At 36.9% G+C, this 57,671-nt stretch carries 56 protein-coding genes, 1 pseudogene and 2 riboswitches; of the genes and pseudogenes, 16 read left to right on the top strand and 41 right to left on the bottom strand.

The annotated features are described in order from the left end of the window. The first annotated feature begins 78 nt into the window (after positions 1–78). A complete protein-coding gene (locus AC1FXZ_RS01290; protein ID WP_480050233.1) occupies positions 79–702 on the top strand; it encodes a YitT family protein in 624 nt (207 codons plus the stop codon). Between the two features lie 101 nt (positions 703–803). Then, entirely contained in the window at positions 804–1,784 is a 981-nt protein-coding gene (locus AC1FXZ_RS01285; protein ID WP_480050232.1) for a tripartite tricarboxylate transporter substrate binding protein, read from the top strand. A gap of 61 nt (positions 1,785–1,845) precedes the next feature. Here the strand turns inward: AC1FXZ_RS01285 and AC1FXZ_RS01280 are convergent, their stop codons facing one another. The 5 genes from AC1FXZ_RS01280 to thiC all read right to left on the bottom strand — a co-directional run bounded on the left by AC1FXZ_RS01280 (position 1,846) and on the right by thiC (position 9,533). After that, positions 1,846–3,798, bottom strand: coding sequence for a tripartite tricarboxylate transporter permease (locus tag AC1FXZ_RS01280; RefSeq protein ID WP_480050231.1), 1,953 nt, complete (start codon positions 3,796–3,798; stop codon positions 1,846–1,848). A gap of 114 nt (positions 3,799–3,912) precedes the next feature. Then, the gene (locus tag AC1FXZ_RS01275; protein ID WP_480050230.1) at positions 3,913–4,215 is read right to left on the bottom strand and encodes a hypothetical protein; all 303 of its coding nucleotides are present in this window, start codon (positions 4,213–4,215) and stop codon (positions 3,913–3,915) included. 19 nt (positions 4,216–4,234) lie between these two features. Further along, positions 4,235–5,434, bottom strand: a complete 1,200-nt coding sequence (locus AC1FXZ_RS01270; protein WP_480050677.1) for an MFS transporter — start codon at positions 5,432–5,434, stop codon at positions 4,235–4,237. A 343-nt stretch (positions 5,435–5,777) separates the two neighbouring features. Beyond that, positions 5,778–7,565 (bottom strand): oligoendopeptidase F, encoded by a 1,788-nt coding sequence (pepF, locus tag AC1FXZ_RS01265; protein ID WP_480050228.1) that lies wholly within the window; start codon positions 7,563–7,565, stop codon positions 5,778–5,780. 183 nt (positions 7,566–7,748) lie between these two features. Beyond that, on the bottom strand, positions 7,749–9,533 hold the full coding sequence (gene thiC, locus AC1FXZ_RS01260) for a phosphomethylpyrimidine synthase ThiC (RefSeq protein ID WP_480050226.1): 1,785 nt from the start codon (positions 9,531–9,533) through the stop codon (positions 7,749–7,751). Positions 9,534–9,662: 129 nt separating this feature from the next. After that, positions 9,663–9,777: riboswitch (TPP riboswitch) on the bottom strand. A gap of 164 nt (positions 9,778–9,941) precedes the next feature. Here thiC and AC1FXZ_RS01255 point away from each other — a divergent pair. Beyond that, positions 9,942–10,913: a 2-hydroxyacid dehydrogenase gene (locus tag AC1FXZ_RS01255; RefSeq protein WP_480050224.1), complete on the top strand. Its 972-nt coding sequence runs from the start codon at positions 9,942–9,944 to the stop codon at positions 10,911–10,913. Positions 10,914–11,006: 93 nt separating this feature from the next. On the opposite strand, the gene ssuE is transcribed toward AC1FXZ_RS01255, so the two are convergent. Then, positions 11,007–11,555 (bottom strand): NADPH-dependent FMN reductase, encoded by a 549-nt coding sequence (gene ssuE, locus AC1FXZ_RS01250; protein ID WP_480050222.1) that lies wholly within the window; start codon positions 11,553–11,555, stop codon positions 11,007–11,009. 637 nt (positions 11,556–12,192) lie between these two features. On the opposite strand from ssuE, the gene AC1FXZ_RS01245 reads away from it, so the two are divergent. Beyond that, the gene (locus AC1FXZ_RS01245) at positions 12,193–12,867 is read left to right on the top strand and encodes a protein kinase domain-containing protein (protein ID WP_480050220.1); all 675 of its coding nucleotides are present in this window, start codon (positions 12,193–12,195) and stop codon (positions 12,865–12,867) included. 52 nt (positions 12,868–12,919) lie between these two features. Here AC1FXZ_RS01245 and AC1FXZ_RS01240 read toward each other — a convergent pair whose 3' ends face one another. Beyond that, positions 12,920–13,468, bottom strand: a complete 549-nt coding sequence (locus tag AC1FXZ_RS01240) for a DUF4352 domain-containing protein (RefSeq protein WP_480050218.1) — start codon at positions 13,466–13,468, stop codon at positions 12,920–12,922. Between the two features lie 177 nt (positions 13,469–13,645). Between AC1FXZ_RS01240 and AC1FXZ_RS01235 the strand changes: the two genes are divergently transcribed. Then, positions 13,646–13,924 (top strand): hypothetical protein, encoded by a 279-nt coding sequence (locus AC1FXZ_RS01235; RefSeq protein WP_480050216.1) that lies wholly within the window; start codon positions 13,646–13,648, stop codon positions 13,922–13,924. A gap of 1 nt (position 13,925) precedes the next feature. After that, positions 13,926–14,144: a membrane protein insertion efficiency factor YidD gene (gene yidD / locus AC1FXZ_RS01230; RefSeq protein ID WP_480050214.1), complete on the top strand. Its 219-nt coding sequence runs from the start codon at positions 13,926–13,928 to the stop codon at positions 14,142–14,144. A 129-nt stretch (positions 14,145–14,273) separates the two neighbouring features. Here the strand turns inward: yidD and AC1FXZ_RS01225 are convergent, their stop codons facing one another. After that, positions 14,274–15,329 (bottom strand): DUF3900 domain-containing protein, encoded by a 1,056-nt coding sequence (locus AC1FXZ_RS01225; RefSeq protein ID WP_480050212.1) that lies wholly within the window; start codon positions 15,327–15,329, stop codon positions 14,274–14,276. A 154-nt stretch (positions 15,330–15,483) separates the two neighbouring features. Here AC1FXZ_RS01225 and AC1FXZ_RS01220 point away from each other — a divergent pair, with 154 nt between their 5' ends. Continuing rightward, on the top strand, positions 15,484–16,911 hold the full coding sequence (locus AC1FXZ_RS01220; RefSeq protein ID WP_480050210.1) for a hypothetical protein: 1,428 nt from the start codon (positions 15,484–15,486) through the stop codon (positions 16,909–16,911). Positions 16,912–17,060: 149 nt separating this feature from the next. Then, a complete protein-coding gene (locus AC1FXZ_RS01215) occupies positions 17,061–17,486 on the top strand; it encodes a CBS domain-containing protein (protein WP_480050208.1) in 426 nt (141 codons plus the stop codon). Between the two features lie 111 nt (positions 17,487–17,597). Here AC1FXZ_RS01215 and AC1FXZ_RS01210 read toward each other — a convergent pair whose 3' ends face one another. Both AC1FXZ_RS01210 and AC1FXZ_RS01205 read right to left on the bottom strand, forming a co-directional pair. After that, a complete protein-coding gene (locus tag AC1FXZ_RS01210; RefSeq protein WP_480050206.1) occupies positions 17,598–17,798 on the bottom strand; it encodes an alpha/beta-type small acid-soluble spore protein in 201 nt (66 codons plus the stop codon). Between the two features lie 269 nt (positions 17,799–18,067). Continuing rightward, positions 18,068–18,199: a hypothetical protein gene (locus tag AC1FXZ_RS01205; RefSeq protein ID WP_480050204.1), complete on the bottom strand. Its 132-nt coding sequence runs from the start codon at positions 18,197–18,199 to the stop codon at positions 18,068–18,070. A 153-nt stretch (positions 18,200–18,352) separates the two neighbouring features. Between AC1FXZ_RS01205 and AC1FXZ_RS01200 the strand changes: the two genes are divergently transcribed. Both AC1FXZ_RS01200 and AC1FXZ_RS01195 read left to right on the top strand, forming a co-directional pair. Then, positions 18,353–18,763, top strand: coding sequence for a DUF4395 domain-containing protein (locus AC1FXZ_RS01200; protein ID WP_480050202.1), 411 nt, complete (start codon positions 18,353–18,355; stop codon positions 18,761–18,763). 171 nt (positions 18,764–18,934) lie between these two features. Next, positions 18,935–20,164: an MFS transporter gene (locus AC1FXZ_RS01195; protein WP_480050201.1), complete on the top strand. Its 1,230-nt coding sequence runs from the start codon at positions 18,935–18,937 to the stop codon at positions 20,162–20,164. A gap of 50 nt (positions 20,165–20,214) precedes the next feature. Here the strand turns inward: AC1FXZ_RS01195 and AC1FXZ_RS01190 are convergent, their stop codons facing one another. From AC1FXZ_RS01190 to AC1FXZ_RS01180, 3 genes are all read right to left on the bottom strand, one after another. Next, complete coding sequence (locus AC1FXZ_RS01190) at positions 20,215–21,081, bottom strand: 5'-3' exonuclease (protein WP_480050199.1); 867 nt, start codon at positions 21,079–21,081, stop codon at positions 20,215–20,217. 70 nt (positions 21,082–21,151) lie between these two features. After that, a complete protein-coding gene (gene zwf, locus AC1FXZ_RS01185; protein ID WP_480050197.1) occupies positions 21,152–22,636 on the bottom strand; it encodes a glucose-6-phosphate dehydrogenase in 1,485 nt (494 codons plus the stop codon). A gap of 226 nt (positions 22,637–22,862) precedes the next feature. Beyond that, the gene (locus tag AC1FXZ_RS01180) at positions 22,863–23,567 is read right to left on the bottom strand and encodes a class I SAM-dependent methyltransferase (RefSeq protein ID WP_480050195.1); all 705 of its coding nucleotides are present in this window, start codon (positions 23,565–23,567) and stop codon (positions 22,863–22,865) included. Between the two features lie 169 nt (positions 23,568–23,736). Here AC1FXZ_RS01180 and AC1FXZ_RS01175 point away from each other — a divergent pair, with 169 nt between their 5' ends. After that, positions 23,737–23,991, top strand: coding sequence for a hypothetical protein (locus tag AC1FXZ_RS01175; protein ID WP_480050193.1), 255 nt, complete (start codon positions 23,737–23,739; stop codon positions 23,989–23,991). A 151-nt stretch (positions 23,992–24,142) separates the two neighbouring features. On the opposite strand, the gene AC1FXZ_RS01170 is transcribed toward AC1FXZ_RS01175, so the two are convergent. Next, positions 24,143–24,283 (bottom strand): YjcZ family sporulation protein, encoded by a 141-nt coding sequence (locus AC1FXZ_RS01170; RefSeq protein ID WP_480050191.1) that lies wholly within the window; start codon positions 24,281–24,283, stop codon positions 24,143–24,145. Positions 24,284–24,474: 191 nt separating this feature from the next. On the opposite strand from AC1FXZ_RS01170, the gene AC1FXZ_RS01165 reads away from it, so the two are divergent. Then, entirely contained in the window at positions 24,475–24,753 is a 279-nt protein-coding gene (locus AC1FXZ_RS01165; RefSeq protein WP_480050190.1) for a hypothetical protein, read from the top strand. Positions 24,754–24,798: 45 nt separating this feature from the next. Here the strand turns inward: AC1FXZ_RS01165 and AC1FXZ_RS01160 are convergent, their stop codons facing one another. The 4 genes from AC1FXZ_RS01160 to helD form a co-directional block, all read right to left on the bottom strand. Further along, positions 24,799–25,494 carry an MgtC/SapB family protein gene (locus tag AC1FXZ_RS01160; RefSeq protein ID WP_480050188.1) on the bottom strand — a complete coding sequence of 232 codons (696 nt, stop codon included), beginning with the start codon at positions 25,492–25,494 and terminating at the stop codon, positions 24,799–24,801. 147 nt (positions 25,495–25,641) lie between these two features. Next, on the bottom strand, positions 25,642–26,274 hold the full coding sequence (locus AC1FXZ_RS01155) for a CAP domain-containing protein (RefSeq protein WP_480050186.1): 633 nt from the start codon (positions 26,272–26,274) through the stop codon (positions 25,642–25,644). Between the two features lie 98 nt (positions 26,275–26,372). Next, complete coding sequence (locus AC1FXZ_RS01150; protein WP_480050184.1) at positions 26,373–27,203, bottom strand: aldo/keto reductase; 831 nt, start codon at positions 27,201–27,203, stop codon at positions 26,373–26,375. Between the two features lie 60 nt (positions 27,204–27,263). Further along, positions 27,264–29,561: an RNA polymerase recycling motor HelD gene (gene helD / locus AC1FXZ_RS01145; RefSeq protein ID WP_480050182.1), complete on the bottom strand. Its 2,298-nt coding sequence runs from the start codon at positions 29,559–29,561 to the stop codon at positions 27,264–27,266. A 170-nt stretch (positions 29,562–29,731) separates the two neighbouring features. Here helD and AC1FXZ_RS01140 point away from each other — a divergent pair, with 170 nt between their 5' ends. After that, positions 29,732–29,995: a hypothetical protein gene (locus tag AC1FXZ_RS01140; RefSeq protein WP_480050180.1), complete on the top strand. Its 264-nt coding sequence runs from the start codon at positions 29,732–29,734 to the stop codon at positions 29,993–29,995. Between the two features lie 57 nt (positions 29,996–30,052). Here AC1FXZ_RS01140 and AC1FXZ_RS01135 read toward each other — a convergent pair whose 3' ends face one another. The 10 genes from AC1FXZ_RS01135 to AC1FXZ_RS01090 all read right to left on the bottom strand — a co-directional run bounded on the left by AC1FXZ_RS01135 (position 30,053) and on the right by AC1FXZ_RS01090 (position 38,294). Further along, positions 30,053–30,661, bottom strand: coding sequence for an alpha/beta hydrolase (locus AC1FXZ_RS01135; RefSeq protein ID WP_480050178.1), 609 nt, complete (start codon positions 30,659–30,661; stop codon positions 30,053–30,055). Between the two features lie 6 nt (positions 30,662–30,667). Continuing rightward, complete coding sequence (locus AC1FXZ_RS01130; RefSeq protein WP_480050176.1) at positions 30,668–31,648, bottom strand: ring-cleaving dioxygenase; 981 nt, start codon at positions 31,646–31,648, stop codon at positions 30,668–30,670. Between the two features lie 5 nt (positions 31,649–31,653). Continuing rightward, positions 31,654–32,130: a MarR family winged helix-turn-helix transcriptional regulator gene (locus AC1FXZ_RS01125; protein ID WP_480050174.1), complete on the bottom strand. Its 477-nt coding sequence runs from the start codon at positions 32,128–32,130 to the stop codon at positions 31,654–31,656. A gap of 257 nt (positions 32,131–32,387) precedes the next feature. Next, positions 32,388–33,176, bottom strand: coding sequence for an HAD family hydrolase (locus AC1FXZ_RS01120; protein WP_480050172.1), 789 nt, complete (start codon positions 33,174–33,176; stop codon positions 32,388–32,390). A gap of 73 nt (positions 33,177–33,249) precedes the next feature. Further along, on the bottom strand, positions 33,250–35,199 hold the full coding sequence (locus tag AC1FXZ_RS01115; protein ID WP_480050170.1) for an ATP-dependent DNA helicase: 1,950 nt from the start codon (positions 35,197–35,199) through the stop codon (positions 33,250–33,252). Positions 35,200–35,403: 204 nt separating this feature from the next. After that, positions 35,404–35,661 (bottom strand): YciI family protein, encoded by a 258-nt coding sequence (locus tag AC1FXZ_RS01110; RefSeq protein WP_480050168.1) that lies wholly within the window; start codon positions 35,659–35,661, stop codon positions 35,404–35,406. 76 nt (positions 35,662–35,737) lie between these two features. Next, positions 35,738–36,139 (bottom strand): CBS domain-containing protein, encoded by a 402-nt coding sequence (locus AC1FXZ_RS01105; protein WP_480050166.1) that lies wholly within the window; start codon positions 36,137–36,139, stop codon positions 35,738–35,740. A 126-nt stretch (positions 36,140–36,265) separates the two neighbouring features. Continuing rightward, positions 36,266–36,520 (bottom strand): sporulation protein, encoded by a 255-nt coding sequence (locus AC1FXZ_RS01100; RefSeq protein ID WP_480050165.1) that lies wholly within the window; start codon positions 36,518–36,520, stop codon positions 36,266–36,268. Between the two features lie 78 nt (positions 36,521–36,598). Further along, positions 36,599–37,672 (bottom strand): branched-chain amino acid aminotransferase, encoded by a 1,074-nt coding sequence (locus AC1FXZ_RS01095; RefSeq protein WP_480050163.1) that lies wholly within the window; start codon positions 37,670–37,672, stop codon positions 36,599–36,601. Between the two features lie 124 nt (positions 37,673–37,796). Continuing rightward, complete coding sequence (locus AC1FXZ_RS01090) at positions 37,797–38,294, bottom strand: hypothetical protein (RefSeq protein ID WP_480050161.1); 498 nt, start codon at positions 38,292–38,294, stop codon at positions 37,797–37,799. A gap of 281 nt (positions 38,295–38,575) precedes the next feature. Between AC1FXZ_RS01090 and AC1FXZ_RS01085 the strand changes: the two genes are divergently transcribed. Beyond that, a complete protein-coding gene (locus AC1FXZ_RS01085; RefSeq protein WP_480050159.1) occupies positions 38,576–39,295 on the top strand; it encodes a 3-ketoacyl-ACP reductase in 720 nt (239 codons plus the stop codon). Positions 39,296–39,347: 52 nt separating this feature from the next. Here the strand turns inward: AC1FXZ_RS01085 and AC1FXZ_RS01080 are convergent, their stop codons facing one another. The 8 genes and pseudogenes from AC1FXZ_RS01080 to AC1FXZ_RS01045 all read right to left on the bottom strand — a co-directional run bounded on the left by AC1FXZ_RS01080 (position 39,348) and on the right by AC1FXZ_RS01045 (position 48,379). Continuing rightward, positions 39,348–40,538, bottom strand: a complete 1,191-nt coding sequence (locus AC1FXZ_RS01080; RefSeq protein ID WP_480050157.1) for a Ger(x)C family spore germination protein — start codon at positions 40,536–40,538, stop codon at positions 39,348–39,350. Beyond that, positions 40,535–42,139: a spore germination protein gene (locus tag AC1FXZ_RS01075; protein WP_480050155.1), complete on the bottom strand. Its 1,605-nt coding sequence runs from the start codon at positions 42,137–42,139 to the stop codon at positions 40,535–40,537. Before AC1FXZ_RS01075 ends, AC1FXZ_RS01080 begins: the two co-directional genes overlap by 4 nt. Further along, positions 42,136–43,260 (bottom strand): GerAB/ArcD/ProY family transporter, encoded by a 1,125-nt coding sequence (locus tag AC1FXZ_RS01070; protein ID WP_480050153.1) that lies wholly within the window; start codon positions 43,258–43,260, stop codon positions 42,136–42,138. Before AC1FXZ_RS01070 ends, AC1FXZ_RS01075 begins: the two co-directional genes overlap by 4 nt. An 8-nt stretch (positions 43,261–43,268) precedes the next feature. After that, positions 43,269–43,505, bottom strand: a complete 237-nt coding sequence (locus AC1FXZ_RS01065; RefSeq protein WP_480050151.1) for a hypothetical protein — start codon at positions 43,503–43,505, stop codon at positions 43,269–43,271. Positions 43,506–43,719: 214 nt separating this feature from the next. Further along, positions 43,720–45,057 (bottom strand): 5'-deoxyadenosine deaminase, encoded by a 1,338-nt coding sequence (locus AC1FXZ_RS01060; protein ID WP_480050149.1) that lies wholly within the window; start codon positions 45,055–45,057, stop codon positions 43,720–43,722. Between the two features lie 56 nt (positions 45,058–45,113). Then, positions 45,114–45,214, bottom strand: a riboswitch (purine riboswitch). Positions 45,215–45,315: 101 nt separating this feature from the next. Then, a pseudogene (locus AC1FXZ_RS01055) lies at positions 45,316–46,413 on the bottom strand (DEAD/DEAH box helicase); the annotation flags it as partial. A 123-nt stretch (positions 46,414–46,536) separates the two neighbouring features. Next, entirely contained in the window at positions 46,537–47,931 is a 1,395-nt protein-coding gene (locus tag AC1FXZ_RS01050; RefSeq protein ID WP_480050147.1) for an MATE family efflux transporter, read from the bottom strand. Between the two features lie 22 nt (positions 47,932–47,953). Continuing rightward, positions 47,954–48,379, bottom strand: coding sequence for a MarR family winged helix-turn-helix transcriptional regulator (locus AC1FXZ_RS01045; RefSeq protein WP_480050145.1), 426 nt, complete (start codon positions 48,377–48,379; stop codon positions 47,954–47,956). A 202-nt stretch (positions 48,380–48,581) separates the two neighbouring features. Here AC1FXZ_RS01045 and AC1FXZ_RS01040 point away from each other — a divergent pair, with 202 nt between their 5' ends. Continuing rightward, positions 48,582–50,003: a hypothetical protein gene (locus AC1FXZ_RS01040; protein ID WP_480050143.1), complete on the top strand. Its 1,422-nt coding sequence runs from the start codon at positions 48,582–48,584 to the stop codon at positions 50,001–50,003. Between the two features lie 42 nt (positions 50,004–50,045). Here AC1FXZ_RS01040 and AC1FXZ_RS01035 read toward each other — a convergent pair whose 3' ends face one another. Further along, a complete protein-coding gene (locus AC1FXZ_RS01035) occupies positions 50,046–50,252 on the bottom strand; it encodes a YwbE family protein (protein WP_480050141.1) in 207 nt (68 codons plus the stop codon). A gap of 182 nt (positions 50,253–50,434) precedes the next feature. Here AC1FXZ_RS01035 and AC1FXZ_RS01030 point away from each other — a divergent pair, with 182 nt between their 5' ends. Continuing rightward, positions 50,435–51,256 (top strand): cobalamin-binding protein, encoded by an 822-nt coding sequence (locus AC1FXZ_RS01030; RefSeq protein ID WP_480050139.1) that lies wholly within the window; start codon positions 50,435–50,437, stop codon positions 51,254–51,256. A gap of 139 nt (positions 51,257–51,395) precedes the next feature. On the opposite strand, the gene AC1FXZ_RS01025 is transcribed toward AC1FXZ_RS01030, so the two are convergent. The 4 genes from AC1FXZ_RS01025 to AC1FXZ_RS01010 all read right to left on the bottom strand — a co-directional run bounded on the left by AC1FXZ_RS01025 (position 51,396) and on the right by AC1FXZ_RS01010 (position 57,259). Then, positions 51,396–52,097, bottom strand: a complete 702-nt coding sequence (locus tag AC1FXZ_RS01025) for a FadR/GntR family transcriptional regulator (RefSeq protein WP_480050137.1) — start codon at positions 52,095–52,097, stop codon at positions 51,396–51,398. A gap of 582 nt (positions 52,098–52,679) precedes the next feature. Next, on the bottom strand, positions 52,680–54,251 hold the full coding sequence (gene mhpA, locus AC1FXZ_RS01020) for a bifunctional 3-(3-hydroxy-phenyl)propionate/3-hydroxycinnamic acid hydroxylase MhpA (protein WP_480050135.1): 1,572 nt from the start codon (positions 54,249–54,251) through the stop codon (positions 52,680–52,682). Between the two features lie 39 nt (positions 54,252–54,290). Continuing rightward, positions 54,291–56,279, bottom strand: a complete 1,989-nt coding sequence (locus AC1FXZ_RS01015) for an acetoacetate--CoA ligase (protein ID WP_480050133.1) — start codon at positions 56,277–56,279, stop codon at positions 54,291–54,293. A 95-nt stretch (positions 56,280–56,374) separates the two neighbouring features. Beyond that, positions 56,375–57,259 (bottom strand): VOC family protein, encoded by an 885-nt coding sequence (locus AC1FXZ_RS01010; RefSeq protein ID WP_480050131.1) that lies wholly within the window; start codon positions 57,257–57,259, stop codon positions 56,375–56,377. Positions 57,260–57,671 lie beyond the last annotated feature (412 nt).

The raw sequence follows: 57,671 nt of genomic DNA, 5'->3' as shown, positions 1-57,671 counted from the left end.
GTTCGTATATACAAATACATTGAAAACAAAGGACAAGTATCTTTACCAAAACCAAGGCTAAACAATATAGGAGTAAATATGGTTAATTCATATCGAACATACATTCTTATAACGTGTGGTGGAGTAATTCAAGGGATCGGAATGGCTCTCTTCCTATTTCCACATTCTATTCCTTCTGGTGGAGCTGGTGGACTAGCGGTTCTGCTGAATTACTGGTTAAACATACCTTTAAGCTTTGCTCTATGGCTTGTTAATTTCTCAATGCTAGTTGCGGCTATTTATTGGCTCGGCAATGCAAGTGCTATTGGGACAATGTATGGTATTACAATCACCTCTCTAAGCGTTCATATTTTTAGTTTTGATTTCGTAAGACCTTACAATAATGTTTGGCTAGATTTGGTTATAGGTTCAATTATATTAGGAGTGGGCGTAGGAATTCTGCTTAGGCAAGGGGTATCAAACGGTGGAATGGGTGTACTTGCCTTAATTATCGCAAAATTAAAATCGATCCCTCCAGGAAAACCGTTGTTTCTTTTGAATGGGTCAATCTTTCTTTTTACTGGCTCTATTATCGCATGGCCGATCGTTATCCAAGCACTTATTTCTCAATGGTTATCGACAAGAATGGTCGATAAGATTTTCCATTTGAGATTAGAACTTATGCAAAGTCCCTTAATAGGGTGGAGAAGAAAGAAAAAATGAAAATCTTTAGTTGAAATGTATTAATTAGTCATTAGACAACGTTCCAAAATTGATTTTAGGCATATTCTTCATTATGTAAATAATAGAAGGGTGTGTGCTCAATGAAAAGTAAAGTGATTTCGTTTTTTTGTTGTTGCCTCATTGTTGTGTTAGCAAGTTGTTCAAACACTTCATCGCAAAATGGAACTACTGCAGATGATTTTCCTACGAATAGTATTCAGTTAATTGTTGCTTTTTCTCCTGGAGCGGCAACTGACACTCAAGCGCGGGTTATTTCCAAATATGCAAGTGAGTATCTCGGACAAGAACTTGTCATTGTTAACAAACCTGGTGGTGGTGGTCAAGTCGGTTGGAACTTTTTCTCTTCTGTTGAACCGGATGGTTATACATTAGCAGCTTATAATCTTCCGCATATTATTACTCAACCCCTTGTTGGTCAAACGAGCTTCGAAATTGACACATTTGAACCTCTCGTGAACTGGGGAGGGGATCCAACTGTATTTGCCGTAAAAAATGATAGTCACTTTTCTAGCTTAGATGACTTAATTAACGAGGCCAAACAATCTCCAGGATCTATTACAGTTGGAAATGCCGGTCTTTATGTTGGCCAACATCTAGCATCGCTTTTACTTGAAGATTCTGCTGGTATTGAGCTTGAAGACGTACCATTTCAAGGAGCAGCCGATGCTATTTCTTCATTACTTGGAGGACACACGGATGTTGTTGCAGGGAATCTCTCCGATATTTATCGCCTAGGAGATGAAGTCAAACCTCTTGCCATTGCAACTGAAGAACGCCATCCGTTCTCACCTGATATTCCCACCTTTGCTGAGCTAGGTTACCCAGAAGTAGTAATGAGCACAGATCGTGGTATTGCAGCTAGAGAAGGCACACCACCTGAGATTATTGAAAAGTTAGAAGAAGCTTTCATGAATATCTTAAAAGATGAAAACTTTCTAGCTGAAATGGAGCAAGCTGGAGCTGATATGCTAATCATGAACCGTGCAGAAGTGAAAGCAGACATGGAAGAACGAGCAACAACCTATGAAGAATTATTAAAATCAATTGGTGTAACCGAATAATAAAACGAATAAAATGGGGTCAGACCCCTACCCCATAGGGTAGGGGTCTGACCCCGTTTTATTATGGCAATGGAACATTCAAAAATACTGTAAAGATTAAATACAATACGGCTGTAAATGAAATTGACACGATTATAATTTGGCGCATCGTAACCTTCTTCTTATATATAAAGTACGCAAATAAAGGTATCACAAGCATAAGAATCATCACTTGACTATAGAATCCAATTGAGGCTGTTAGAAGACTAATAATGGAAACAAAACCAATGAGAAGTGTGGTTTTACCTTGTATTCCTACGTTTATTTTTTGCTTCACTTTCGTTCGAAAGGCTGTCTTGACATACTCCAGCAAAAACAATACAAATAGAAAACCCAACGTAATTTGTGGTAAGATCCTTTGTTCAAGTTGCATTTTCGAAATTAAATAAATAGAAATCAATGTAGCAATCGCACAGAAAAACCACGTCCAAGCACGTCCAGCACCTAATGCCCTAAAGGAAAATTGTTTCACCTTTTCCTTTATACTTTTACTATTCTTCTTAGCCAGGCTTTGATAAACGGCAACACCAATTGTTAACAAGATCAAGCTATAAAGAATGACATTCCAAGTTCCAGTAAAGAAGTAAGTGAATGCAGAACCACGCGCTTCCCCTACCTGCATACCTTGTAATAATCCTTGCTCTGCAATTGAACCTAAAATAAATCCAAGCGCAATCGGAGCAGGAGAAAAATCAAATTTCTGCAAGAAAAACATGACCAGCCCTAAAATGATTACCGTATAAATATCAAAAATATTATTCTGAGTCGTGTATGCACCAATTATTGAAAATGAGATGATCACAGGAGCCATATAATAAGTCGGAATATGAGTTAACCTTGTCATATATTTGATTAATGCCAGGCCTAAAATTAGCAACAGAAGTTGAGCTGCAATCATACTATAAAGAAATGTATAAGCAACTTCTGCATTGTCTACAAATAAATTATTACCTGGCCATATTCCGTGAATCAGTAAGCCTCCTAAGAATATTGCTGCAGTTGGTGATCCTGGAATCCCGAGTGTTAATAAAGGAATTAATGAACCCCCGACCATTGCATTGTTTGCACTCTCGGATGCGATAATGCCTTTTTTTTCACCTTTTCCAAATTTATCTTTACCTTTTGAAAAGCGCTTGGCCTCATTATAGGCTAACAAACTAGCAATATTGCCCCCTGCACCAGGGATCATTCCGACAAATGCCCCTACACCACTACCAATCGAGACAGTTTTTGGTTTTTTGAAAATATCGGCAAATGACTCTTTTAGCGTTGACTTCGAAAGCTTATTTGAGGAGTTACTAGAGGAATCTTTCTTGTGAACCTGCTCTATCAACCGTAATGCTTGAGGAAAAGCAAACAAACCGATTAAAACCGCTACCATATGAAGCCCACCAACTAAGCTATCCATACCAAATGTAAAACGAGCTGTACCTGTTACTGTATGAATGCCTATAAAGGATAGGGCGATTCCAAGGCAACCACCAATTAAGTTTTTTGTAACAGAGCCATCAGATATAGCTGCAATCACCGTAATCCCAAATACAGCAATCCAAAAGCTTTCCGTCGGTCCAAAACGCAATGAAAAATCAGCAAATACCGGTGCAAAAAAGAGTAACAAAAACATTCCAAATAATCCACCTATGACAGATGAAATTGTTGCTAGCTCTAACGCTTTTCGGGATTTCCCTTGTTTTGTCATTGGATATCCATCAAATGTAGTTGCCACATTCGCAGGTGCACCAGGTACGTTAAATAAAATCGCAGGAATCGACCCTCCAAATACGCTTCCACAATAAATTCCACCAAGTAGAATTAACCCGTCTGTAGGACCAAGTGCAAAGGTAAAAGGAATCATCAAAGCAACACCCATCGTTGGGGTTAATCCTGGCAGAGCTCCAACAGCGATTCCAAGTAACAGACCGAGAAAAAGCACAAGCACGTGATACAACTCGAATGCCTGCCAAATAAAATCCATATCCTAGCCCCCATTCATTTTAGCTAGAATATGGTATTCACCTAGAAACCTATTAGTGTGTGTACAAATTAAAGCCTCAGAAAAGTGAGCTACCGTTTTCTGAGACTCAAACGATTATTCTTCTGCCTTTTTGTCCTTCACTTCTTCGTCTAATTCTACCTTCTTTCCACCAACGGATAAATATGTGTATACTTCTAAATCAGGCTTTAATTTCTGAAGTCCCTGTAAGTATGGTTTTACTAAATCTTTGAAGTCTTCATATACGCCTTCTTCTTGAAGTTGGCCATATACGTACATTTTCTTCTTCTCTTCTTCCATTAAAAAGGCCATATACCCAACTGGTTGATTATCGTCAGTCACCACATTTAACACTTGTGCATCTGCTTTCATAAATTCTGGAGAAAAGTAAATTTGCAAAGTAGGTTCCTCCTAGCTTTTATTCAGTCGTTAATTGTAATTTAGTAAATAAAGTCTTTGTTTCACTATCTTTGTTTGATTTCTTCTGATCCTTAACATGTATTAACAGAAGACATAATATGCCTAATAGCAACGTTAATCCTGCTGTTACTAAAAACATTCCCGTTCTTGACCAATTCATCAAAGTTTCAAAAACTGGTGGACCTGCTGCAACACCAAGGAATCTTACAGACCCATAAAGTGACGTTACAAACCCTCGCCTTTCTGCACTTACAGAACCGGTAATTAAACTGTTCAAACATGGTAGAACGAGTCCTGTTCCTATACTAGAAATAACAAGTACGCCAATAAATGGTACAAGTTGTGTGAAGAACACTAAGGTAGCAAAAGAAATCGTCATCAATAAAAAACCAACAACAATAAACTTTTTCATTCTTTTTATATCTTTACCAATTTTACTTCCTGTTACTAATGAAGTAGACATCATAAACAAAAGGGGAATCGCAAGTATTGCTCCTTTAAGTACACCGTCAATATTATATTGAGTCTCCAATGTATCAGATAAGTAAAATAAAATCCCAAAAAGTGTAAATAAACAAGTTGCCCCTGCTAAATATGCTGTAAACAGCCATCTTCCTTCATGTTTAAATACAGAAAATAATCCTTTGACATATTTTCCAAGTGGAGGGGCCTCTTTCTTTTTCTTTTTTTCTTTAACAAAAAACGCTGTTAAAAGGACAGATATTATTACAAATACAGGAAACCCCCAAAAAGGACCATACCATACCAATAATGCCAAAAGCGATCCAACAATTGGTGACAAAACTTTTCCAAGTCCATTCGATGCTTCAACAATACCTAATACCTTACTTTGCTCTCCACCTTTAAATAAATCGCCAGTTAGTGCCATCGCAATTGGCGTCGTACCAGCGGCTCCGATCCCTTGTAATGCGCGACCAATCATAATCCAAGTATAGGCTCCAGTAAACCAAGCTGCAGCTACACCCGCTAATAATCCACCGACCCCATATAAAATTAATGCAGGAACAATGATCGTTTTTCTCGAAAAGCGATCTGACATATATCCAAGAATTGGAATTGCAATAGCAGCCGTTATTGAAAAGATGGTAATTGTTAAGCTAGCTTGAAATGCCGTTACTCCTAATTCCGTTTCCATCCTTGGTAAGATTGGTATGAGCATTGAATTGCCCAACGTCATTATAAGAGGGACCGATCCTATCGCTACGATGACTAACCCCTTACCCTTTGTCGCCAATAGCCATAACACATCCTTTATTATTCAAATAACAAGCTCTACATGAAGGAAAAAACGAAACAATTGAACTATATCAACACACTATCCCTTCGTCTATTTTAAGATGCGATTGAATTCAAAAATTCATACCTGGAAATCGCTTATCATTGCAAAAAGGGGATGTTCCAAAAGGTTGACTTTTCCTTTTAGAACATCCCCGATGACATGAGTATAGTCAAATATTTTTTTAAAGCCTTGAAAGGAGTTAGCTTCTTCTTTCAGGACAAGTAGCGTGCGATCTCAAATTTTATAATTTTGAAAAATCATCAACCAATTGTCCGAATATCGCTAATGCATTTTGAATCGGTTCTGGCTTTGTTAAATCAACTCCAGTGCCTTTTAGTAATTCCAATGGGTAATCGGAACTCCCACTTTTTAGAAATGTGAGATACGTTTCAAGCGTTTCAGGTTTGCCTTCAAGAAGTTGGTCGGCAATGTGAATGGCAGATGCATAGCCGGTTGCATATTTATAAACATAAAACGGACGATAAAAATGAGGGATTCTCGACCAACCGTATTTCACTTCTTCATCGAAGACAATTTCATCGCCATTAAAATCTCTAAAAATAGACTCATATATCTCGTTAAAGACATCGGCATTCAACGGTTCACCATTTTCTGCTTTTTCGTGAGTCACCTTTTCAAATTCAGCAAACATCACTTGTGTAAATAAAGTACCTCTAAAACTGTCAATGAAATGATTAAGCAAATGCTTCTTCATCTTTTCATCTTCTGTTGTCTTCAACAAATACCGAATTAACAATACTTCATTCACGGTAGAAGCAACTTCCGCAACAAAGATCGAGTAACCCGCCGTGATCTGTGGTTGATGATTGGAAGAATACCATGAATGCATAGCATGACCACATTCATGAACAAGTGTAAATAAGCTATCAAGGTCATCTTGATGATTTAATAACACAAATGGATGTACGCCATACAGTCCTAAGTTATAGGCTCCAGATCGCTTACCAGGTGTTTCTCTCACATCAAAATAACGTTTCTCTTTAAAGCTACGAAGCGTATCGACGTATTCTTTGCCAAGAGGTTCTAAACTTTTTAGCATCGTTTCATATGCCTCATCAAAAGAAATGTCTTCTTTGACATCCTTTACCAAAGGAGCGTTTAAATCATACTGCCGTAACTCATCAAGTCCGAGCAACTTTTTACGAATCTTTGCATAGCGATGCAATGGTTCAATATTTGCTTTTGTTGACTCAATTAAGTTATCATACACTTCCTTAGGAACATTGTCTGAGAAAAGAGATTTTTCTAAAGCTGATGGGTACTGACGCATTTTTGATAAGGTTACATTGTTTTTGATCGCAGAAGATAGAGTAGATGCGATCGTATTTTTCAACTGGACATATGGTTTGTAATATGCTTTATAAGCCTCACGACGTGTATCACGTTGTTCATCTTCTATTAATTTTGAGTACATCCCTCTAGTCAGTTCGACCTTTTCTCCCTCTTTATTAGTAACCTCGCCAAATTTAATATCAGCATTATTAATCATACCAAACGTACTGCTTGGAGCAGATAAAGCTTCTCCTAGATCAGAAAGAACCTCTTCTTTCTCCTTTGTAAGGACATGTTTTTTATAACGGAAAGATTCTAATAAATCTTCTTCAAAATATGATAAGCCATCTACTTCTTTTATATATCCTCTTAGCGTACTTTCGTCTAAGCTCAATAAGAAAGGCATAAAAAACGATGTCGCTGAACTAAGTTTTACACCAAGTGCTTTTGCTCGATCTAACAATGCCTGTGCTTTTGAGTCTCTTGTATCAAGGTCCCCTTGTAGCATGGCATATACATAAAGCTTTTTGAAGGTGTAGCTCGTTTCCTCTGTTAAAACCAAATATTCATACAAAGACGTAGCATTAGTAATTTCTCCGTCAAAGGCTTTTAAACGTCCAACCCTCTCTTCGACCGATTGAAAGTCCTGGTCCCATTGTGACATTTCTGAATAAATATCATCCAAATTCCATTTTTCTTGTAACGGCACTTCATCCCTAGACTTATATGTTGCCATTTAATCAAACTCCCTTCAGGCTAAGCGTGTATACTTATATGGTATATGTTACTACATTTTCCTTAAGTATCAAAAAGCTAGAGAAAAAAGTTTGATTCTTTTTCTCTAGCTCGGATGTATTTACAATATAATGCTTCTATTCTTTTTATACACTATTTGCATTAAAATCTCCCTAAAAAAACCTTATTGATAGATCGAACCTCCTGAACTCTTAAATTGTTCGGCTTTTTCTTTCATTCCTTTTTCAATGGCTTCGCTAGTCTCGAGGTCATTCTCTTTTGCAAATTGACGAATATCATGGGAAATTCTCATACTGCAAAACTTCGGTCCACACATTGAACAAAAATGGGCGGTCTTTGCTCCTTCTGCAGGCAGAGTTTCATCATGATATTCCAATGCTCTTTCAGGATCTAATGCTAATTTAAATTGATCTCTCCAACGGAATTCAAAGCGAGCTTTAGACAGAGCATCATCACGCACGCGTGCCCCTGGATGTCCTTTGGCCAAATCAGCTGCGTGGGCGGCAATTTTATACGTAATGACCCCTTCACGGACATCTTCACGATTTGGCAAACCTAAATGCTCTTTAGGTGTCACATAACAAAGCATCGCTGTACCAAACCAGCCGATCATCGCTGCACCAATCGCTGATGTAATATGATCATAACCTGGTGCAATGTCAGTCGTTAAAGGTCCCAATGTATAAAATGGAGCTTCGTGGCACATTTCCAACTGTTTATCCATATTTTCTTTGATTAAATGCATCGGAACATGCCCTGGACCTTCAACCATTACCTGTACATCATGTTCCCAAGCAAGCTTCGTTAATTCTCCTAGCGTTTCGAGTTCAGCAAATTGTGCTTCATCATTGGCATCAGCAATGGAACCAGGACGCAAACCATCACCTAACGAAAAAGCAATATCATACGTTTTCATAATTTCGCATATCTCTTCAAAATGTGTATATAAAAAGTTTTCTTGATGGTGATATAAACACCATTGTGCCATTATCGACCCACCACGTGAGACAATTCCTGTTAAACGTTTTGCAGTTAATGGTACATATCTCAAGAGGACTCCTGCATGAATCGTAAAATAGTCAACTCCTTGTTCGGCTTGTTCTATTAATGTATCTCGATAAACTTCCCATGTTAAGTCTTCAGCAATTCCTTTAACCTTTTCTAATGCTTGATAAAGAGGAACCGTCCCAACTGGAACAGCTGAGTTACGAATAATCCACTCCCTTGTTGTATGGATGTTCTTCCCTGTTGAGAGATCCATCATTGTATCAGCGCCCCATCTAGTCGCCCAAGTCATCTTTTCCACTTCTTCTTCTATCGATGAGGAAACCGCAGAATTCCCAATATTCGCATTTATTTTCACGTGAAAATTGCGCCCGATAATCATTGGCTCCGTTTCTGGGTGATTAATATTAGATGGAATAATTGCTCTGCCTGTTGCCACTTCTTCTCTTACAAACTCTGGATCTACATTTTCTCTAATCGCGATAAATTCCATCTCAGGCGTTACAATTCCTTGTCTTGCATAGTGCAATTGTGTTACATTCTTGCCTTTTTTCGCACGTAGTGGTTTCCGTTTCAAGCTTGGGAATACATTATCATTCGCACGAGAATCACCCTCTGTTACATAACCATTATCTTCAGGCTTACTTTCTCGACCTTCATATTCTTCAACATCACTACGCTCTTCAATCCATCTTCTTCGCACTGTAGGCAAACCTTTAGTAATATCAACTTGGTAAGTATCATCAGTATACGGTCCACTCGTGTCATAAACTCTTACAGGTGGGTTCGCCTCTTTTCCAACCGTTCCCGTTGTAGGACTTAATTCAATTTCACGCATTGGAACTTGAATATCTGGTCTCGATCCCTCAACATATACTTTTTTACTACCTTCAAAACTGGACATAATCGAAATGTTTTTCTCGTTCAATGAAGATGTGGACATTATATTCTCTCCTTTTTTTAATAGAAAGGACGAGATCTAGAACACAAGAAGGAAGTATGTAGATACGCAAAAAAGCCGGGAACCACAAATGTGGTTGGACCCGGCTAATTAAAGAAGTAAATTCATAAAATGATGACTAATAAACTTCCCCACGCTGGTATGAGCCAGATCAGGTCCAAAGGGTCAACAATCTTTAACGCTCTTGTTTCTCAGCCCAGCTATTTGGACTCCCCTAGTTATTTCTATTATTTTTTTGATTTCGTTTCCAGTATATAACAAGAACAGTAATAAAGAAAGAGTTTTCTGAACAAAACGTTTTAGTCATATCGATTCGTGCCCACTTATAATGGTTTCACCCCACACTTTATGTTAATCTTTTATGGAATATGTAGGATAGGAGGAACTCTTATGAAGCCTAAAATCATTGTCTATATGAGAGTCGATGACCGAGTCGTTAAAGAATTAGAAAAAGAATTTGATGTTACAACATTTAAAAACCATGAATATATTGGTGATCCACATTTTGATAGAGCCCTAGAAGAGGCAGTAGGTATCATAGGGCTTGCGCTAAAAGTTGATAAAGCCTTATTAGACCGTGCACCTAACCTTAAAATAGTCTCTAATGTTTCCGTCGGCTACGACAATTTAGACATTGAAGAATTGACAAAAAGAAAAATCCTGGCAACAAACACCCCAGGAGTTCTGGATGATACAACTGCCGACGCCATTTTTGGCATGATAATTGCTGCAGCAAGACGGATTCCTGAGCTCGATCACTATGTAAAATCAGGAAAATGGGATATTTCCTTACAACCTGAGCAGTACGGGGTAGATGTCCATCACAAAACGTTAGGGATCATTGGGATGGGTAATATTGGTTCTGCTATCGCCCAAAGAGCTCATTTCGGTTTTGGAATGAACATTCTTTATCATAACCGGAGAAGAAATGAAGAAGTAGAAAGAAAATATAAAGCTAGCTATAGTGAATTAGATCAACTATTGGCACAATCTGACTTTGTCTGTTTAATGGTTCCAGCTAACAAGGAAACGGAAAAAATGATCAGTACTGATGAGTTCAAGAAAATGAAACAAACGGCGATTTTTATCAATGGTTCACGGGGCAAAAATGTCGATGAAGAAGCACTTTACTACGCCTTAAAGAATGGTGAAATTCATGCAGCAGGCATTGATGTATATACGAAAGAGCCAACCGATCCTAAGAACCCTCTTTTGAAACTACAAAACATCGTCACGTTACCACATATCGGTTCGTCGACAACTGAATGTGAATTTAATATGTCAAAACTAGCAGCTGAGAATTTAACAAAAAGCTTAAAAGGAATCAAGCCACCAAGCTTGCTTAATGAAGACACTTGGTAACTTCATACAAAATAAAAAAGGGTATAAATCATTTCTGATTTATACCCTTATGTAGTTAGTCATTCCATTGAACAATCCAGATCCTAGTTTGTCCTATTGTACAGTTCTCTTAAGCTCTTTTGCTAAATCATCAAAAGACTTCTCTAATCTAGCTTTTGCCTCATCTTCAATAGACGTACTTCCGTCTTCACCGCGCACCACACAAGTATCTAAGGTAAACACACCCTTGATTATATTTTGCGCTCCCAACGAAGACAATACTGGTTTTAAACTATAATCGATTGCTAGTAAGTGAGCCATTGTTCCACCAAGCATTAGTGGGAGGACAATTTTATTTTCGAGACCCTTTTGTGGTAATAAATCTAAGTATGTTTTTAAAATTCCAGTGAATGATGCTTTGTACACTTGGCTTGCAACGATAATCGCATCAGCTTCCGCTACCTTAGCGTTTGCAGCTTTAATATGTTCACTATCCCACTTAGCTAAAATTAAATCTTCTGCTGGAATGTCGATTACGTGTAATTCCTCAACAGAGAAGCCTTTCTCATTAAGAAAGCTGCTCGCATAATCAATAATTCCTTTTAACCTAGTTGTTTTTGAAGGTCCACCTGAAATAATAACAATTTTTGCCAACTTAATCACACTCCTGTCTTTTATCTTACCAACTTTTATCATACCAACTATTTTGTATTTCATAAAGGAAATAATTAACTTAAATGTAAGTGGAAGCTACGACTTATGTAATTTCAGCTTAACGACAAGGTTATAGGGGCTGTCTCAAAAGGTAAAAAACGAACAATCTTCTGAATGAATGGCAATGGCACGCTCGTCGCACGCCTGCTATAAGAAACCCACTCATAACTGGCTTAAAAGATTGCGACGTCTTAGCTCATTGCTTCGGGGCTGTCTCAAAAGGTAAAAAACAACCTTTTGAGACAGCCCCTCATAACTATTTCTTTAGTTGGCACATTTTCTATAAATTATCAGAAATTCCTTTTTTGCTTATTCTTTTTCAGAAATTCTGTGTAACCAATTGATTTAAAGTGCATAGTGTCAAAGTAATTCAGTTGGTCCGACTTTAAATTCTTTCTTAGCATCGCTATCATGCTTTTTATCAGGATCATTTTCCTCGCCCCTTTATTTACAACATATTCGACATAAAGGAAAAAGATCACTTGTTTCAGCTAAGTGTGTAAATTGTGTATTGTTGTTGTTAAAGCAAACGTAGGATAAATAATACTTTACCTTTAACGCTTAAACAAATAATTAATGGAGGGGAATGTTTCTGAAATATAAACATTATATTGTCGACAAAAAAATACTTGGAAAAGGGGCATATGGTCAAGTTTACAGTGCTTTTGATCCCCAAAAAAACAAAAAGGTTGCAATAAAGAAAACAAAGAGAGTTTCAATGGCTAAAAAAGAGGCTTCTATTATGAAGCAATATGCTAATTCAAAATATTTACCTACTTTTTATGATTTTAGTATAGATCATGGTGTTGCCTATCTAGAAATGGAGTTTATCGATGGTGATACCTATAACAACTACCCAAACAAAAAAAGATCCGAAAAAATTAGTGTAGAAATTACAATTAATATTTTAATGGCCCTTAAACAACTTCACCAAGTTGGCTACACACATAATGATCTTAAACCCAAAAATATTATGGTGAAAGATGATAACCCTAAAACAATCAAACTAATAGACTTTAATGTTGCAAAAAAAATTAATAGTGAAAATACAATTTTAAAAGATATTAAATATGCTGCACTGATGTGTATCTTCTTAATGAAAGGAGTTAGACCTAAAGAGACATCTAATTTAAACATAAAAAATGAAGAACTAGTGAAAACCTTGTGGAAAGCTCTAAACCCAACTGATACAGACAAATATCATTCAGCACAAGAATTTATTAATGCTTTAAAACCTTTAAAGCAAAAACTTCAAAGTTAGACTCCGGCTTTAAAAACTCCACCTCAGTCCAAATGAGATGGAGTTTCTTATTTTAAGATTCAACTACCCAAATGGCTTGTCCATTCGTAAAAGGCTCTTCAAAAACCACGTCATAATATGGACTTTCTGGCACATCAAACGCAACTTCTCCACGCAATGTTCTTCCAGGTCCAATCTCACCGTCCATACTTCCTTTTGCATCTGTATAACTAGTAGTTGTATGTTTATAATACTCTTCATCATAGACAGCGAAATTCATCATGGATGAAACATTATAGCTTTCATCAGATGTATTCTCTATGGTGAAGTCAGCCAATAGGAAAGATGCTTCGTTAGGTGTTTCCCAGTCGTTTCCTTGACTAAATACAACATCATTTAAAGTAATAACAATATCATTGAAATTAACACTTTCTCCAATCGATAAATTCTCTTCCGTTTCTTCTTCATCTTCTGGCTCTTCTTCTACTTCATCCAATTCATCTTGAAGCTCTTCAGCAGCGTTTTCTTTTTCCACTTGTTCTTGTTCCACAGGACTTATTTCCGCTTCGCCACATGCATTGAGTGAAATTAATAAGAAGAATAGAATAAATATTTTAACCATTACCTTAATCAGGTTACCTCTTTTATTATTTCTTCACACTTTTATTAATTTGGATAATTTGCTTTTGAAATTCATATCTCACTTTTGTATTTTCTGTAAGAAAGTAAAAAAATTACTAGTATACGTAAAGAAATTAATTTGAACAATAACCGAAATGCCGTTTTAGAGGTGAAGTTCATGACTAAAAAAATACAAGAAACAAAATGTACCTGTAAAGCTTGTGGGAATGTTTGGTATTACGGAAAAGAAGATGTTACAAAAAACTTCGGTGAAAAGTTACAAAACTTAGGAAACGAAATGAGTAATACAGGGAAAAACATGATGTGCTGTACAGGGTGCATACCAGCATTGTTCATTCCAGAAAAGAACATGAAGGTAGTGCAGGATTTAGATAAGTGTCCTAAATGTAGTTCGAAAGCTATTAAAAAAGAACAGATCGTACACGAGGTAGATTAAAATGATAAAAAATTTTATAGTCCTATGTATTAAAGCTTATCAAAAATGGATTTCACCACGAAAAAACTTTAAAACGAAATGTCGATTTTATCCAACATGCTCTCAATACGCTATTCTTTCGATTCAAAGATACGGAGTAATTAAAGGAATATTAAAAGTGATAGACCGATTGAAACGTTGCAGACCTGACAATTTCGATAGTTGTATCGACTATCCTTAACTGAGAAAGGAGTCATAACTTAAGGTTATGACTCGAATTTCACCCCCTCAATAGACAATAAGAAACACCTGCAAAAATTACAGGTGTTGGTCACAAATCATATAAGTTTTAGCTTAAAACCACCTTTACCTACCTCCCCACTTTCTTCAACACCTCATCCAATGGCTCTGGTTTCAAAAACTCCACTGGCGATACTCCCTTTTCAAACGTAAACGCATCCCCTTCAATTACAATGACATACTTCCCGTTTACCTTAGCAATATGAAGCGATTCACCGAAATCAGACAGCATTGCTTTGACATCAATGTGGTCAAGCTTGAGCTTTAACGGAATCTCTGGCTGATGTTCGATGATTGGTGCTGATGCCTCTACGACCTGATCAGGTGTCCACTTTTCCTGCATTTCCCGAACAGGGGTGTTCGACCATGCTTCAATGTATTCTTCCTCTTGAATCCGTTCAGGGCTTTCCTCTTGGTACGTTTCAGCAATGTGCTGCTGAGCCATTTGTACTACCTGCGTTTTGACAATCTCAGGTACGGATTGGTGGTACTCAACGAATTTCAAGAAATCTTCAAAATACCTCGCATGAGATGATTGATGGATTTTCAACTCCCATTCTTCCAGCATGCCTTCTTCTGGCATGTAGGGGTATTGAATCGATTTCATATTTTTAGTCGTTATCGCTCGTTCTACGTTTTGAATCATTGTTTTTTCATCTGTGATCGTCGCTACTTTTTGTTCAAAATCACATTTTAAAACAAATACAAATGGTTCATCGAAATATTTATTGAATTTAGCTCGAATAACGAGTAAAGCTCCACCACGTATCGCGCTTGTATCCATGTAGGCACGCACTAACTCTTCACTACTTTTTCTGAATTCATCTGTAGATTCAGCTGAACGAATGCGATGAAATAAATTGTAATTCGGATTTGTATCTAAATCATAGCCTGGCTCAACAATGAACCGACCTACCTTTGTTGGTACTGACTCTGACTTAGGGTTGCGTTCAACTTTACGCTTTGTTACCTTCATCAATTCTCCGTCAAGAAATTCTTTTAATGAACTCTCTGTGTATTTGTATTCATCTAGCGTTTGATAATGTTTAAATCGTTTATCTGCTTGTTCCCCTTGTCCTTCAACTTGAATCACGAAAAATGATAAAAAGTTAATGGAAAAGTCCATAGAATCACCTTACTTCTTATAATTTCATTCGAAATACCGTTCGTATTATATCATTGTTTGCTGAACCTGTCTTGAAATCCATTTCACGTTTCTCTAGGCAGCTGCATACGTTGTAATTGTATTTCTAAAATCCCTAAAAAGGAGATTAGAATCTATGGAATTAACAATTGCACATTGGTTATATTTAGCCGGAACATGCATCATTATCTTAACGATGCTTTTTCGGCAAAATGTTGTCGTTCCAGCTATCGTAATGAGCTTTCTAATTGGCTGGATATATAATGGCTCCTTCTTAAGTGGGGCCGAGGCTATTTTTAATGCAAGTTTAACAGCTGCAGGAGAACTGTTTAACATATTTTTAATCATCGCAATTATGACAGCGTTACTACAAGCGTTAAAATCAATTGCTGCTGACGAACAAATGGTTATCCCTTTTCAAAAAGTGATGAAAAACGGCCATTTATCCTTTTGGATTCTCGTTATCGTTACCTACGGAATTTCACTATTTTTCTGGCCGGCACCTTCTGTTCCACTAATTGGAGCATTACTCATTCCCGTTGCGATTAAAGCAGGCTTGTCTCCAATGGGTACTGCCTTAGCAATCTCTCTTGCTGGTCATGGAATGGCACTATCATCAGACTTTGTTCTACAAGTCGCTCCAGGCCTTACAGCATCTACATCAGGCATTGAGGCAGCTGCTGTTGCAGACCGGGCCCTTATTTTGTCAATCGTGACTGGAGTGATTGCTCTTTCAATTGCTTATTTTATGATTCGTAAATCGATTGTCCCACCAGCAAAACAGAACTTAGTTGATTGGGAAAATAGTGGGGATTCTGATAGTAAGTTAAACACTGATAAATTAGATATAAAAAAAGGGAAACATAGTACGTTATTTGCAATAGTAGTCCCTTCAGCATTTTTAGCTATAGTCGTCTACGTCATTGTAGCTACATTTTCTAATGCTGTGCCTCCTATTGAAGACGGGGCTGGCGCATCAATCATTGGTGGTATTGCTATCATCTTAATGATCGCGACCTCTATATTTTACGACTACCGTAAAACGCTAAAAGATGTTAGTAATCATCTTGTAAATGGTTTCGTGTATGCCTTTAAAGTGATGGGGCTTGTCATCCCCATTGCCGGTTTTTTCTTTATGGGTAGCGGAGATTTCTCTGCAACTATTTTAGGAATTGACGATCCTGACACGGCCCCTGCTTTTCTTTTTGATCTAGTCGAAGCTAGTCAGCATGCAATCCCTGATAATGTATTCGTAACTGGGATTGGCATTCTCATTTTAGGGATGATTTCGGGTTTAGATGGATCTGGTTTTTCAGGCCTTCCACTTATTGGTACGCTATCTGATGCATTCGCCACTTCTATCGGTGTTGACCCAGCGACATTAGCTGCGATTGGACAAATGGGAGCAATTTGGGTAGGTGGTGGTACATTAGTTGCTTGGTCACCAATTATTGCAATTGCTGGCTTTGCAAAAATTTCAGTCATCGACCTTGTACGAAAAAGTTTCATTCCAGTTGTTATTGGTTTGACCGTTTCTACCATCTTTGGTTTATTATTTTTATAAGAAGAGCTAAAACGCTTAGTTTTTGATGGAGTTCAAAACCACGTTTTTTCCAATTATTAATAAAAATCATGTTACAAATTAAATATTGAACCAACTAGTGAATAATTGTCTGGTAGTAAGAGATACTCAAAGTGAAAGGAGTGTTAACTATGGCACAAAATATTAGTGAAATCATGTCTAAAGACGTAGTAACGATTAATTCTGATCAATCAATTCAAGAGGCGGCTTCTTTAATGAAGTCACACGATATTGGGTCAATCCCAGTATTGAAAAATGGTTCCCTTGCTGGCATTATCACTGACCGTGATATAACTCTTCGTTCAACTGCAGATGGGAAAGACTCCAACGTTTCTGTAGAGGAGTGTATGACAACGAACTTAACAGTTGCCGATCCATCTACAAATCCTCACGAAGCAGCTAATATGATGGCACAACATCAAATTCGCCGTCTACCAGTAGTAGAAAATGGCCAAATTGTTGGAATGGTTGCAATTGGTGATTTAGCTACTGTTAATATTTATGAAAACGAAGCTGGCGAAGCTCTATCTGAGATCTCTGAACATCACCATAATTAATCACTACAACAAAGGGTGACTTAAGAAATATAGTTTTTCTTAAGTCACCCTTTTAGCATTTTGAGAAAGTAGCAGCTTGGAATCCAAGCTGCTACATATATCCATAATATTTTATTTTTCAAAACCACCAAACTGTTGCTCAGCTTGCTGTACAAGACGCTTAGTGATTTCGCCCCCAACAGACCCGTTTGAACGAGAAGTTGCATCCGAACCTAGCTGAACACCAAACTCTTGTGCAATCTCATACTTCATTTGATCTAAAGCTTGCTCTACTCCTGGTACGACAAGCTTGTTGCTGCTGTTGTTTGCCATGTTTATCACCTCGCTTTTTTCTTTGTACTAGTTATCGTGTGTAAGGAGATCAAAGTTATGTATTTTGAAACCTGGTAATAATTTCTTCCCATCAGAAAAAGGATGACTAAAGGTTTTTGAACCTATAGCATCCTTTTTCTTAGTTAACTTAAAATCTAACTCACTACAATGAATTTCGCGCAAAGTGCACGCTTTTATATCGACTCAAAGCTCGAGTCATTTTTAATGTCAACGTCTTCTCTTATGTGTTCATGATTTCTTACTATGTTTTATTTGTTGTTTTTACGATTTTTACGGTTATTATGATTATCTAAGTCTTGTGCATCATTTTCTTCAGCAAATTCTACATTTGCATTTTCCACTTCTGCATTTTTGTTTTTATTTTTATTACGCTTTGCCATTTTTGTCACCTCCTTTTCCCAAGATTATTATTTCCAAAGTATTTTGAAATCATTCCTTATAAATTCTTAATTTAAATCTTATCCTTCAACTTAATAAGTATCTGCATTGATAAAGTAGTTGGTATATAATATAAAAGTAAGGAGGGTGTTTTAATGGGAATACCAAAACCACTAGTTCAAGCTAATCAACTTTTCATCGTGATATTGGTTCTTATCGCACTGTTTTTCTCGGCTTATGTATTAGTAATTCCATTTCTTATTGGTGTTATCACATTAGCAACAAAGCAAAATCCAATTATGCAAATAGGAAAAAAATTCTTAACAAAACCCACTAAGGAGTATGTACAAGAAGATCGAGATCAGCAGTTATTTAATCAATGGATCGCAACAATTTGTTTAGGTCTATCTTTATTATTCTTCACACTAGGATATGATCTGTGGGGGTATATTTTTGCTGTGATGGTTCTAATAGCTGCAGGCATAGCATTACTCGGTTTTTGCATAGGCTGTACGATTCGTTATCGCTACATGATGTGGAAACATAAACGAGCTAGTCAATCGTAAAAAATGAGCAGTTGAGGTATTTACGGGCTCTATAAAAAAATCACCATACAAGATTTCAATCTATATGGTGATTTTTTTTGTGTTTAACTAGTACATTAATATTTCATTACACCCAATAACTTCCATGTTATAATTGAGTAAATTTTCTTACAAGAAAGAAGGAATCGATGAATGCAAGCACAACAATCACAAGTCGCCAAGAAAATTCCTGAGCAAAAAACAGCTTATGGTATCTTGCTCATTATCGGTTTTGTTCACCTTCTTAATGATGCTATTCAAGCTCTAGTTCCTGCAATGTTTCCTATTCTAGAACGTTCAATGGGGCTGTCATTTACCCAACTTGGACTCATTGCTTTTGCATTGAACCTTACCAGTTCCCTAATTCAACCAGTGGTAGGAACCATTACTGACCGTAAATCTATGCCTTACGCATTGCCAATCGGCCTATGTTTTACATTTATAGGTGTGCTTGGGCTTGCCTTTGCACCATCCTTTTGGTTTGTTATCGTATCTGTTTTGTTTATTGGGCTTGGTTCTGCAACCTTCCACCCAGAAGGATCTCGTGTTGCATATATGGCTTCTGGAGGGCGCCGTGGCTTGGCCCAATCAATCTATCAAGTAGGAGGAAATGCCGGTCAAGCTCTCGCACCTTTAATTACAGCACTCATTCTCGTTCCACTCGGTCAATTCGGTTCGATATGGTTTACTTTCGTCGCTGCTTTAGCTATTATCCTGTTACTTTATATTTCTCGCTGGTATTCAAATGAAGTGTCGATGAGAAACCTTTCAGCTTCCCCGAAAACGAAAAAGACTAAACAAGTAAATGGTTACAACAAAGTGATCATCACAGCTATCTTGCTTCTTGTTTTATTAGTTTTTGCCCGATCCTGGTTCCATGCAGGTATTACAAACTTCTATGCTTTTTATGTAATTGATAATTATCACGCTACAATTGGTCAGGCACAAGTTTATTTATTTATCTTTTTAGCCGCTGGCGCCATTGGTACATTTGCAGGAGGACCATTATCAGATCGCTATGGGAAACGAAACATGATTATGCTCTCTATGCTTGGAGCAGCACCACTCACTCTTTTGCTTCCACACGTAGGAGCTTTCCTTGCCTATCCGTTAATAGGTATAATTGGTTTTATTATTTTATCAAGTTTCTCTGTTTCAGTCGTCTACGCACAAGAACTGGTTCCAGGGAAAATCGGAATGGTGTCAGGATTAATTGTCGGACTTGCATTTGGCATGGGGGCAATCGGATCTGTTGGTTTAGGAGTAATGGCTGACATAATTGGTTTAAACAATACTATACTATTTGCTGTAACCCTTCCGTTAGTCGGAATCTTAACTTTCTTTTTGCCTTCTGATAAATGGATTGCTGAAAATATAAAATAATAAAATAAAATGAGCTTGTCCCACTGATCAGGCAAGCTCACTTTAAGGAATTAAATAAGAATATTCTCTAAGTTTTTCAACTCTAATTCTTCAAACTTTTTCGACATCTTCATTCGATTAATAGTAAGTGCGGCCTGCTCTAACGTACAATCAACATCAACAGAACAATGTATGGTTGCAAGCTGTCTACATAGATGGAGCATTTCAACATTTTCTTCAATTTTCTTACGCTGTGCTTTCGTTAATGATTCGACATTTTCTAAAATTCCTTCAACCGTTTCATGCGTTTGCAGGAGCCTTATTGCTGTTTTCTCACCAATTCCTTTAACTCCGGGATAATTGTCACTACTATCTCCCATCAAAGCTTTTAAATCTATTAACTGTTTCGAAGTGATCCCTTTTTCAGCCTCGAATTTCTCTTCGTTATACTCATCATAGTTTCCATAACCCTTTTTTAAAAGAATGACTGATACGTTTTGATCTAATAATTGAAGGATATCTTGATCACCAGTAACTATTAGGACCTCAGAATGTTCACTAAGTTCTTTTGTCAAGGTTCCGATACAATCATCGGCTTCATAACCTTCTAGACCAATGTTTGGAATATCAAGTTCATCGACTACTTCTTTAACCAAATCAAATTGTGGGATTAACTCTACCGGTGGCTCTCCTCTATTGGCCTTGTATTCAGGATATAGTTCTGTACGAAACGTTTTACTTCCCATATCCCAACAACAAATAACATGTGTTGGTTTATACGTATTGACAGCAGTAAATAAGTGTTTCACAAATCCGTGTATAGCATTCGTTGGGATACCTCTACTATTGATCATAAAGTACCCACTCATCGCCGTAGCATAAAACGAACGAAATAATAAAGCCATTCCATCAACTAACATCACTTTATTCTTGTCCATGTCTTCCTCTCTCCCAGCTCTCACAGTATAAAAGACATGCGATTCAAACCACATGTCTTTATACCTTTACCTATTTTTTATTATAAGATGGCCACCAATGAAATCCATCATTAGCCAGTAACTGATCTGCTTGCTTTGGACCAACTGAACCAGCTTCGTACTTTGCAACTTCCACATCTCTACTTTCCCATGCTTTTGAAATTGTGTCAATATAACTCCATGAGAGATCTACCTCATCCCAATGAGCAAAGTTCGTTGCATCACCTTGAATACAATCATAGATTAAACGTTCATAAGCTTCTGGTGTATTATTGGTATCAACACAATCATTACAATAATCTAATTGTACTGGATTTGTCTCACCAGATGTGCCTACTTTCTTACCATTTAAATGAAGGGTCATCCCTTCATCAGGTTGAATCGAAATTTCTAGTAGGTTCGAGTATCTATTTGAACTCTCACTATAATATAAATTCATTGGACGATCTTTAAATTGAATTACAATTTTCGTTGATTTTTTATTCATTCGCTTTCCTGTACGAATATAAAATGGAACGCCTGCCCAACGATGATTATCGATTAAGATTTTACCGGCAACATACGTTTCAGTAATCGAATTAGGGTCTACATTTTTTTCTTCTCGATACCCTTTTACCTCCACACCATTAACAATACCAGTATCATACTGTCCTCTCACGAAATATTGAGGTGTTTCTTCAACAGAAAAATGCCTTAAAGCACGTAAAACTTTAATTTTTTCACTTCTGACCTCATCAGTCGTTAAACGAATCGGAGGATCCATTGCAAGCAATGACACCATTTGTAACATATGATTTTGTACCATATCACGAAGAGCTCCTGAAGTCTCATAATAGCCTCCACGATCTTCTACTCCTAACGTTTCACTAGACGTAATTTGGATATTTGATATGTATTGATTATTCCACAACGGTTCAAAAATTGTGTTAGCAAAGCGTATCACTTCAATATTTTGTACCATATCTTTCCCTAAGTAATGATCAATACGGTAAATTTCATCCTCAGAAAATGCATGTCGTATCTCATTGTTTAATTTCTCGGCTGATGGGTGATCCCGACCAAAAGGTTTTTCAATAATAAGTCTTGTCCAACCTTTTGTTTCTGTCAACTTTTCTGATTTTAAATTTGAAGCAATAGTACCGAAATATTCTGGTGACATTGCCATGTAAAAAATCCGGTTCCCTGGTATCATATATTGTTCATCGAGCTGTCCAAGTAGCGTGTCAAGCTCACGATACGATTCTTTATCTGTCACATCAAAAGGGAGGTAATAGAAATGAGAACAAAATTCCTCAATTAACTCCTCTGCCTCATCAGTCGGTAATGAACTTTTAATATTTTCACGTAATATCTCATCTGACCAGTTTCTTCTTGCAACACCAACTACAGCAAAGTGGTCAGAAAGCTTCCCTGCTTTATATAATTTAAAAATAGAGGGAAATAATTTTCTTTTTGCTAAATCTCCAGTTACACCAAAAAGTACAATAGCTGTTTTAGGGTTATCTATGTTTTTCATTCGTCCTGCCTCTCTTTACACGATTACTCTTCTATAAAAAGTAACGCAAACTAACTAAGTAAGTCAACTTACTTAGTTTATCACAATATCATTCTTCCCCACCAGTAGATAAAATAACCTTCTTATTTGGAAGCGCTTCCCCCTATCATCAACTGACTCATCCACTATTTTTCCTTACTAATCATCTAAAAAAGATCTATGTACAGTGTACATAATGTACACCTTATTATTTCCTACAACGGACTATCGCATTTCCAATCTTCCCCTTCAACTCTTTTTGAAGCGCTTCATGCTCATCTAATATGTCCAGTAATCTTGGGTCTGTATTCGGGGTCAAATGTACATTTTGAGGTTGTGCTTCAATTTCCTTCGTCACACGAAGTTTCTCAACTTTTAAAAATCCCACATCAAGCAATTTCACTTGCCAATCTTCTTTGGAATTCACTTCTTTAATATCATAGAACTTTTTGAACCTTTTCATTTCCTCGTCTGTTAAATTGTCTTCATATGTCATTTCATTCATTATAAACACACCATTATTTTTTAATACTCTATAACATTCTTTCAGTGCTTGATTAGAATTTACAAAACTTAGTACTGATTCACAAATAATATAATCATATGTCGCACTATCAATTGGTAATTTTTCAATCGACCCTTCTATTATGTTAAGCAATGGCCCCTCATCATCAAATCGTCGCTGTGCCTTTTTAAGCATAACTGGGTGATTCTCTATACCATCAACTGCACAATTAAACGTATGTGTCAGATAGACCGACGTCTCTCCCGTACCACACCCAATGTCTAAAATGCGCATATGCTCTTTAATTGGTTCTGATTGCAGTATTCCAATTGTTGATGCCATCCCCCCCGGGTGCGCACTTCCAATCCCGAATTCAGCTAGACAATCTAAGTAACTGTATTCTTTCATTCCCTTACCCCTCCTTTACTATTCTCTACATGTTATGTTCATTTTCCATTCGCGTTCTCCCGTGATAAAAGCGTAATTTCATTAACCATAGGCCGATTAACAAACAACCTTATGATTTTTAAATAGTATAAAAGTGAAAGCTTGTTAATTTTAGAAAGGAGAGATTAAAATGGGTTATTATGATCTTTGTTGTCGCTACAAAGGTAAGGTTGTAACAATCACTTGCCTTGATGGAAAAAGATATACAGGAACGATTACGCATGTAACAGACTCCCACGTATACCTTCAACCAACTGGTTCACAATTTGGTGGCTTCGGTTACGGCTGGGGCTGGGGACCTCGTTGGGGTTGGGGATTCGGATTCCCGATCGCTTTAGGATTTATAGGTGGTTTAGCGTTAGGTTCAGCTTTGTGGTGGATTTAAATATAGAACCTTTATGGAAAATACAAATTTAGAAAGGCATCTGCTTATTTTCAATATACACATGTCTGAAGAAGCATTCTATTCGAGGTTTCAATTTAAACTCACTAAAAAAACTTGTCGAACAAAATGTTCGACAAGTTTGTGAATCATTTTAACAGCCACAACCACCGTGCCCGTATCCATATCCATATCCATAAGATGGTGCTGCTGCATGCCCAGTACCTAACCAGCTAGCACCCACAATAACTAATAAAATAAACAAAACAACGATTAAAGAGAATCCTCCTACCATATCAAACAACACTCCTTTTTACATTCATAATACCTGCTAACACTTACACCTTATGTTAAGAGTGTTTTTTTGTTTGGGCTAATCACCTAGTTTCTTGAAAAAGATCACTTCACATTAGTTAAAAGCACACTCAAAACAAAATCGGCAGAATACTATACTTAAAAGAAGATGGATATTTGGGAGGGTTTTAAGTGGGGGATCAAGAACAACAACTTAAAGAATTAGAATTAAAACTTAAAGAAATTAAAGCAAAAATAAATGCGATCGAAATAGAAAGCGAACATCAACTTACGAAAGAGGAAGTTAATACAATAGTCGACGATATTGTTTCCGAAAAGGAATTTGCTTTAAAAAAAGAATTGGAGACCAAAGTACAACAACAACAATTACAGCTAATAAAATGGTCAGCAGGTACAGGAATCAGTGTAATTGCTGTCGTAATTAGTATCTTTAGAATCTTTTTCATGTAAGGAAAACTACTCGTGTAATAGTCAGAACGAGAAAATAACTGCTGCTTACCTTGATTCAACTTCAACTTGATCTACATGTTTCATTTGCTTTATAGCATAGTATATATCAGTCGTATAAATCTTCTCGTCAACTAATAACAATAGATCCATTTGCTTGATGGGGGGCTCTCCAAAATCCTTTACCCTAACTTTTCTAGCCTTCATTTGTTGTTGCTTCAATTCCTTTAGAATAGTAGTTAGTTCCTCGTCAGATTTCACTACAATCTTTACTTTTAATTCTTTTTCCCTTAACGTTTTTGGACCTACAAACTTAAATAGAAAAGGTAGGAGTTCCACACAAATAAGTAATAGAACAGTTGCTACTACTGCTTCAAGCCAAAAACCAGCACCACAAGCAACTCCAATTCCACCAGCTCCCCAAATCATTGCTGCCGTCGTTAATCCCGAAATCATATCATTGTTTCGTCTTAAAATAACTCCTGCACCTAAAAACCCGATACCAGAGACGATTTGTGCCGCAAGCCGTAAAGGGTCCATCGGCTTACTATAAGCTGCAGAATAAAGTTCAGCTCCAGTAATCGAAACGTATGTAAGCAAACAACTCATAATCCCAATAACTACACAGGTTTTTAACCCTAATGGTTTTCGCTTTAATTCACGTTCTAATCCGATCACCGCACAGAGAATAGTGGCTACTGTAAGATTGAAAATAAAACTATTCGGTTCAATTTCAATGTACATTTTCACACCCCCAAACCCTAGTCTCCCTAATAATAATTCGCTGTTTCTAACAGAAAATCCTTTATTTAAAGGGGCTAGAAAAAAGAAGGTACCCATAGAGACCACATTAAGTGGATCAGCCTCTAGGGTACCTTCTGGTTTTTCCTTTTATCTAGCTTTTATAAACATTTGAACCCACGCACCATGATAAAAGCCAACGCCAATTGTATCATATTCCGGTTTCAATATATTTTGTCTGTGGCCAGGTGAGTTCATCCAATCTCTCATTACTTGCTCTGGTGTTGTTTGACCTTTAGCTATGTTTTCTCCAGCTGCTTGATAATTAATACCGAACGTTCGCAGCATATCAAAAGGCGAGCCATAGTTAGGACTGTTATGTGAAAAATAGTTAGAGTTAATCATATCCTCTGCTTTTTTATGAGCAACATTTTTCACGTCAGCGCGATGTTGAAGTGGGTTTAAACCACGCTGTCTTCTTTCTTGATTCACCAAAGCAACAACTTGATCTTCAAATGCACTATGGTGTGATGCTTCAGGCTTTAAACGAATAACTTCTCCTACCTGCATGTTAGTAGGAACGACATCTGGGTTTAACCTCATTAATTCACGGTAGTCCAAACCATAACGCTGTGCAATAAACCAAAATGAATCTCCTCGTGAAACTTTGTAATGAGAAAACGGTGGTTCATTAAACATTTTAATTTCAGCATCCGCTGAAGGTTGGACAGAGAAGATCGTCATTAGTACAACTGCTACCATCAATACATGTAATCGCTTCATAATAACCTCCGAGAAATTTTTTTACACTTTTATTTTCTCTTGGTTCAAAAAAACGATACATAAAAACAGTAAATAACTTCTCCTCTTAGTGCTTTTTATTAAAAATCAAAATTATCAGGGTCTGGACCAATACGCTCATTTTGGTTTAATGAATCAATTAATTCCACATCAGCTTGAGATAACGAAAAATCGAAAATGTTGGCATTATCTATAATCCTTTGTTCTTTTACCGATTTCGGAATCGTCACTACTTCATTCTGTAGGTCCCAACGTAAAATTACTTGCGCAGGAGACTTACCATATTTAGTCGCAATTTCCTTAATGATTGGATTGTTAAACAATCCACCTCGCTTTAATGGTGACCACGCTTCTAGTTGGATTCCTTCCTGTTTACAAAAAGCATGCAATTCCTTTTGCGTTAAACTTGGATGATATTCTACCTGGTTGACCATAGGCTTAACGACCGAGCTTTCTAACAAGTCTTTCAGATGATGAACTTGAAAATTACTTACACCGATCGCTTTAACACGACCATCATTATAAAGCTTCTCTAAAGCTCTCCACGTTTCTCTATATTTTCCTTCTACTGGCCAGTGAATAAGGTAAAGGTCTAAATAATCTAGATCGAGCTTTTTAAGGCTTGTTTCAAAAGCTTTAATTGTTGAGTCGTATCCTTGATCAGAGTTCCACACCTTTGTAGTTATGAAAAGGTTTTCGCGAGATATCCCCGATTCCTTGATAGCTTGGCCAACCCCTTCTTCATTATGATAAAAAGCTGCAGTGTCGATGCTTCGATATCCAGCTTTAATTGCTGATTTCACTGCTTCGATCACTTCTTCACCATTCTCTGCTTTGTATACACCTAAACCGAACCAAGGCATCTTGACACCATTATGTAATGTCGTGGTTGCTTGTAAACTTAGTACCATTTCTATTCCTCCTTGTTTTCTTCGCTATAACTTTAATTATCCGTCTACCTTCAAAAACATCTAACAATTTTGTTCTATAAAAGTATCTTGTGATATGGTATTTAGCAGCGAACTCATTTTAGAAACATAAAAGAGATCTAACGAGTGCATTGCCCTTGTACAAATCGTGTAAAGAAGTTTCCGTTCTCTATCCTTGTAATAAGAATGTTCGGAAGCGTTGTATACAACGACTGCATCAAACTCTACTCCTTTTGCTAAATATGAAGGAATAATTAACACACCTGATTCATATCCCGTTGAATCTTTCTTCATCAACCGTACTTCTAACTTCCCTTTAATTTCCCCATACAGTTTTTCACTTTCAAGTGCTGTCTTACAAATAATCGCTATTGTCGAATATTGTTTGGTAAGTTCGATCACCCGTTCAATTACCTTATCATTCATTTGATTCATCATGGAAGCTTTAAAAACTGTTGGTTTATTTCCCTCTCTATTAAAAGGGTCAATATCAGCTTGGATAATTTGCTTAGCAAAATCAATGATTTGCCTAGTGGATCGGTAGCTTTGTGTTAATTCGTATCTTTCAATCTCACTAGATAGATATAACGACTCAAGAGAAGAAAAACTGTTTCTATTCGAGTGCGCATAAATCGACTGATTCACATCACCTAAGACCGTTAGTTTGGCTCGAGGAAACATGTTTTTAATAAAAGAAAATTGAAAAGGAGAATAGTCTTGAGCTTCATCAATAAACACATGACGAATCGATGCATTCACTTGGAAGCCTTCTAGTTTCCCTTTTAAATACAGAAATGGTGTTCCATCTTCATACGGAAAGATGGAATTCCGAATTTTCCTTTCAGATTGTAGATAGAGCTTTGATGGAAGTTTCTTTTTCATAAATTGTAAATACATTTCGATCACACAAAGAAAGTGCAGATCTTGAATGTGTTGCCGAACTCGTTTTAATTTCCTCTTTACTACTAACCCTTTTAAGATTTCTTGTTCTCGTTCATACTCATAAAATGAATCAATGTCCTTCTTTTTTTCTCGTTGGACTTTGTTATGTACCTTTTGCAATACTTCATTATCCAATAAATCGATCTCTTGTTCGACCCATTCTGCCTTCCGTTCTTCAAGTTCAAATTGTCTAACTTCTTTTAATAACCTTTCCACTAATATTGTAAACCGGTTAGGAAATGAAATAGACTCGTCTAATTCATAGAAATAGTTACTAATCGTTTGCTTTGAAATTAAAACATTCCCTTTAAACATTATATCTGTAAAAATCAGTCCCTCTTTCTGGAGCCCGTCAATATATTGATCAATTAATTGAATGTATTCTAAAGAAGATTTCAATTTTATACTTTCGATCTGCTCTTCATAAGCCGGTTCATCCGTAGCCGTTAATACATACTCCATTTGATTAAAGGGGTCTTCCAGAAGCCAGTCCCTACCGAGTCGGTACTCCAAATACGCTTGAAACGTTGTCTGCTGCATATTCTCTTCTCCTAATTCCGGTAAAACGGTAGAGACATAGCTATTAAATAGCGGATTCGGCGAAAATAATACAATTTGGTCTGCCTCAAGCGTATCTCGAAATCGATATAATAAATAGGCAACACGTTGCAATGCTGCAGAGGTCTTGCCACTGCCCGCTACACCTTGAACAATTAACAAGCGACCACGATCGTTTCGAATGATTTGGTTCTGTTCTTTCTGTATTGTTGCAACAATGCTCTTCATATGTGAATCGGAATGGCCACCTAATACTTCTTGGAGCAATTCATCACCAATTGTAATACCGGTTGTAAACATATGTTCAATAGTGCCATTACGTATAATGTATTGCTTCTTAGTCTCTATCTCTCCTGAAATCGTCCCTGATGGAGTTTCATACCCTCCAGATCCGGGCCCATAATCATAATACAAACTAGACACAGGAGCCCGCCAATCGTATACATAAAAGTCAACTCCATTTTTGTCAACGAACGAAGCTGTTCCGATATATACTTTCTCGGCTTCGTGGTCTCCCTCTTCTAAAAAATCAATTCTTCCGAAATAAGGTGATTCCTTTAATTTATGTAAGCTTCTTAGCTGTTTTAAGTCATGTTGGTGACTTCTCTCTCTTTCAGACATTAATTCTGCCTGTTGTTTTATACTCGCATGCGTCTCAGCTGCTTCCTCGGCATTATCAAAATTGACCGTTACATCATCCCAAAACTTTTTTCGAATATCAATGACATCTTCTTTTATTGTTCCAAGCTTCTCTTTTATAACTTGCTCTCTTTCTTTTATTTCACCAACAACAAGATCCACGCGTTGTTGTTCCTTTTGCCAATCTGAGTTTTTGCTCATCAGCTCACTCCTCTTGCACATTTAATTATTCAAAAACTTATTATTGCCTATAAAATGATATATACATACTTCCATAAAGTTATGCCAGTATCCTCTTTTCCTTCCTTTGTCTCGTATAAACAACGAATAATGACACACCTTAACAATAAAAAAGATAAAGGGGTTACTTTATGGCTTTGCAAGATAATATTGAAGAATGCATTTACCGCATACAAACAACTGTAGACCGTGCATTAACGGAATTAATGGAAGTGAAAATGGTACGTGAAAATGACCCGACTGAATTTTCTTTTTTACAAAAGGAGTTAGCTGAATTAGAAGTGGAACTAGAAAGGCTATTAATAAATAAGCATGAAGAAGCGACACTTACACGTTTAATTGAAGCTCAACAGCGATTACATGAGGTACGTGAAATTATGGTAAAAGGAATTTAATAAAGGAACGGATAGGGGTGTTCTTTATCCGTTCCTTTACTATGACATTCTTAGATTTTACTGATAAGTATCCTCATACCACTCTTTTGCTTTTTCAACCTCTTCTCGAACGAGTTGATGACCACCCTCCACCCAAAATTCAGTAACATTTGCTTGGGCATTTTCTAGGTCTTTCGCTAATTCCTTAGTTTCTGGTAATGGAATGAGTGGGTCACGCTTTCCGGCACCGATGAATACCGATGTTCCTAATAAGCTAGGAAGCTTTACTCCACGTCGCGGAACCATTGCATGGAATAAAATTGCTCCATATAATGCATCCTCATGATGATACATCATACTTGCTGCAATATTAGCTCCATTTGAATAGCCAACCGCTATTACTTTTTTACGGTCAAACCCATATTTTTTTGCACTATCTGTCACAAAATCATTCAACTCTTTTGTTCTAAAAATCAAATCTTCTTCATCAAATACACCTTCAGCAAGTCTGCGAAAGAATCTCGGCATTCCATTTTCTAATACGTTTCCTCGTACACTCAGAATGTTTGAATCTGGAGCAATCATGTCGGCTAAAGGAAGCAAGTCATGCTCATTTCCCCCCGTACCATGTAACAATAATAATGTTGGTGCATCCGACTTTTTTCCTTCAGTAAATATATGTTTCATCTAGCATTACTCCTTTGTACCTAATGGTTTTAATTTTGCTTCAATTTGAGCACGGTCCGATTCAAAGTACGGTGGTAACGAGAGAGTTTCACCTAAGTGTTCAAATGATTCATCCCCTTCAAACCCCGGTCCGTCTGTAGCAAGTTCAAACAAAATACCGTTTGGTTCACGGAAATAAAGAGAACGGAAATAATATCGTTCAACAAAACCTGAATTAGGTAGACGAAGTTCTTTTAAATAAGCAACCCATTTTTTTAACTCTTCTTCTGTTTCTACCCGAAAAGCAACATGGTGGACACTTCCTCTTCCTGGGCGTTCTCTAGGAAGATCCGCACGCTCTTCTAAGAAAATCTCCGCTCCCGTTCCTCCTTCACCCGTTTCGAAAACCCGAATGAAAGAGTCGTCCCCACTAGAAGATTGATAAGATACTTTTTCCTTATAGCCCAATACATCAGTCAAAATTCTTGCTGTAATTTCTGCTTTCGGAACGGTTAATCTCACAGGGCCAAGACCGATAATTCCATATTCTACAGGGACTGGGCTCTTGTCCCATGGTTTCCCACCGGCAATCCCTTTATTGGTTTCATCCGAGACAAGTTCAAGACGTTGCCCCTCAAAGTCACGAAATGAAATGGTTTTACGTCCATACTTCAATGTAATATCATCATGATCAATTTGATATTCCTCTAAGCGTTTTTTCCAATATGAAATTGCTTCATCACTACCAACTCGTAACGACGTTAATGAAATGCTATTGGTTCCGTAATAGGTCTGACCTGCATGTGGGATTTCAAAGAACGTTAAATCAGTTCCAGGGTTTCCTCTTTCATCTGCATAAAATAGATGATATACCGATGTGTCATCTTGATTTATCGTTTTTTTCACCAATCGTAGTCCAAGTACTTTTGTATAAAAGTGGTAATTTTCCTTCGCGTTCGCTGTAATCGCTGACACATGATGTTGCCCTAGTAATGGCTTTAAGTCCATCTTTGTCACTCCTTTTCTACACATAAGCGTTCGGTTTCATCTTGCTCAGCAACTTCAAGTTTTTTTAACAAATTAAGCAATTGTTTTTGTTCGGCCTTTTTAAGAGTAGAAAATTGGGCAGCTTGAAACCATTCTTGTTGTGGTACTACTTCTTCTAAGAGCTGTTCGGCCTTGTCTGACAAGCTAATTAGCTTTGTTCTCCACTCTTGCTTCCTCTGGATCCAACCTACCTTTTCCATCTTTTTGAGCATTTGCGTAATATTGCCTTTACTCACAAGTAACTTATCAGCTAATTCTTGTTGAGACAAAGGTTGATGCGTTTTAACTTGAATAAGTAAATCAAATTGAGCAATTGTTAATCCCCATTTTTTTAAGTGTTGAGTTGATAATCGATTACTTTGATGATAAAAACGGGCAATACGAAACCATAATAGCAATCCAAGTCTGGTATCTTTCGATGTTCCAAGGTTCTTCTCTGACAAAAGCAGTCCTCCTTTCCCTAATGGAACTGAGCTTTGATAACATCTTATTTCGAATAAAGTCCAAGCGTTGTCCCTTAATTATGATCATTCTAACACTTAGCTTCTACTCTAGTTCAAAACTTTACACGTCATCAGTTTATACCTAAACTGATGACGTGTAAAGGGTTCAATCTTAGTTATATCCTTCTGCAACGGTAATTAGATTTAACTTTAAGCATAAAAAAGAAGGGAGCAATTCATCCCTTCTTTGTTCAAATTTATTTATTTAATGTATCAATGATTTCATACAACTCTTCTAAATGCTTAATTTCAAAGTCTGGTACAACTTCATTCCGTTCCTTATCGTGGCGGTTAATCCAAACTGATTTCATCCCAACTCTTGATGCACCAAGGATATCAGTCATTAAATTATCTCCAACCATAATCGCTTCATCTTTTGTAAGCTCCATCTTCTCTAGAGCATGTTCAAATATTGTCGGATCCGGTTTACCTCGTCCAAATGCACCGGAAATTATGATCTGGTCAAAATACGGCACTAGCTCTGGTGTAATCTCCAGTTTAGTGTTTTGCAAATCAGGAGAACCATTTGTCAGAAGCAATAGCTTGTACTTTCCTTTTAGTTCATCAAGTACTTTAAAGGATTCCTCATATACAAACGGGCTCTTATGACGTTCAACTGGAAAACGCTCTGCTAATTCTAACCCAAAATCAGAATCATCAATACCAACTGCTTTTAACCCTCTTGTCCAAGCATCTTTACGGTACGTTGGAACGATATCTTTCATTTTTCGGAATTCATCATGGTCATCTAAGAAATTTCCCCATAAACCTTCAAATGGATTAATACCTATCATTTTCGTAAATTCAAATGTTTCATAGCCTGAGTATAACTTGCGTGCTTCTTCGCGAACTGCCTCTTCTAAAGCAACCGGATCAACATTGTATTTTTCTTTTGCCACTTCACAGGTTGCTTCAAATGCCTTCTTAACACTACGTTGATCCCAAAGTAATGTATCATCAAGATCAAAAAAGATTGCTTTTATCACGATGAATCCTCTCCCCACTGTTGTATTCACTTATTAGATTACCTTTCTCTTTTTAATAAGTAAATAGTATCTATCATCGCATTTTCTTTAAATTAATACCTTTTGGAAATACTTCTTCCAATCGCCCTACCAAATCGTTATCTCGATATAATTCCTCTTTGAAAATTGTAACGATCCCTTGATCGTCATGAGTACGAATTAAGCGACCAATTCCTTGTCGAAGTCGTAGTAGCATATACGGTAGATCCACCATCATATATGGATCCTTTGCTGCTTTACGTTTTGCAGCGAATACTGGATCATTTGGTGGAAATGGTAGTGACCAAATGATGACATTTTTCAGTGACTCACCAGGGATATCTAACCCTTCCCAAAGGCTATACGCACAAAGAATGGAATTTGTGTCCTCTTGAAAAATAGAAATTAACCTGCTAATCTCCTGATCACCTTCAAAAAGGATATTCCATTTCGCATAATCTGAATCTTTTATTGTTGCAAGTTTGAACTGTTGAAGTTCTTCTTTGCTAGTAAAAAGCAACAACGCTTTTCCGTTCGTTTCTTCAAGTGATTTTTTAGCATAGGATATTTTTTCACGATAATTATTAATAACAGGTGCATACAACTCCATTTGCTTTTTATAGTCAAATGGTGATTCTACAGAAAAATCGTTGTAATTTTTTATCCCTAAACTTGTCGCTAAATATTCGAATGAATCGTTTGTAGATAAAGTTGCTGAGGTGAATATAAATGGCAGTTTCTTAGAGAACACTTGCTCTTTTAGCACTTCTTCTACTAGCCTTGGCATAATTACAAGGGTAAGCCCTTGTTTATCTTCTTCAACCCAAGAAACAACATTATCTACACCAACAAAAACACCCAAAGCATGATGAATCATATCAAGATGCTCTTCAACAATCTTTAATTGATAAGCGTCAATCGTATACATTTCACTTTCAAATACCATCTCATCTTCCAGTTTTGCAATTAAGTGAATGAGTCGCTTCGCTTCTTTAAGCAAACCAGAAGTGATTTCAACTTCTTTTCGTGTTGAGCCTTCTACATTTCTCGAATGATCACGCAATATAAAGGAAAAATGTAGGCTTTGCGATATCAGCTCGTCAACCAAAACAGCAAATTCTTCTCGAACATCATTTTCTAGTAAGCGAGTTAATAATTCCTCAACTACATCATGACGTAACTTATACGTAAGAGCTTTTTGCGCGGCTACCTCAAGCAAATGTCCTTCATCAAAAATAACCGTACTTGCTTCCGGTAAAAGGGGAAGCTGCCCTTCACGTATTCTCGAATCGTATGTCCAAACATGCTCCATGTAAAAATCATGTGAGCAAATAATAAGGTCTGTTGACTTTCGGTAATGTTCGCGCGATAATGTTTGACCACAGCGATGTCTTTTATCACAGACGAAACAATCCTGAAATGAATCCCATCCAATTTGATCCCACTCTTCATTATTTAAATGAGAATAATCTTTGCGATCGCCGTAATGGTGAAACGATTGCAGCGTGTCGCTAGTATGAACAAATGTTGGCAAATCAACATAGATTTGATCATATATGTCATCATACTTGTCTGTAGAACGTACATCATCAAGCTTTTGTAAACATAGATACTGATCTTTTGATTTCGCCAATCTAGCATCAATTGCCAGTCCAAGAATATTTGCCAATTTATCAATATCTCCACCCTTTTTAACCAATTGTTCTATCAGCGATTCATCAGCACAAGCTATGATCGCTGGTTTTCCCGTGTATCTTGCATAACAAATTGCATACAGCAAATAGACAATAGTTTTCCCTGTACCAACTCCTGCTTCTGCAAACATAATGTTTTTATCGATAAATGCTTTTTCAAGCTGAAACGCCATATAAATCTGCTCGTCACGAAGTTCTAAACCAGCTTCTGGTAATATGTCATAAAAGACGTCCCCAATCCATTCATTTAATTGGTCAAAAAAAGATTGGCTTCTGTCATAAGAAAAAGGTAGTGGATGATTTGTTTTCAAGTATAATGCCTCCGTATCAAAGTAAAAAGTCAATAGATAATTATCTTAGAAAAAGGTTCTTTTGTCAAAAAAAGTTTGTGTGTTTTATCCAAAATTGCTCATTCGCAAAAAAGTGGCTTTTTCCTAAGTTATGAAAATAAAAAAGTTGTCTCAAAAAATAGGAGGAATCTCCTCATCATTTGAGACAACCTGTTCTAAATAGGGTTAATTTTTTCCCCATTCATGCAACTTCAAACTTCTTACCCCATTTACAACATATGGATCAGCTTCAGCTAACTTTTTAGCTTCCTCAAAAGAATCGGCTTGATAAATAACTAGTCCACCTTCTCCATCGATGAAAGGTCCTTTAGCAAAAATTTTCCCTTCTTCTTCAAGCTTTGCAAGATGTTCAAGATGTTGTGGGCGATATGTAGCATTTAATTCAGGTTTGTTCATGTAAAGCAATGCAGCAAAATAAGACATAAAATCTCTCCTTTAAGAATCCTAATTTATTCAATACTCTTTACTAGTTTCAAAGAATTTGTTCAAAGGTATCCCCTTATTCAATGGAGTTCGCATAATACTCAATGATTTCTCTTCTGCGAATAATCCCGATAAAAATACCATGATCATCAACAACAGGGATAAAGTTTTGAGAAATAGCAAGCGTTAACAAGTCTGTTATTTTGGACTCAATTCGAACCGGTTTATTTTTGAACCTTCTTTTAATATCCTGTAATTGGATTTGTTCAGCAACCTCTATTGAAAATGAAGGCGTATCTTTGATTTGCCAAAGCAAATCACCCTCTGTTAACGTACCAACATATTTCCCTTGATGATCAATGATAGGAACAGCCGAGTACTTGTGATATTCCATTTTTTCTAACGCTTGTCTCATTGTTGAATCTAAATCTAAGTACGCAACTTCAGCTTTTGGCACTAAGAAAAAAGAGATATTCATAGACGTCCTTCCCTTTCACAAAAGAATCAATTCTATTATACTTCATATCTTATCGATTTACCAAAAGTGAGAAATTCTATAGTAAAATGACGACTCTATAAGATAAGCAACGCGCTAAGGCGTCGCTTAAATCAGCAATTTTTCGTATACTCCATTTAATTGTTCAACACGCTCTTCATCTTGCTCACCTCTAGCGTAGTCCAACTCATACTGCAAAATTAAATTAAGAATCGTTGCTTCATTTTCCTCTAGATCTCTAACAAATTCATCTTCATCTTTGTACTGATTTTCTTCTAACTTTTGATAAATTCTTTGGCAAATTTGATGGTTGTCAATATGATTTGATAATGACTCACGTAAATAACCTAAATTCGAGTCCAAATTATGTCATCCTTTCCGAAACTGAATCGTTATCATGAATAGGATGTGGAATAAATTGAAAATCATTCACAGTCTTTTTTATTTTACCTCAACTGTCCAGTTATAAGAATCTTGAACCTTACCTGTTTGAATGCCCGTTAAAGTATCATACAAGCTCTTTGATAATTCTCCGATTTCACCATTATTAATATTCATATTTCTTTTGCCCCAGTTCAATTCACCAATAGGCGAAATAACAGCTGCTGTCCCTGTGCCAAAAGCTTCTTCTAACTGACCTTTATCATAGGCATCATACAGTTCCTCAAGTGAAATTTTTCGTTCTATAACTGGAATTCCCCAATCTTTTAATAACTCAATAATTGACATACGTGTTATTCCTTCAAGAATACTTCCATTCAATTCTGGTGTAACGACTTCACCATTAATTTTAAAGAAGACATTCATGCTCCCAACCTCTTCAATGTATTTCTTTTCTATGCCATCAAGCCAAAGGACTTGTGAGAACCCCTCATTTGTCGCTTTCTCCTGCGCCTTATAAGCAGCTGCATAATTACCGGCAGTTTTCGCTTTTCCTGTTCCTCCACGGACTGCTCTTGTGTATTCTTCTTCCACATGAATACGAACCGGCTGAATTCCCTCTTTATAGTAAGAACCGACGGGAGATAAAATGATAATAAATTGATATGTTTTCGATGGGGCTAGGCTTAAGTTTGGTTCTGTTGCAATAATAAATGGTCGTATGTATAAAGAGTTGCCTTCCTTTGTCGGTACCCACTCTTTCTCAATTTCAAGCAATTTTTTCAAATAAGTTAGTGCGAGCTCCTCACTTATTTCCGGTATACTCAATCGGTCACTTGAAAAATTTAGCCTTTCGAAGTTTTTATCTGGACGAAATAAAAGAATTCGATCATCTTCTGTGCGATAAGCTTTTAATCCTTCAAATACCGTTTGGCCATAATGAAAAATCATCGCAGCAGGATCTAACATAATCGGTTCATATGGGACAATTCTTGGCTCATACCAACCTTTATCAACTGCGTAATCGATGACAAACATATGATCAGTAAAATGTTTGCCAAATGCAATTTTATCTGCATTTGGTTTTTCCTTTCGTTTATTGCTGTCTAGCAAGCTCAACGTTAGCTCAGTCATTTTGTAAACACCTCTGTTGAAGAATTTGGTAAATACTATGTAATTATTTTAAATAGTTCCTGCCCTGAATACAAGGAGTTCAAAAATAAGCGAGAGTTTTCAATTTTAACTCTCGCTTCGCTTATTACTTTTTTGATCTTTTGTCCAGCTCGGCTTGTACATCTTGTTGTAAAGCTGTTGATTCTTTTACTGGTAGAGTCGTTGAACCTTCTTCTATTACACGCTCTAATAGCTTTTTGTTTTTATAGAATTCCTCTTTATCAACATTATAGTAGAACCTCACTGAGTCTTCGTCCTTAAAATATTTTTTTCCGAGTTTCAAAAGAAATGTTACTGGCAGTCCTTTAACCGACAAAGCAGGTTGCAATTTTTCAGTTTCCTGTACTTCTTTTTGATCTTGTTTCTCTTCCACCGTCTCACCTTGAACCATCAATAAAATTTCTTTTGCTACCTCCTTTTGTGATAATGCTCTTTTTAATGCCTTTTGACGAATACGTTTCTTCTTAGATTTCACATTCATTTTCTCTAAGCTGATCGCAGCAAACTCCTGATATTTTACACCACTTTTTTCAATTGCCTTTTTTAACTCTTCATTTTTCATTTCATTTGCACGTTTTAACAAATCAAAAACCCCTTACTTATTAATATCTTAAGATGTATTAGTAAATTGAGAATGCAAGATGACAGATTTTCTCCCTTTACTATAGTACCAAAATTCGTTATTCTTTTGTGCGTTATTCAACATTTTTTATGAATGCTAGTCAGTAACCCACTATAGTCAACTAGTATAAAGCCTTTCTATTAAAAAAGCTGTCGTAAATTGTTAAGAAGCTGAATTTTTGACTCTAATTTACGAAAAATGTAAAATACAATTCTATTCTACATACCGAAAGGGGATTAGTTATGGCACAATCACTTAATGGAAAAGTGGCTTTTGTCACAGGAGCTGGCAAAGGTATCGGCCGATCAACAGCAATTGAATTAGCCAAGGAAGGTGTGAAAGTCGGTCTATTAGCTAGAACCGAGGCTGACTTAACAGCTGTTGCTAATGAAATAGAGGCAATCGGAGGAATAGCTTCTTTTGCAACTGCAGATGTATCCTCGTTATCAGAAGTGGAGCAGGCAGTTGAGCATTTAACGAAAGAATTAGGACCTGCAGATATCCTAATTAATAATGCTGGTACTGGAAAGTTCGGTTCGTTTTTAGAACTAGAACCTGAAGAATGGAAGCAAATGATTGATATCAACCTTATGGGAGTTTACTATGTGACTCGCACAGTCCTTCCACAGTTAATTGAGAAAAACAGTGGAGATATTATTAACATTTCTTCAACTGCTGGACAAAAAGGTGCACCGGTAACTAGTGCTTACAGTGCTTCAAAATTCGGCTTACTCGGATTAACAGAATCTCTCGCTCTTGAAGTAAGAAAACAAAACATTCGTGTTACAGCCTTAACACCTAGCACAGTTGCGACAGAACTAGCCTTTAGAGAAAATTTAACTGATGGTAATCCTGAGAAAGTGATGCAACCAGAAGATTTGGCTGAGTATATTGTTGCACAACTTAAATTACACCCACGAATCTTTGTTAAATCAGCTGGCCTTTGGTCTACAAACCCATAAAAGACTTATTAAGGCTGTCTCAAAGTAGGTTACTTAAGACAGCCTTTAATTATCAATTTACCTGTTCGATAAAGCTTTTCGTTCGCATCCCATCTCTTCTTATATAGACAGTCGCATCCACTGTGATAGTAGCATCTTTAAAATGGTCATCCCAGTCATCAATGTGCTCCTTAAATTGTTTGTAATGTTGCTTGCTTAAATGTTCTCCAAAACCAAACACATCGACACCAAATTCCTCTTGCACCTTCGTTATTGTTTTCGTCAATTTTTCTTCAAGATGTTCACCCATAATACTCTGATACTTTTTATATGTTTCGATTTCATCGAGTCCATCTGGACATTGGTTGTCGTGAATATCTCCTTCTACTATAATTCGAACCGTCATTTCTGGGACTCCATTTTCGAAATTTGTGTCAACTTTTGTATGTGAATTGTATATTTGCAAAGCGAAATAGCCTTCTTCTCCACATGGAGCAGTCGCTGTCGTTTGACTTAGATCTTGCGTCCACATAAAATTTCTCGTTTCTTCAACAGATAAAAAGCCGACTAATTGGTCTTTATTAAAAAGTGCCATCCCGTCATATTGGACAATTGCATCTAATTCTAACTCTGTAGCATCACTCATATCTGTCATCGCATCATTTGGCCCTCTAATCGTAACAGCAGCAGCTACCGGGTGCCTGCCAGGTGATGTGATTCCGTAAACAAAATCCGGTAAAGAAGATTCTGGGAATCCTCCCCAATTTTCATAAAGTGTTTGAAATTGGGTATATATTTTCAATGAAGGAATCTTCGGAATTGGATACGATATTTTCAAAACATCACTCGCTTTTGCTCCCCTTGTAATAACAATTTGAAAATCATTTCGAAACTGCCCACTCTTTTCAAGAAATTGTAAGAATTTCGAGATACCTTTTTCAGCTACTTGCTCATCTATAATCAACGTACGAGTATGAGAGAAGTTGAGTTCCCTTGTTAACCCCATATTCATCTTTGTTAGTAACTCAGCCATTGTTAGCCCTTTTAGTTCATACGTAACAACTGGGGTTAAGCCTTCAGACATTTGTTGGTTTTGTTCGCTTGAATTAACTGCTTCTACCGTTAAGCTAAAGGCCTCATCATCTTCACTTTTTTCTAGAGCAATTCCTGATATCATAGTAACGTCGTCTAGTTCTTTTCGATCCCAGCATCCTGTTGCGATGATTAATAAAGACAGACTAATCAAAATTGCTTTAAACCTCATATATTCTCCTCCTTCTTTTTAGAAGGTATGGGTGGAAGGTTCTCATCTTTCACATCTGCCTTAGGTTGTAAGTAATTCGGCCTTCTTTTCATCAATTGGATAGGTAATCGCACAAGTACATCTTTTTGATCTTCAAAAATGAACGGACCCATTGGTGCAAGATAAGGAACGCCATAAGATCGTAAATTAGCGAGATGGCTAATAATCAGAAGGAACCCAATTAATGTACCAAATAAGCCTAGTGCAGCTGTCATTAAGATTAAAGCGAAGCGTAGTAGACGAGTCGCATTCGCAAATGAATAAAGAGGTGAAACAAATCCAGCCATTGCCGTTAAAGCGACAACAACTACAAGGAAATTGGAAACAATTCCCGCTTCTACAGCAGCTTGTCCGATCACAAGTGCACCAACAATCGAAACCGTCTGTCCAACGACTCTAGGCATTCGAACACCAGCTTCACGTAGAATTTCAAATGTTACCTCCATTAGGAGCAATTCAACGACGGCTGGAAAGGGAATACCTTCCCGTTGTGCTTGAAGGGAGACAATCAATCCAGTAGGGATTAACTGATGATGGAATGTTGTTAAGCCAATATAAATTGACGGTAAAAGCAATGCGAGCAGAAAAGCTAAATAACGAATAAGGCGAATCATTGAAGCCATCATAAATCCCTGATAATAATCTTCACTCACTTGGAAGAAATCAGTAAAGACAACTGGAGCCAATAGTACAAACGGACTTCCATCGACAAGAATTGCTACTTTTCCTTCAACAATATTAGCAGATACCATATCCGGCCGGTCCGAATGATAGAGCATCGGAAATGGCGTAATGACTTTATCAGAAATGAACTCTTCAATATTGCCGGAATCAAAAATCGCGCTGCTTTCTATTGCTTTGACTCTTTTCTTTACCTCATCTACAATTTCTTGATTCACTACATTCTCTAAGTACGTAACACAGACTGTCGTTTGTGTGTCTTTTCCAACAGTAAAATTTTCAACTTTTAAGTACGGGTTTTTAATTCGTCTACGAATTAGACTAATATTTGTCCCTACAATCTCGGTAAAGCTGTCTTGTGGTCCACGGATAATCGTTTGGGTTTCTGACCTAGCAATTCCTCTTGATTCAGTCGTAACTGTACTAATTGCAACCCCTTGATCTAGCCCATCAACAAGAATAACTGTATAGCCTGATAAGATGTACCATATGATTTCATGATTATATTGAATATTCGCAATATCACTACTTGCAATATATTGTTTCTGAAACTCTTTTAAATCTTTAGGAGTTGAAAGATCTACTTTTTTCGTATAGGCATTTGCAAGCGCAGGCCGTACCGTTTCAGATACATTTGATAGGTCGACCATACTAATTAAATAAAGAATCAGTCCTTCGCGATTCCCAACAAATACCTTTTCTATATAGAAATCAAAGTCCCCTTCAAAAATTTTGTTGAATGCTTCCTCATTCTTTTTAATCGATGGAGATATTTTCGTTTTCCCTTTTTGCTCATCGATTAAGTCTTCAGGCCTTGTCGTTTTATTATTGGAGTCCTCTACCTTCATTGAAGAGATGATTTGCTTAAATACCTTTTTCATGATGCCACCCCTCCTGAAACTGAATTACTCCTTTTCTTACGTAACCAAATAACAATAAATAAAATAAGAGGTAATCCTAATTGTAATGGGAGATGAAGAACATACGGAACAATGTCTAAGCCTTCATCAAAATGCTCCACTACATTTACTGAATTTAATATGGCCATAAATGGGATTAATGTAGAAATCGGAAAAATAAACTTACGATATGAAATAGAGAAGATATATTCGAGTCCCTTCAACCCTGCATAAAAGAACACGCTAACTTTTATATAGACCCCTGTCATAACGATAAAAATAACTAAAATATCAACCCGCTCAACGAAATCCAAAAGCATGATTTCCCTTGCAGCAGTCATTAAAGGGTAAAGTGTGCGAACTTTCAAATCTACTCCTAATGTTGTTACTTGTATGATGTTGGAGTATGCAATCAAAAGGCCACTAAGTAAAATTGCAACTACACTAACTTTTCCTACATACGAAAACTTGCTTATATTGGTCATGATGACTGTAAACACAATAACTTCTCCATAAGGAAATGTAAGCAGCGTCGGAAATACAGCATCAAAAACGGGACCGAATCCATCACCTAAAATTGGTAAAAGGTGTAGAAATTCTAACTCTCCACTAATAAAAAGCAGAACACCAACAAGAATTAGCATTCCTAAAATATAAGGTGAAATGATTTCTGTTACACGCGCCAACACTTCAAGCCCTTGATAAACCGTATACAGAACCGGAATCATCATCACGATGACGATCACTTCAATTGGTGTGATTGGTAAAATTGTCACTTTCATTAACTCGCCAAAATCACGGATATTACGCGAGGCAATATAAAAAAAATAAAGAGAATAAAAGATGCATAACATTGGACCAATCACTTTTCCGAAGGCAAAATACAACATTTCATAAAGGTGCTTCTGAGCAGCAATTGAAATAAGCTTGTAATAACTCCATACGAGAATGATCCCAAATGTCATAGCAATAAGCTCGGCAATCCAAAGGTCTTGTCGCGCTTCGTCACCTGCACCTACTACAACTGTCGTACCAATTGTAAAAATCATTATCAAGATAAATAATTGCCACAATGAAATTTTGTCGTTCCCATTAGTATCCATAGTTAGCCTCACCTATTTGTTGCCTGTTGTGGCTTCTTTTCTTTTCTTGCTTTGTAATCGGTATATACAGCAAAAAGAAGACCAGTAAAAGCGAAAGCTGTTACAATCGTCCGTCTTGTTCCAAGTTCAAATGGGTATATTAACATAATGCTCTGAAGATACGATCTATCGTAAATAATCGAATCAAACATTGCCATCAGCAGCAACATTAACGTTAAAAGCAGTAAAAAAATAAAAGTTACCACCAAATCACCTCAACTTATCTAAAAGTTGACTCTATTTTCTAGCCTTTCCATAAGATGATAAATTATGTAAAGGGGTCTGACCCCTAAAAAAGAGTAGGCAAATCGATCTAATGAACGATTTGCCTACTCTTTCTTTGATTTATTTATCTTGGCTGCTTTTTCATCTTAACACAATTTCTCTCTCAAATTGGACACCCTATTCTCAATCAATAGGTTATACAATCGTTGCCATCCTGCTTGTCATTCGTTTAATTGCCTTATTAGCTTCTAATAATACAGTCTTTTTGTCCATCGTTTTCATTAAACGGTTTTCCATCACAATCATACCATTAATAATTGTCGTCATGACATCTGCTCTCGTCGCTGAATAAACGATACGAGAAATCGGATCAACATCAAACGATGGATACGTATGGAAGTCGTGTAAATCTAATAGGACAAGGTCTGCCTTTTTCCCGACCTCAATACTTCCTATTTCATCTTCTAGCCCAATTGCCTTTGCTCCACCGATTGTTGCCATTTCAAAGACGGTTCTCGCATTCATAGCTGTTGGTCCGTGGATTGGCTTTTGGATTAGTGCTGCTAGACGCATTTCATTAAACATATCTAGATTATTGTTACAAGGGGCGCCATCAGCTCCTAGACTGACAGAAATATTATCATCTAGTAAGCTTGGAATCTCAGCAATTCCTGAAGCTAATTTTAAATTTGAACCAGGACAATGGCTAACATGAATTCCTTTTTCCTTAATGATCTTTTTTTCACGTTCATTTAGCCAAACACAATGAGCTAAAATTAAGCGATCGTTCGCTAATCCTAAATGATCTAAATATTCTATGTTTCGCATACCCGTTTCTTGCTCGACAATGTCAATTTCACCCCGATTTTCTGATGCATGAGTATGTACATTTACCCCATAGGCAGATGATAGTTGTGCTACTTCTTTCAAAAGTGTTTTACTACAAGACACAACAAACCTAGGAGAAAACGCATATTTTATTCGACCATTGGCATAGTTATGCCATTTCTCAAGTAAATCAACACTTTGTTGTATCGATTGATTCGTATTCTCTTGTAGAGCTTTTGGTACCTCTTCCCCTTTATCCATCATTACCTTTCCTGATAACGCACGAATCCCACTTGATGCAATCGCTTGAAAGGCATAATCAGTATGATGAACCGTTTCCATATCTACAATCGAAGTCGTACCACTTTGAATGAGTTCTCCAATTCCAAGTAATGCTGAGTAGTAAAGTGACTCCTCATCATGTGCAGCCTCAAGTGGCCAAACCCTCTCTTTTAACCAATCTAGTAGCTCTAAATCATCCGCTCTGCCACGAAAAACGGTTTGACACAAATGTATATGTGTCTGAACAAAGCCCGGAATCACAGTCTTATTTGTAGCATCAATCATTTTATCAATTCGTGGTGGGTTCAGGTTGATCCCTATTTCCTTAATCCGATCATCCTCAGTGTATATGTCCCCAACAAAAATATCCTTAGTTTCATTCATTGTAACAATTTCAGCATGTTTGATTAAAAGACGATTCACCCGACATCACCTCTAGCAGAATGTTATACGCAAAAAAAACCACGAAAAAATATGCAATCATACGCACATTTTTTCGTAGTTAGGAATTTACGGTTCCATGTAGATACCCCCGGTCCATATTACGCGAGGTTATACGAAAAAAGACTAATCAAAAAATGTAGTATATTTATACTATAAATAAAAAATTAGTTACATTCTATTCTAACGGAAGATAATCTACCAGTAATAATTATGCTAAAGACTCTCTCGCTACCACTATTGTCTCTTCAACATCTTTCCAATCCCCTTTTCAATCATCTCTAAATAGTTACGATCCTTTGATGCGACAAATGTAAAAGCATGCCCAGTATCCCCAGCACGACCAGTACGGCCAATACGGTGAATATAGCTTTCAACATCATGAGGAATATCATAATTAAATACGTGAGTAACCCCTTCAACATCGAGCCCTCGTGCAGCAACATCCGTTGCCACTAAATATTGAATTCGGCATTCTCTGAATAATTGCATCACATTTTCTCGTTTTGCTTGCGAGAGGTCTCCGTGAAGTTCATCTACGAGATACCCCTTCGACCGTAATTGTTCTGTTAATTTACTCGCACGGCGTTTCGTACGACAGAAAATAATCGCTAAAAATGGTTGCTCCTTTTTCATCACTGCTCTTAGTGCCTCTTGTTTTTTACGATCGGTTGTTTCTATTACAATTTGGGTAATATTTTCAACGGTCATCTCTCTATTCTTAATTTCGAGTATTTCAGGAAGTCGCATGTATTGTTTTGCTAACGTACCAATATCGTCTGGCATCGTTGCTGAAAATAACAAGGTTTGTCTAGTGGTGGGTGTTTGTTCAATCACTTTTTTAACCTCTTCTAAAAATCCCATATGTAGCATTTGATCGGCTTCATCTAAAATGAGTAATGATACCGTACTTAGATCAACTGTCTCTCGACGAACATGATCAAGCAACCTCCCTGGGGTTGCTACAATGATATGAATCTCTCCTTTTAACTTATGCAACTGCTGCTCTACGTCCTGCCCTCCATATACGGCAAGGACATGAACATCCGGAAGGTGAGCCGTTACCTTTTTTGCTTCTGTCGTAATTTGCAAGGCAAGTTCTCTCGTGGGAGCAACAATTAATGATTGAAGTCCTTTTGTTTGATCAACTCTGTCAATCATCGGCAGGAGGAAAGCAAATGTTTTACCTGTGCCTGTTTGAGCTTTTGCAATTAAATCACGACCTGATGTCACAATAGGAATTGCCCTTTCTTGAATAGGGGTTGGCTTCTCAAATCCGAACTCTTTTACAATTGATACTACTTTTTCACTAAAACCAAATGATTGAAACCCTTTCATATGTACAACCTACCTTCCACCTAATATGAAGAAACCTTCGTAAAAATAAGAGGTTTACTCTTGCATCTTTTTTCATCCTAACAAAATGAAAGATAAGATTCGAGCAAACCTCTTTTTTCATGCTTACGTTCCTGAAGACACAGGAATAGAATCGTCACTATCTGTTCTTTTATTTTTTCCAAATAAGATGGCTCGATCACGATACATCAGAGCACTTGCGAGAAGACAAGCTGCTAGATCAGAAATCGGAAAAGCCAACCAAACTCCATACACCCCAATAAAGTGGGGCAAAATTAATACAAGTGGGATTAAGAAAATTAATTGTCTTGATAGTGATAAAATTAAAGCCTGCCTCGTTTTTCCTAAAGCTTGATACAACCCACCTCCAATAACTTGCACTCCAATTAAGAAAACCGCAGCAAACATAATACGTAAATAGTCAACACCAGCAGAAATAACCTCTGGATCAGACGTGAAAATCATCATAAACCATTGTGGTACCGACATGACAAGAATAAATACGAAAACAGAAATCATAATGGTTACTTTTAATCCAAGAATGACAGTTTCACGCAATCGATCAAAATTCCCGGCACCATAGTTATAACCAACAATCGGCTGCATTCCTTGCATCACACCCATCATAGGCATGAGAGTGAACATAATGATTCGTTGAATGATCCCAAAGACCCCTACATGAAGATCACCGCCAAAGCGAATCAGCATCGAATTAATCGCAATCATCATGATGCTACCAGCAGCTTGTTGGACAAATGCTGGCAACCCAACAGCAAACACTTCTTTAACAATCGCAAATTTTAGTTTTAAATCAGCAAAGCGAAGCTCTAATGAACTTTTTCCTGTTAAAAAGTAATGTAAGATAACAATCGTTACAGAAGCTTGAGAAATAACAGTCGCAATCGCAGCACCTTGAACACCCATGTTTAAACCAAATATAAAAATGGGATCAAGAATGATGTTTAACACTGCCGGAATAATCATCGTCATCATGGCAAACTTAGCATTACCTTCAGATCGAATGATATTGTTTGTTGCAAATGCAAAAGAAAAGAAAAACGTTCCTAACATGATGGGGAACATATAATCGAAGGAATATCCTAAAATCTGTGGTGTTGCCCCGAACAAAATAAGAATGGGTTCGAGTATTGTGAAGCCGGCAACCATTGATAACACACTGATAACCATAATAACAGTTAATATATTACCAAAAACTTGATTAGCGTCTTTTTCTCTTCGCTCGCCAAGTCTTCTTGAGATAACGGATGCCCCACCAATTCCCATAGCAGCTGAAACAGCCATCATAATCATCATAATGGGAAATGCTATGGTCACTCCTGCAACTGCGTCAATTCCCACTGCATAAGAGATAAAAATTGTATCAACAACATTGTATAAAGCCATAACAAACATCCCTATCATTGCAGGGATGGATAAACTTTTCAAAAGCTTCGGAATCGGTTCGGTACCGAGTCTCTCGCTTTGCATTTTTTGATTCATATAATATGACCCAACTTTCCATTTATCTGTAGTACTTTTCGATTTTTTTTAAACAAGTGACGAAGAATAGTTTCTCATCCTCAGAAAAATTCGCTACTAACTTTGCATCCATTTTGCTCGTTTCTCTCCAAAGGGCTTCTTCAATCTCTTTGCCTTTATCCGTTAAATGGATTACTTTTGAACGCCTATCAAGATCGCTCTCTTTTTTTATAATTAAGCCATTCTTCAACATCGATTCAACTATACCATTCATCGTCGATGCCTTAATGTACAAGCGTTTTTGAAGGTCTAACTGTAGCATTTCATCGTATTCACATAATAAATATAGTACTTTAAACTGGGCACTTGTGACTCCATATTCAGCTAATTTCTTGTTTAATTGATTTTGCATGAAGTGGGCTACTACTCCAATTTGATACCCAATGTGCTCCTCTAGATTCCTTCTCATTACTTAGCCCCCTAACTATTCCACTAAAGTAATATACACTTATTTCCCCTTACAATCAATCATTTATTTCGGTTACCTAAATAGTTACATAGTTTTTTACTATTTAAGATAAAAAAACAAACAAATCCTATACACCCTTGCCCAAATTACTTCATATATTACTCTATGCATCGGTTTATTCCCGACGAAAGGAGTCAATAAGATGGAACTAACTGCCCCTCATTGGATCTATTTGATTGGGACGCTTATTATTATATTAACAATGCTTTTTAGACAAAATGTCGTTGTTCCAGCTGTTCTGATGACGTTTTTAGTTGGCTGGGTTTATACAGGTTCATTTTCAATTGGTTTACAATCGATTTTTCAGGCTAGTTTAACTGCTGCCGGAGAGCTATTTAATATTTTTCTCATCATCGCCATTATGACAGCACTGCTTCATTCACTAAAAGCTATTGGTGCAGATGAACAGATGATTACACCCTTTCAACGGGTCATGAAAAATGGTCATATCTCTTTTTGGGTTATTGTTGTTGTAACATATGCCATCTCAATCTTTTTCTGGCCAACACCAGCTGTACCTTTAATAGGTGCGTTACTTATTCCGGTTGCAATCTATGCTGGTTTACCTCCAATTGGTGCAGCGATTGCGATTTCACTTGCTGGTCAAGGCATGGCACTATCTGCAGACTATATGATCAAAATTGCACCGATGTTAAATGCAACGTCTGCTGGTATTGATGTTGGCCCAGTAGCAGATCGAGCTCTCGTATTATCACTCATTACAGGAATTGTCGCATTAACATATGCTTATTTTTCGATTAGGAAATCAATACAAAAACCTTCTCGAGAACACATAATTACTTGGGAAAGAAATAGCAGTACGAAATTTGAGGAAGAGACAATCACACCGAAACAGTCGAAAAAACAACGAATTTTCTTTGCATTATTTGTACCACTTACCTTTTTGATTATCGTTGTTTATATGGTCCTTTCGATGTTTAGCAATACAATCCCAGATATGGAAGGTGGCGCTGGCGCTGCACTGATTGGGGGGACTGCTGTTCTTTTATTAATAGCAGCATCAAGCTTTTATAACGTAAAAAAATCTCTTTCTAATGTTAGCGATTTTTTAGTGAAAGGGTTCGTTTTTGCCTTTAAAGCAATGGGACCTGTTATCCCAATAGCAGGATTCTTTTTCATCGGGAGTAGTGAATTTTCAGCTAAGATTTTCGGAACAGAGTCAGATCAAGCACCCTCCTTATTATTTGACCTCGTTCAATCAGGCCAGCAAATCATACCTGAGAGCACCATTTTTGCTGCATTTGGTATTTTACTAATTGGGATGATTACTGGGCTAGATGGGTCAGGCTTCTCCGGCTTACCATTGGTAGGAGCACTTTCAGGGGCTCTTGGAGGAACAGTCGGCATTGACGTCGCTACACTTGCTGCAATCGGGCAGATGGGGTCGATTTGGGTAGGTGGCGGTACATTGATCGCTTGGTCCTCACTCGTTGCAGTAGCCGGATTTGCTAAGGTTCCTGTCATGGAACTTGTTCGCAAAAGTTTCATTCCCGTCATGCTTGGCCTTGTTGTCTCGACAGTTTCAGCTATATTCTTGTTTTAGAATATATAATCGAAGTAACTGAAAGCAGTTGAGAATTTAATCTCAACTGCTTTCAATAATGGCTTTTACTCGACCAACTTGACCATCCTGTAAGCGAACTTTAATGCCGTGTGGATGATTGGCTGATTTTGTTAAAAGGTCTTTCACAATTCCTCTTGTTGTCTTTCCTGTTCGTTGATCTTGCTTTAAAACAATATCAACTTCGATTCCAGGTTGAATGTTTTTCCGTTCTTGTCCTGATTTTGTCATGGGAAACTCCTTACTACATAGGTTTGATTAAATTTATATACTATTATATCACGTCGCCAGCTTAGAGATTCGCAAATATTAATTGAGGGGCAATTTCATCACACATAAACGAATGCCTCTATCTTTTTTGTCGAACTTTTTGTACGATTAAAATAACTTAATTAATTAAAGGAAGTGCTAACATGAAATTAATTTCCCTATGCCCGAGTAATACCGAGTTGCTAGGTTACTTAGGCTTAACTTCATCACTACTAGGGGTTGATGACTACTCAGATTGGCCCGAGGAAGTTAATACATTACCAAGATTAGGTCCAGATTTACACATCGATATGGACAAAGTTGAAACATTACAACCTGATTTAGTATTAGCCTCACTCACTGTCCCTGGGATGGAACGAAATATTGACGAGTTAAAGAAAAGGAACATCCCTTATGTGATTGTCCCTAATCCCAAGACACTAACAGAAGTTGGCGAAAGCTTATTATTTGTTGGAAAGGCAACCAATACATATGAAAGAGCGGAAAAACTATTTGAAAAATATACGAACATTCTTGAACAATATCGTTTGTTAAGCAGTCAAATAGAAATGCGTAAGACACTCTATTGGGAATGGTGGGCTAAACCCATTTTCACTCCTGGAGCAAATAATTGGTTAACAGAGATAAGTAGCTTAGCCGGATGTAGGAATCTATTTGAAGACCGAGATGAGGCAAGTGTGCAAACAGAATGGGAGGAAATCATCCATAGAAATCCAGATGTTATTTGTATGGTTTGGGTAGGAGTACAGAAAGACAGAGTGAATCCAAAGGTTCTCTTAAAACGCTCAGGAGCAGCCGACCTTGAAGCGATCAAGAACAATCAATTATATGTTTTGGAAGAACCTCTATTTTGCAGACCTTCCCCAAAACTGTTAGTTGGGTTAAGTAAAATTGCGAGTATTATTCATCCTACTGTATTTCCTGAATTTAATGATGTTCATGATCCTTTATTAGATGATGAATAATAGGATTGTAATACTTTTACTTCTTATCAAATAGATATAACAACTCTACCTGTATAGAGAAACTAAAAAAGTGACTCAATTGGTGGTGACCACTCTAACTTTAGAGGGCAGTACCTAAACGGAGTCACTTTTCCAATAGTTAAATACTTTTATCTTCAAACAACCCTTCTACTTGCTTTAATAGCCGATACATCTTTTGATACGCATTGTCCCCATCGCGATCACATATAGCTTCCATTACTGCTTTATGTTTCAACAACACTTCTTCTGTATTGCCGTTTGTTTTTTCCTTATGAGCCTTGAAGGTAATATGCCGGCTCTGGAGCAGTGCATTATGTAAAGTTTTAACTAAGCTAATCATTAATTCATTATGAGAGGCTAAAATTATACTATTATGAAATTTAGAATCAGCCCTAGCCCACTCTTCCTCACTGCCTACGGATCGTTCGAGTTCTTCATAAGTACCTTGTATTTTTTTTATATCTTCATCATTTGCATTTTTTGCTGCTAATTGAACGGCTGCTGGTTCGATCGCTTGGCGAATTTCCGTTAACTGTACTAAAAATTCCTGGCTATTATTAGATTGCGATGCCCATAATAATACATCTTGATCCCACCATTGCCAGTCAGTCCTTTGTTTCACGACTGTTCCAACCCTTGTAGAGGATTCCACTAATCTTCTAGCTGTTAATCCTTTGAGTACCTCTCTAACAACAGTGCGACTCACACCCTTCTGTTCGCTTAGCACTTCCACTTTTGGCAACACTTCACCAGGTAATAGATCTCCATTAATAATTTGCCTTCCTAATTCATGTAGTAATTGTCCACTTAAATTCTGCATGGTTGTCTCCTTCCCAACAAACGTATTTCAATTTAACTATCTATTTCGTAGATTAAATGTAAATAAATTTGGTACCTTATCCGTTATCAACCCTTTTACCTTCACTTTTAAATACAAGCTATTTGTAGAAGAATTCTGTTTCAATACTTATAGATAAATAATAATATTAGATTATTATTTGTTTTTTGTCAAATCTCAAAAAACTTTTTCTACGTTCAATCACTAGGACATCATAGATTTGAGCTCTATGATCCTCGCCTAGAAATGTACATTAGGAGCAGAAGGATACACTGTACAATGGGAGCCAAAAGAGAAAGTAGTTTTTTGTTGAACTCATCTTGTCGCAATTTGGTTAAGCTTTAAAAACTCACCTAAATAAGTCTAGAATATAAAGAAATCACATCTAAAAGAAGGTCAAATTTCTGTAACCAACTCTTATCGAATTTACGAAAAACAAAGACTCTTCTTTTTCATTAACGTCAAACAGTCTACCAGTTCACTGTCATATTCAACATGATAAGTAGATTAATAATCCCCATCTAAAATAGATGGGGATTATTGAACGTTTACTTATAACCCTACTCATTCGAGAATAAGTGAACCTTTACTATATTTTAATTGTTTTTTCAACTGTTCAACTAGTAATGGTAACTTTTCCACCTTTGATGCAGCACCATAAATATAAAAGTCTGGACGATTAATAATGACTTCCATATTCTCATCTTTAAAATATTGTGCATACGTACCTTCAACATCAAGGTAAACGTTTTCATTTTCTTGTTTATTTGAAACATGAATAAAATGAGCTCCTATTTGGTTAAGGAAAGTTAGTTGTTCTTCATTAAGTACCGTTCGTGGATCAACTTTGTTGCTAACAATCGTCCATCCTATACCAACCAAGTCATCCAATAAGCCTATATTGCCCTGATACTTGACAATTCCTTGTAACGATAATCTCCCAGTTAAATGATGATGACTTTTTCCAACATTATCAAGGATTCCATTTGTTACATGTGGTAACGGAGGAAACGGTTTTATATTGCCTTTTAGGAAGTTTTCATCTCGTTTAGCCGCTTCATCCGGATCAGTGATACAAATTACTTTTCCTAACTGAGTCGCCATGTCGATATAACCTTGAATATTAGGATTTCTTTCTTCCGTATAAATATCTAATAGTTTCTCATCTACTACATTTCGAAGAACTAGATCAAGTTTCCACGCTAGATTCCATGCATCCCTTAATCCCGATCCCATCCCTTGACCTAAGAAAGGGGGGGTTAAATGAGCAGCATCACCAGCAATCATCACTCTTCCTTTTCGCCAGGTCTCAGCCCATGCACCTCGGAAAGTATAAACTGCATGACGGACCAATTCACAATTTTCTTTATTATAGCCCCATGGTTCTAATAATTCCCAAGTTGTTTCTTCTGTGTTTAATTCTTCAATGGTTTCACCTGGCATAGCCATAAATTCCCAACGTCTTCTTCCCGGTCCACCTGGTACGATCGTAGTTGGTCGTTTAGGATCACACAATTGCCAAAAAGACGGGCTGAACTTTTTATGTTCATTTGGGATAATATCAACAACTAGCCATGTATAGGCAAAGCCTAAATCATGAAAGTCCGTTCCAAGGCATTTTCTCACAAAACTATTTGCCCCATCGCAACCAATAACATAGGAAGATGAAAAGCCTTTTAATTTACCTTCTTGATTTCGTACTACAACTTCAACAGATTGTTCCTTCTCAGTCAAATCCACAGCTTCATAACCTCTTACTACAGTTATATTCGAATATTTGCTACAAACCTCATCAAGTAGTAACTCTAAATCTGGTTGATTAAAAAAATTATGTGTTGGCAGTCCAGATGGTCCAACCTGTGGACGTTCAATGCTTAATAAAATGTCATCATTAGCATTACGCCATTCATAATTCCCTTCAATATTCTCCGTAATTTCTTTGATTTTTTCGTTTTCATCTACAAGTCTGATCATTCTTGCAATCTCATCATCATACACAATTGCTCTAGGTAGGGGATAATGACTAGGCCAACGTTCAATTACCCCTACCCTATACCCTTTTTTTCCTAATAAAATTGCCATCATGCTACCTACTGGACCAAAGCCAACAATAGTTACATCAAAGTCTAGTTTCATAGAATTCACCACTTTCAATTATTTGGTTAGTGAATAAATTTATTTTTTGATGATATCTTTGTTGAGATTTTTTGCAAGTTCAACAAAAAAGGGAAGTGAATCTGGGTTACTCATCGAATCACGATTAATAACTTCCTCCAACGGTTTTCCAAGTAACAGTTTGCGTATAGGCACTTCCATCTTTTTACCATTTAATGTTTTCGGTATTTGATTTACTTGGAAAATTTCATCAGGAACATGACGTGGTGTAGCGCTCTTTTTCACTTTATTTTTTAGATTGTTTACGAGCTGACTTGTTAATTCATAACCTTCCTTTAGAACGATAAACATCGGCATATACGAATTTCTTCCTAAATACTCTAAATCGACAACCAACGTTTCTAGTACTTCCTCACAAGATTCAACAGCTCGATAGATTTCGCTTGTTCCCATTCTTACTCCATTTCTATTAATGGTTGAGTCAGACCTCCCATAGATAACACAGCCTCCACGCTCATTTACGCTAATCCAATCACCGTGGCACCAAATTCCTGGATAGGTCTCAAAGTAAGATTCGTTGTACCTCTTACCCTCTCTATCACCCCAAAAATAAAGTGGCATCGAAGGCATTGGTTCTGTAATGACTAATTCTCCCACTTCGTTGTTCAAAGAATTTCCTTCTTCATCAAAAGAACGGGCATTTACTCCTAACCCTCTACATTGTAATTCTCCCATATACATCGGTATTAGTGGTGAGCTTATAATGAAAGCTGTACACACATCTGTACCGCCACTCGAATTAATTAACCAAATATCTTCACCTAATTGATCATATACCCACAAAAATCCATCTGTTGATAAAGGAGAACCTGTGCAGGCAATTGACTTTAAGTTGGAAAGGTTATATTTTTCTGGTTGGATGCCTACTTTCATGGAATAATGAATGAAACCAGACCCCACTCCAAAGAATGTCATTTTCGTTTTTTCACAGATTTTCCAAAGAGCGTCTTTCGTCGGATAGGTTGGGCTTCCATCATACAAAATGGTTGTAGCACCAGTAAGCAAAGACCCTACTGTTATATTCCAAACCATCCAACTCGTTGATGTGTGAAAGAAAAATCGATCATTAGCTGATATATCCTTGTGCAAATGAAACACTTTCAAATGTTCCAATAAAATCCCACCATGCCCTTGAACAATGGCTTTTGGGTGGCCACTAGTTCCAGAAGAGTACAAAATCCATAACGGATGGTCAAAAGATACTTGCTCGTAGGTTAGTTCCTTCTCTACTGATTCTATATCATTCCACTTTATAGCACTTTTAAATTCTTTACTCGATTCATTTTCAATATTTGAAACGACAACTGTTTTCTTTAATGTTGGTAGTTTCTCTTGTAAATTATAAATCTCATCCTCTATATCATGAACTTTCCCGTTAAATTGATACCCATCTACGGTAAAAAGTATACTAGGTTCGATTTGTTGGAAACGTGCAACCACACTCGAACTTCCAAAATCAGGACTCACACATGACCAAATCGCACCCACACTCGAACAAGCCAAGAAAGCTACGATTGTTTCCGGAATATTAGGCATATAGGCAACGACACGATCACCTTTTTTGATTCCTTGTTTTCGTAAAAAGTCAGCCACTGCTGCTGTTTGTTCATATAATTCTTTCCAACTAATTTCTTCCGTTACTGTTGTCTTTTCGTTTAAGAATAATAGTGCCGGATTTTCCGTTTGAGCATTGCGAAAAATATGTTCAGCGTAGTTTAACCGTGCACCAGGAAACCAAGTAGTACCTGGCATATTTTTATTTTCTATAACATTTGTATAGGGTGTGCTTGATTGGACATTAAAATAATCCCAAATAGAGCTCCAAAACTCTTCTAAATGGTCTACTGACCATTGCCACAGCGATGAATAATCTTCTAACCCCAATTGTTTCGATTCATTTAACCAGTTCTTATATAAAGCCATATTAGACTTAGTTAACATTTGTTCTGAAGGTTGCCAAAGAGGTTTATCTTCATGAATATCTTTCATTATATCTCCTCCCGTTATTTAATAAGTAGTTAAAGCAGTTTACTTGTAACCTTTCGTTTTCTCAACTTCTGTCCGGAAATCAGTATATTGTAAATTTAGAGCTTTCCTAAGTCCTTCGCAAATTCTGTCTCCCATGAACTTAAAACTTCCCATTGTTTCGGTTTTTGTGGCATATCTTTATGCCAAGGACGTGGTTCAAAGATGCCTATTTCTGGAATATAGACATCCATATCAATATACAATTCAACTACATTTTCATCTGGATCATAATGATATGTTGCAATATTATGTCCAGCTGTATGGCGAGAAGGGCCCCATAAAATAGGAAATCCTTTTTGTGACAATAAGTCCGAACTTGCATATTGATGACTCGCATCTTTTAATTGGAACGCTATATGGTGTAGTTTTGTTCGATTAGATTGCACGATATTTATAACATGGTGGTCGGAATTACAAGTTAAGAAGTTTGCTACCTCAGGACCAATCACATCCGTAAAGTAAAATCCCAATCCCTCTTTGTAGAATTGAATGGTTTTTTTATAGTTTTGAGCTTCAAAAGCTACATGGCCCAATTTAAAAGGAATAATTCCTGTTTCTCCAAAACCGATAGTAGATTGCTCCATTTTGTTATATAATTGAATCGTATTTCCAGCAGGATCTTTGAGTTCTAATAATTCAGATAACCCTGGTTTTGAGTCATGCTTCATTTCTGATATAATCCCCTGATTTTTCAATAATCCCTGTGCTTCTTCTAGAGTGATCTGACCATCCAATTGAAACCCATAACTGTGTGCTCCATTTTCATTAGATGATGTAATAATGATATTATGATGATCTAAGCCATTACTTAAATAACTCTTCTCATTGACTTCTTCAACAAGTTGGTACCCCATGATTTGAGTATAATACTCCTTCATTCTTTCTGGATCTTTCGAGGCAAATTCCGTAAAACCTAATCTAAATGCTTTAACTTTTGACAAATGAATCATCCCCTAACATTGTTTATAGAATTAAGTCAACCTTCGTCAGTAAGCGTTTTCAACATACCCCCAAAATAATTAATAATATTTAATTATTATATTATTGATTCAACAGCGCATTGTCAACTGATTATTCAAAAAAATCCGAAAATAAAGTTAGGTATTCCATCTAAAGCATTCCTTTAGTGCAACAAAACCTAACTCTGTTGTTGTGGTAAATGAGGTCATTTGTCGTACAAAAAAGGATAGGCAAAGCAGTTATTCTCACTGCTCTCCTATCCTTCTTCTTTTACCCTTTTAAATGTGTAACATTTTATAAATAAACTACAATATAAAAGGTTTTAATCATTTACTTGACTTTTAATAAAATTTTTAAAAGTGGGGTTTCTTTTTTGACTTCACTTTTCTCTAT

Source organism: Halalkalibacter sp. HAAS-P014, from assembly GCF_056619965.1.
Note: the sequence above shows the minus strand (reverse complement) of the source record. Positions and strands in the feature narration are given on the sequence as shown.

What these genes read in the sequence shown, in the direction of transcription:
- AC1FXZ_RS01290 (WP_480050233.1), top strand. Translation starts at nt 79, where the DNA reads ATGGTTAATTCATATCGAACATACATTCTTATAACGTGTGGTGGAGTA.
- AC1FXZ_RS01285 (WP_480050232.1), top strand. Translation starts at nt 804, where the DNA reads ATGAAAAGTAAAGTGATTTCGTTTTTTTGTTGTTGCCTCATTGTTGTG.
- AC1FXZ_RS01280 (WP_480050231.1), bottom strand. Translation starts at nt 3,798, where the DNA reads ATGGATTTTATTTGGCAGGCATTCGAGTTGTATCACGTGCTTGTGCTT.
- AC1FXZ_RS01270 (WP_480050677.1), bottom strand. Translation starts at nt 5,434, where the DNA reads ATGACGTTGGGCAATTCAATGCTCATACCAATCTTACCAAGGATGGAA.
- pepF (WP_480050228.1), bottom strand. Translation starts at nt 7,565, where the DNA reads ATGGCAACATATAAGTCTAGGGATGAAGTGCCGTTACAAGAAAAATGG.
- thiC (WP_480050226.1), bottom strand. Translation starts at nt 9,533, where the DNA reads ATGTCCACATCTTCATTGAACGAGAAAAACATTTCGATTATGTCCAGT.
- AC1FXZ_RS01255 (WP_480050224.1), top strand. Translation starts at nt 9,942, where the DNA reads ATGAAGCCTAAAATCATTGTCTATATGAGAGTCGATGACCGAGTCGTT.
- AC1FXZ_RS01245 (WP_480050220.1), top strand. Translation starts at nt 12,193, where the DNA reads ATGTTTCTGAAATATAAACATTATATTGTCGACAAAAAAATACTTGGA.
- AC1FXZ_RS01240 (WP_480050218.1), bottom strand. Translation starts at nt 13,468, where the DNA reads ATGGTTAAAATATTTATTCTATTCTTCTTATTAATTTCACTCAATGCA.
- AC1FXZ_RS01235 (WP_480050216.1), top strand. Translation starts at nt 13,646, where the DNA reads ATGACTAAAAAAATACAAGAAACAAAATGTACCTGTAAAGCTTGTGGG.
- yidD (WP_480050214.1), top strand. Translation starts at nt 13,926, where the DNA reads ATGATAAAAAATTTTATAGTCCTATGTATTAAAGCTTATCAAAAATGG.
- AC1FXZ_RS01225 (WP_480050212.1), bottom strand. Translation starts at nt 15,329, where the DNA reads ATGGACTTTTCCATTAACTTTTTATCATTTTTCGTGATTCAAGTTGAA.
- AC1FXZ_RS01220 (WP_480050210.1), top strand. Translation starts at nt 15,484, where the DNA reads ATGGAATTAACAATTGCACATTGGTTATATTTAGCCGGAACATGCATC.
- AC1FXZ_RS01215 (WP_480050208.1), top strand. Translation starts at nt 17,061, where the DNA reads ATGGCACAAAATATTAGTGAAATCATGTCTAAAGACGTAGTAACGATT.
- AC1FXZ_RS01210 (WP_480050206.1), bottom strand. Translation starts at nt 17,798, where the DNA reads ATGGCAAACAACAGCAGCAACAAGCTTGTCGTACCAGGAGTAGAGCAA.
- AC1FXZ_RS01205 (WP_480050204.1), bottom strand. Translation starts at nt 18,199, where the DNA reads ATGGCAAAGCGTAATAAAAATAAAAACAAAAATGCAGAAGTGGAAAAT.
- AC1FXZ_RS01200 (WP_480050202.1), top strand. Translation starts at nt 18,353, where the DNA reads ATGGGAATACCAAAACCACTAGTTCAAGCTAATCAACTTTTCATCGTG.
- AC1FXZ_RS01195 (WP_480050201.1), top strand. Translation starts at nt 18,935, where the DNA reads ATGCAAGCACAACAATCACAAGTCGCCAAGAAAATTCCTGAGCAAAAA.
- AC1FXZ_RS01190 (WP_480050199.1), bottom strand. Translation starts at nt 21,081, where the DNA reads ATGGACAAGAATAAAGTGATGTTAGTTGATGGAATGGCTTTATTATTT.
- zwf (WP_480050197.1), bottom strand. Translation starts at nt 22,636, where the DNA reads ATGAAAAACATAGATAACCCTAAAACAGCTATTGTACTTTTTGGTGTA.
- AC1FXZ_RS01180 (WP_480050195.1), bottom strand. Translation starts at nt 23,567, where the DNA reads ATGAAAGAATACAGTTACTTAGATTGTCTAGCTGAATTCGGGATTGGA.
- AC1FXZ_RS01175 (WP_480050193.1), top strand. Translation starts at nt 23,737, where the DNA reads ATGGGTTATTATGATCTTTGTTGTCGCTACAAAGGTAAGGTTGTAACA.
- AC1FXZ_RS01170 (WP_480050191.1), bottom strand. Translation starts at nt 24,283, where the DNA reads ATGGTAGGAGGATTCTCTTTAATCGTTGTTTTGTTTATTTTATTAGTT.
- AC1FXZ_RS01160 (WP_480050188.1), bottom strand. Translation starts at nt 25,494, where the DNA reads ATGTACATTGAAATTGAACCGAATAGTTTTATTTTCAATCTTACAGTA.
- AC1FXZ_RS01155 (WP_480050186.1), bottom strand. Translation starts at nt 26,274, where the DNA reads ATGAAGCGATTACATGTATTGATGGTAGCAGTTGTACTAATGACGATC.
- AC1FXZ_RS01150 (WP_480050184.1), bottom strand. Translation starts at nt 27,203, where the DNA reads ATGGTACTAAGTTTACAAGCAACCACGACATTACATAATGGTGTCAAG.
- helD (WP_480050182.1), bottom strand. Translation starts at nt 29,561, where the DNA reads ATGAGCAAAAACTCAGATTGGCAAAAGGAACAACAACGCGTGGATCTT.
- AC1FXZ_RS01140 (WP_480050180.1), top strand. Translation starts at nt 29,732, where the DNA reads ATGGCTTTGCAAGATAATATTGAAGAATGCATTTACCGCATACAAACA.
- AC1FXZ_RS01135 (WP_480050178.1), bottom strand. Translation starts at nt 30,661, where the DNA reads ATGAAACATATATTTACTGAAGGAAAAAAGTCGGATGCACCAACATTA.
- AC1FXZ_RS01130 (WP_480050176.1), bottom strand. Translation starts at nt 31,648, where the DNA reads ATGGACTTAAAGCCATTACTAGGGCAACATCATGTGTCAGCGATTACA.
- AC1FXZ_RS01110 (WP_480050168.1), bottom strand. Translation starts at nt 35,661, where the DNA reads ATGTCTTATTTTGCTGCATTGCTTTACATGAACAAACCTGAATTAAAT.
- AC1FXZ_RS01105 (WP_480050166.1), bottom strand. Translation starts at nt 36,139, where the DNA reads ATGAATATCTCTTTTTTCTTAGTGCCAAAAGCTGAAGTTGCGTACTTA.
- AC1FXZ_RS01095 (WP_480050163.1), bottom strand. Translation starts at nt 37,672, where the DNA reads ATGACTGAGCTAACGTTGAGCTTGCTAGACAGCAATAAACGAAAGGAA.
- AC1FXZ_RS01085 (WP_480050159.1), top strand. Translation starts at nt 38,576, where the DNA reads ATGGCACAATCACTTAATGGAAAAGTGGCTTTTGTCACAGGAGCTGGC.
- AC1FXZ_RS01080 (WP_480050157.1), bottom strand. Translation starts at nt 40,538, where the DNA reads ATGAGGTTTAAAGCAATTTTGATTAGTCTGTCTTTATTAATCATCGCA.
- AC1FXZ_RS01075 (WP_480050155.1), bottom strand. Translation starts at nt 42,139, where the DNA reads ATGAAAAAGGTATTTAAGCAAATCATCTCTTCAATGAAGGTAGAGGAC.
- AC1FXZ_RS01070 (WP_480050153.1), bottom strand. Translation starts at nt 43,260, where the DNA reads ATGGATACTAATGGGAACGACAAAATTTCATTGTGGCAATTATTTATC.
- AC1FXZ_RS01050 (WP_480050147.1), bottom strand. Translation starts at nt 47,931, where the DNA reads ATGAATCAAAAAATGCAAAGCGAGAGACTCGGTACCGAACCGATTCCG.
- AC1FXZ_RS01045 (WP_480050145.1), bottom strand. Translation starts at nt 48,379, where the DNA reads ATGAGAAGGAATCTAGAGGAGCACATTGGGTATCAAATTGGAGTAGTA.
- AC1FXZ_RS01040 (WP_480050143.1), top strand. Translation starts at nt 48,582, where the DNA reads ATGGAACTAACTGCCCCTCATTGGATCTATTTGATTGGGACGCTTATT.
- AC1FXZ_RS01035 (WP_480050141.1), bottom strand. Translation starts at nt 50,252, where the DNA reads ATGACAAAATCAGGACAAGAACGGAAAAACATTCAACCTGGAATCGAA.
- AC1FXZ_RS01030 (WP_480050139.1), top strand. Translation starts at nt 50,435, where the DNA reads ATGAAATTAATTTCCCTATGCCCGAGTAATACCGAGTTGCTAGGTTAC.
- AC1FXZ_RS01025 (WP_480050137.1), bottom strand. Translation starts at nt 52,097, where the DNA reads ATGCAGAATTTAAGTGGACAATTACTACATGAATTAGGAAGGCAAATT.
- mhpA (WP_480050135.1), bottom strand. Translation starts at nt 54,251, where the DNA reads ATGAAACTAGACTTTGATGTAACTATTGTTGGCTTTGGTCCAGTAGGT.
- AC1FXZ_RS01015 (WP_480050133.1), bottom strand. Translation starts at nt 56,279, where the DNA reads ATGAAAGATATTCATGAAGATAAACCTCTTTGGCAACCTTCAGAACAA.